At 67.7% G+C, this 57,671-nt stretch carries 44 protein-coding genes (2 of these 44 cut by a window edge); 21 read left to right on the top strand and 23 right to left on the bottom strand.

Annotated features, from left to right (window positions below):
• From EV646_RS25260 to EV646_RS25250, 3 genes are all read right to left on the bottom strand, one after another.
• A protein-coding gene (locus EV646_RS25260) for a TIGR03960 family B12-binding radical SAM protein (RefSeq protein WP_132152700.1) crosses the window boundary here: on the bottom strand, positions 1–1,526 show its 5' portion. The gene continues 406 nt to the left of window position 1, outside the view; only the first 1,526 of its 1,932 coding nucleotides appear in the window; the start codon lies at positions 1,524–1,526; the stop codon falls past the left edge of the window.
• 77 nt (positions 1,527–1,603) lie between these two features.
• On the bottom strand, positions 1,604–2,347 hold the full coding sequence (gene pcaD, locus EV646_RS25255; protein ID WP_132152698.1) for a 3-oxoadipate enol-lactonase: 744 nt from the start codon (positions 2,345–2,347) through the stop codon (positions 1,604–1,606).
• 36 nt (positions 2,348–2,383) lie between these two features.
• Complete coding sequence (locus EV646_RS25250; RefSeq protein WP_132152696.1) at positions 2,384–2,794, bottom strand: DUF2000 domain-containing protein; 411 nt, start codon at positions 2,792–2,794, stop codon at positions 2,384–2,386.
• Positions 2,795–2,873: 79 nt separating this feature from the next.
• Between EV646_RS25250 and EV646_RS25245 the strand changes: the two genes are divergently transcribed.
• Positions 2,874–3,329, top strand: a complete 456-nt coding sequence (locus tag EV646_RS25245) for an Lrp/AsnC family transcriptional regulator (protein WP_132152694.1) — start codon at positions 2,874–2,876, stop codon at positions 3,327–3,329.
• 64 nt (positions 3,330–3,393) lie between these two features.
• Here the strand turns inward: EV646_RS25245 and rodA are convergent, their stop codons facing one another.
• The 5 genes from rodA to EV646_RS25220 form a co-directional block, all read right to left on the bottom strand.
• A complete protein-coding gene (gene rodA / locus EV646_RS25240) occupies positions 3,394–4,560 on the bottom strand; it encodes a rod shape-determining protein RodA (protein ID WP_132152692.1) in 1,167 nt (388 codons plus the stop codon).
• A gap of 10 nt (positions 4,561–4,570) precedes the next feature.
• Positions 4,571–6,625, bottom strand: coding sequence for a penicillin-binding protein 2 (mrdA, locus tag EV646_RS25235; protein WP_132152690.1), 2,055 nt, complete (start codon positions 6,623–6,625; stop codon positions 4,571–4,573).
• Between the two features lie 61 nt (positions 6,626–6,686).
• Positions 6,687–7,223: a rod shape-determining protein MreD gene (gene mreD, locus EV646_RS25230; RefSeq protein WP_241996313.1), complete on the bottom strand. Its 537-nt coding sequence runs from the start codon at positions 7,221–7,223 to the stop codon at positions 6,687–6,689.
• A gap of 1 nt (position 7,224) precedes the next feature.
• Complete coding sequence (gene mreC / locus EV646_RS25225) at positions 7,225–8,178, bottom strand: rod shape-determining protein MreC (RefSeq protein WP_132152688.1); 954 nt, start codon at positions 8,176–8,178, stop codon at positions 7,225–7,227.
• A 10-nt stretch (positions 8,179–8,188) separates the two neighbouring features.
• On the bottom strand, positions 8,189–9,217 hold the full coding sequence (locus EV646_RS25220; RefSeq protein WP_132152686.1) for a rod shape-determining protein: 1,029 nt from the start codon (positions 9,215–9,217) through the stop codon (positions 8,189–8,191).
• Positions 9,218–9,847: 630 nt separating this feature from the next.
• Between EV646_RS25220 and EV646_RS25215 the strand changes: the two genes are divergently transcribed.
• Genes EV646_RS25215 through EV646_RS25195 form a run of 5 tightly spaced genes read left to right on the top strand, consistent with a single transcriptional unit; the run spans position 9,848 to position 23,296 of the window.
• Positions 9,848–16,690 (top strand): type I polyketide synthase, encoded by a 6,843-nt coding sequence (locus EV646_RS25215; RefSeq protein ID WP_241996312.1) that lies wholly within the window; start codon positions 9,848–9,850, stop codon positions 16,688–16,690.
• Between the two features lie 2 nt (positions 16,691–16,692).
• Positions 16,693–21,084, top strand: a complete 4,392-nt coding sequence (locus EV646_RS25210) for a type I polyketide synthase (RefSeq protein ID WP_132153129.1) — start codon at positions 16,693–16,695, stop codon at positions 21,082–21,084.
• Positions 21,081–21,374 (top strand): phosphopantetheine-binding protein, encoded by a 294-nt coding sequence (locus EV646_RS25205; protein ID WP_132152682.1) that lies wholly within the window; start codon positions 21,081–21,083, stop codon positions 21,372–21,374. The genes EV646_RS25210 and EV646_RS25205 overlap by 4 nt, the downstream gene beginning before the upstream one ends.
• Positions 21,371–22,159, top strand: a complete 789-nt coding sequence (locus EV646_RS25200) for an alpha/beta fold hydrolase (RefSeq protein WP_199237180.1) — start codon at positions 21,371–21,373, stop codon at positions 22,157–22,159. Before EV646_RS25205 ends, EV646_RS25200 begins: the two co-directional genes overlap by 4 nt.
• A complete protein-coding gene (locus EV646_RS25195; RefSeq protein ID WP_132152680.1) occupies positions 22,160–23,296 on the top strand; it encodes a glycosyltransferase in 1,137 nt (378 codons plus the stop codon). It abuts the gene before it with no gap.
• 70 nt (positions 23,297–23,366) lie between these two features.
• Here EV646_RS25195 and ndk read toward each other — a convergent pair whose 3' ends face one another.
• The 3 genes from ndk to EV646_RS25180 are packed head-to-tail and all read right to left on the bottom strand — an operon-like array spanning position 23,367 to position 25,499.
• Positions 23,367–23,777 (bottom strand): nucleoside-diphosphate kinase, encoded by a 411-nt coding sequence (gene ndk, locus EV646_RS25190; protein WP_132152678.1) that lies wholly within the window; start codon positions 23,775–23,777, stop codon positions 23,367–23,369.
• 37 nt (positions 23,778–23,814) lie between these two features.
• Entirely contained in the window at positions 23,815–24,141 is a 327-nt protein-coding gene (locus tag EV646_RS25185) for a DUF4233 domain-containing protein (protein WP_132152676.1), read from the bottom strand.
• Entirely contained in the window at positions 24,138–25,499 is a 1,362-nt protein-coding gene (locus EV646_RS25180; RefSeq protein ID WP_132152674.1) for a bifunctional folylpolyglutamate synthase/dihydrofolate synthase, read from the bottom strand. The genes EV646_RS25185 and EV646_RS25180 overlap by 4 nt, the downstream gene beginning before the upstream one ends.
• Before the next feature lie 74 nt (positions 25,500–25,573).
• On the opposite strand from EV646_RS25180, the gene valS reads away from it, so the two are divergent.
• From valS to EV646_RS25165, 3 genes are all read left to right on the top strand, one after another.
• Positions 25,574–28,111, top strand: a complete 2,538-nt coding sequence (valS, locus tag EV646_RS25175) for a valine--tRNA ligase (protein WP_132152672.1) — start codon at positions 25,574–25,576, stop codon at positions 28,109–28,111.
• 153 nt (positions 28,112–28,264) lie between these two features.
• On the top strand, positions 28,265–29,329 hold the full coding sequence (locus EV646_RS40235; protein WP_241996311.1) for a hypothetical protein: 1,065 nt from the start codon (positions 28,265–28,267) through the stop codon (positions 29,327–29,329).
• 42 nt (positions 29,330–29,371) lie between these two features.
• Positions 29,372–30,997: a DUF1841 family protein gene (locus EV646_RS25165; RefSeq protein WP_132152670.1), complete on the top strand. Its 1,626-nt coding sequence runs from the start codon at positions 29,372–29,374 to the stop codon at positions 30,995–30,997.
• Here the strand turns inward: EV646_RS25165 and EV646_RS25160 are convergent, their stop codons facing one another.
• The gene (locus EV646_RS25160) at positions 30,998–31,921 is read right to left on the bottom strand and encodes an AEC family transporter (protein ID WP_132152668.1); all 924 of its coding nucleotides are present in this window, start codon (positions 31,919–31,921) and stop codon (positions 30,998–31,000) included.
• Positions 31,922–32,156: 235 nt separating this feature from the next.
• Here EV646_RS25160 and EV646_RS40705 point away from each other — a divergent pair, with 235 nt between their 5' ends.
• The 8 genes from EV646_RS40705 to EV646_RS25120 all read left to right on the top strand — a co-directional run bounded on the left by EV646_RS40705 (position 32,157) and on the right by EV646_RS25120 (position 43,458).
• Positions 32,157–34,640, top strand: a complete 2,484-nt coding sequence (locus EV646_RS40705) for a DUF222 domain-containing protein (protein ID WP_132152666.1) — start codon at positions 32,157–32,159, stop codon at positions 34,638–34,640.
• A gap of 541 nt (positions 34,641–35,181) precedes the next feature.
• Positions 35,182–36,444 carry a phosphodiester glycosidase family protein gene (locus EV646_RS25150; protein WP_132152664.1) on the top strand — a complete coding sequence of 421 codons (1,263 nt, stop codon included), beginning with the start codon at positions 35,182–35,184 and terminating at the stop codon, positions 36,442–36,444.
• An 18-nt stretch (positions 36,445–36,462) separates the two neighbouring features.
• Entirely contained in the window at positions 36,463–36,999 is a 537-nt protein-coding gene (locus tag EV646_RS25145; protein ID WP_199237179.1) for a YbhB/YbcL family Raf kinase inhibitor-like protein, read from the top strand.
• Between the two features lie 106 nt (positions 37,000–37,105).
• Entirely contained in the window at positions 37,106–38,131 is a 1,026-nt protein-coding gene (locus EV646_RS25140; protein ID WP_199237178.1) for a LacI family DNA-binding transcriptional regulator, read from the top strand.
• Positions 38,132–38,215: 84 nt separating this feature from the next.
• Positions 38,216–39,598 carry an ABC transporter substrate-binding protein gene (locus EV646_RS25135; RefSeq protein WP_199237177.1) on the top strand — a complete coding sequence of 461 codons (1,383 nt, stop codon included), beginning with the start codon at positions 38,216–38,218 and terminating at the stop codon, positions 39,596–39,598.
• Complete coding sequence (locus EV646_RS25130; RefSeq protein ID WP_132152662.1) at positions 39,595–40,539, top strand: carbohydrate ABC transporter permease; 945 nt, start codon at positions 39,595–39,597, stop codon at positions 40,537–40,539. The genes EV646_RS25135 and EV646_RS25130 overlap by 4 nt, the downstream gene beginning before the upstream one ends.
• Entirely contained in the window at positions 40,536–41,387 is an 852-nt protein-coding gene (locus tag EV646_RS25125; RefSeq protein WP_199237176.1) for a carbohydrate ABC transporter permease, read from the top strand. Before EV646_RS25130 ends, EV646_RS25125 begins: the two co-directional genes overlap by 4 nt.
• Positions 41,388–41,430: 43 nt before the next feature.
• The gene (locus EV646_RS25120; RefSeq protein ID WP_199237175.1) at positions 41,431–43,458 is read left to right on the top strand and encodes a beta-galactosidase; all 2,028 of its coding nucleotides are present in this window, start codon (positions 41,431–41,433) and stop codon (positions 43,456–43,458) included.
• On the opposite strand, the gene EV646_RS25115 is transcribed toward EV646_RS25120, so the two are convergent.
• Positions 43,452–43,946: a COG4315 family predicted lipoprotein gene (locus tag EV646_RS25115; RefSeq protein WP_132152660.1), complete on the bottom strand. Its 495-nt coding sequence runs from the start codon at positions 43,944–43,946 to the stop codon at positions 43,452–43,454. The two genes, EV646_RS25120 and EV646_RS25115, sit on opposite strands and share 7 nt — an antisense overlap.
• A 66-nt stretch (positions 43,947–44,012) precedes the next feature.
• On the opposite strand from EV646_RS25115, the gene EV646_RS25110 reads away from it, so the two are divergent.
• On the top strand, positions 44,013–44,369 hold the full coding sequence (locus EV646_RS25110; protein WP_132152658.1) for a DUF4345 domain-containing protein: 357 nt from the start codon (positions 44,013–44,015) through the stop codon (positions 44,367–44,369).
• 1 nt (position 44,370) lies between these two features.
• Here EV646_RS25110 and EV646_RS25105 read toward each other — a convergent pair whose 3' ends face one another.
• The 4 genes from EV646_RS25105 to EV646_RS25090 form a co-directional block, all read right to left on the bottom strand.
• Positions 44,371–45,627 (bottom strand): hypothetical protein, encoded by a 1,257-nt coding sequence (locus EV646_RS25105; RefSeq protein WP_241996310.1) that lies wholly within the window; start codon positions 45,625–45,627, stop codon positions 44,371–44,373.
• Positions 45,628–45,629: 2 nt separating this feature from the next.
• Positions 45,630–47,165, bottom strand: coding sequence for an alkaline phosphatase D family protein (locus EV646_RS25100; protein WP_132152656.1), 1,536 nt, complete (start codon positions 47,163–47,165; stop codon positions 45,630–45,632).
• Positions 47,166–47,299: 134 nt separating this feature from the next.
• Entirely contained in the window at positions 47,300–47,674 is a 375-nt protein-coding gene (locus EV646_RS25095; RefSeq protein ID WP_132152654.1) for a DUF1304 family protein, read from the bottom strand.
• Positions 47,671–48,105 (bottom strand): cupin domain-containing protein, encoded by a 435-nt coding sequence (locus EV646_RS25090; protein WP_132152652.1) that lies wholly within the window; start codon positions 48,103–48,105, stop codon positions 47,671–47,673. Before EV646_RS25090 ends, EV646_RS25095 begins: the two co-directional genes overlap by 4 nt.
• A 144-nt stretch (positions 48,106–48,249) precedes the next feature.
• Between EV646_RS25090 and EV646_RS25085 the strand changes: the two genes are divergently transcribed.
• Positions 48,250–49,293, top strand: coding sequence for a helix-turn-helix transcriptional regulator (locus EV646_RS25085; RefSeq protein WP_132152650.1), 1,044 nt, complete (start codon positions 48,250–48,252; stop codon positions 49,291–49,293).
• Here EV646_RS25085 and EV646_RS25080 read toward each other — a convergent pair.
• On the bottom strand, positions 49,290–50,195 hold the full coding sequence (locus EV646_RS25080; protein ID WP_132152648.1) for an AraC family transcriptional regulator: 906 nt from the start codon (positions 50,193–50,195) through the stop codon (positions 49,290–49,292). The genes EV646_RS25085 and EV646_RS25080 overlap by 4 nt on opposite strands.
• 122 nt (positions 50,196–50,317) lie before the next feature.
• On the opposite strand from EV646_RS25080, the gene EV646_RS25075 reads away from it, so the two are divergent.
• Entirely contained in the window at positions 50,318–51,172 is an 855-nt protein-coding gene (locus tag EV646_RS25075; protein WP_132152646.1) for an SDR family oxidoreductase, read from the top strand.
• 100 nt (positions 51,173–51,272) lie between these two features.
• On the opposite strand, the gene EV646_RS25070 is transcribed toward EV646_RS25075, so the two are convergent.
• Positions 51,273–52,670, bottom strand: a complete 1,398-nt coding sequence (locus EV646_RS25070; protein ID WP_132152644.1) for a glycoside hydrolase family 6 protein — start codon at positions 52,668–52,670, stop codon at positions 51,273–51,275.
• A gap of 185 nt (positions 52,671–52,855) precedes the next feature.
• On the opposite strand from EV646_RS25070, the gene EV646_RS25065 reads away from it, so the two are divergent.
• Positions 52,856–53,821: an aldo/keto reductase family protein gene (locus EV646_RS25065; protein WP_132152642.1), complete on the top strand. Its 966-nt coding sequence runs from the start codon at positions 52,856–52,858 to the stop codon at positions 53,819–53,821.
• 106 nt (positions 53,822–53,927) lie between these two features.
• Here EV646_RS25065 and clpX read toward each other — a convergent pair whose 3' ends face one another.
• The 4 genes from clpX to tig all read right to left on the bottom strand — a co-directional run.
• On the bottom strand, positions 53,928–55,223 hold the full coding sequence (clpX, locus tag EV646_RS25060; RefSeq protein ID WP_132152640.1) for an ATP-dependent Clp protease ATP-binding subunit ClpX: 1,296 nt from the start codon (positions 55,221–55,223) through the stop codon (positions 53,928–53,930).
• Between the two features lie 234 nt (positions 55,224–55,457).
• On the bottom strand, positions 55,458–56,069 hold the full coding sequence (locus EV646_RS25055) for an ATP-dependent Clp protease proteolytic subunit (protein WP_132152638.1): 612 nt from the start codon (positions 56,067–56,069) through the stop codon (positions 55,458–55,460).
• 37 nt (positions 56,070–56,106) lie between these two features.
• Positions 56,107–56,730, bottom strand: coding sequence for a ClpP family protease (locus EV646_RS25050; protein ID WP_132152636.1), 624 nt, complete (start codon positions 56,728–56,730; stop codon positions 56,107–56,109).
• Positions 56,731–57,017: 287 nt separating this feature from the next.
• Positions 57,018–57,671 carry the end of a trigger factor gene (gene tig / locus EV646_RS25045; protein ID WP_132152634.1) on the bottom strand. The gene runs 738 nt beyond the window's last position, so only the last 654 of its 1,392 coding nucleotides appear in the window; its start codon lies beyond the right edge, outside the window; it ends in the stop codon at positions 57,018–57,020.

Genomic DNA, 57,671 nt, shown 5'->3' with positions numbered 1-57,671 from the left:
CCGGGCTTGCCGTCGTGGTACCGGAAGCCGATCGCCTTCGCGTAGTTCCGGTCCGAGCGGATCGCGGCGGCGAGCTTCGACAGCCGCGCGTCGGTTTCCTCCGCGCCGAGCTGCGAGGCCCACTGGAACGGCGTGTGCGGCTTCGGCACGAACCCGCCGATCGACACCGTGCAACGGATGTCGCGCCGCCCGGACACCTCACGACCGGTCGCGATCACCTTCTTCGCCAGATCCGCGATCGCGAGTACGTCCTCGTCCGTCTCGGTCGGCAGGCCGCACATGAAGTAGAGCTTCACCTGCCGCCAGCCGTGGCTGTACGCCGCCGCGACGGTCCGGATCAGGTCCTCCTCGGTGACCATCTTGTTGATCACCTTGCGCATCCGGTCCGACCCGCCCTCCGGGGCGAAGGTCAGGCCACTGCGCCGGCCGTTGCGGGAGAACTCGTTGGCCAGCGTGATGTTGAACGCGTCGACCCTTGTCGAAGGCAACGACAGCGACACGTTGCTGCCCTCGTACCGGTCCCCCAGGCCCTTGGCGACCTCGCCGATCTCGCTGTGATCCGCGGACGACAGGCTCAGCAGCCCAACCTCCTCGAACCCGGACTGCTTCAGCCCGTTCTCGACCATGTCGCCGATCGTGGTGATGCTGCGCTCCCGGACGGGCCGGGTGATCATCCCGGCCTGGCAGAAGCGGCAACCGCGCGTACAACCGCGGAAGATCTCCACCGAGTACCGCTCGTGCACGGTCTCGGCCAGCGGGACCAGCGGCTTCTTCGGGTACGGCCAGGCGTCCAGGTCCATCACCGTGTGCTTCGCGGTCCGCCACGGTACGCCGGTCCGGTTCGGCGCGACGCGCTTGATCCGGCCGTCAGTGAGGTACTCGACGGTGAAGAACTTCGGGATGTAGACACCGCCGGACGCGGCCAGGCGCATCAGCACCTCGTCGCGGCCGCCCGGGCGGCCCTCGTCCTTCCACTCCCGGATCACGTCGGAGATCGCAAGTACGATCTCCTCGCCGTCACCCAGTACGGCGGCGTCGATGAAGTCGGCGATCGGCTCCGGGTTGAACGCGGCGTGCCCGCCGGCCAGCACGATCGGGTCCTCGTCGGTCCGGTCGACGGCGTACAGCGGGATGCCGGCCAGGTCGAGCGCGGTCAGCATGTTGGTGTAGCCGAGCTCGGTCGAGAACGACAGCCCGAAGACGTCGAACGCCCGTACCGGCCGGTGACCGTCCAGGGTGAACTGCGGGATGCCGTTGTCCCGCATCACCTTCTCCATGTCCGGCCAGACGGAGTACGTCCGCTCGGCCAGGATGTGATCCCGCTCGTTCAGCACCTCGTACAGGATCTGCACGCCCTGGTTGGGCAGCCCGACCTCGTACGCGTCCGGGTACATCAGCGCCCAGCGCACACTGACCGAATCCCAGTCCTTACTGACCGAGTTCAGCTCACCACCGACGTACTGGATCGGCTTCTGCACCTGCGGCAACAACGCCTCCAGGCGCGGGAACAGCGATTCGACAGTCATCCCAAACTTCCGGTCAGCAAGCAGATCGCCTACCAGGTTAATACCGGCCGGTCGTGCACAGAGAATCCAGACGCATTTCAGCTCAAGTGGGCGAGGAGGAGGGGGTTGATGACGTCGGGGTGGGTGTAAGTGACGAGGTGGGCGGCGTTTTCGATGATTTCGAGGTGGGCGCCGGGGATGGCAGTGGCTAGCGGGATGACCGTCTCGGGCGGGATCGAGGCGTCCTGTTCGGCGGTGACGAGCAGCACCGGCGCGGTGATGTCGGCGAGTTTGTCGCGGAGGTCCATTGCGCCGAGGGCCTCGCAGCAGGCGGCGTAGCCCTCGTCCGGCGTGTTGAGGAGTTGCTCGCGGATGGCGTCGGTACTGGTGAAGTCCGGTAGGAACCAGCGGCCGAGAGTCAGCTCGGTGATCGCCTGCGTTCCCTCGGCGCGGACGGTGGCCGCGCGGTCGGTCCACATCTGGGCACCGGCGGCCGGCCAAGCCGGCGGGCACAGCAGCGCGAACCGGTGGAACCGCTCCGGTGCGTTCTCGGCCAGCCACAAGCCGACCGCCCCACCGAGCGAGATCCCGACGTACGACGCCTGCTCGACGCCGAGCGTGTCGAGCAACTCGACGACGTCCCCGCCGAGGTCGTCGATCGTGTACGGCCCGGGCGGCACCTCCGACTCGCCATGGCCCCGGTGGTCGAACGCGATCACCCGGAACCGCTCCGCGAGTACGTCGATCTGCGGGGCCCACATCGCATGCGTCACCCCGAGTGACGACCCCAACAGCACAACCGGCGCGTCCCCGGCCCCGCTCTCCACGTAGTTGAGTCGCATAGGGCCCACCTTAGTAACGGCCCCGCGTCGGAGCGTCTAGCGGTAGAGCGGGAGGGCTCCGGTGAGGGAGTCGACAGTGGGGCGGGGGCCGTAGAGGGCCAGGCCGAGGTATTCGATGTCTTCGGCTTTGGTGCCGCTGAGGGTGGCGGACATCTGGTCGTAGGTGCGGGATCGCTGGGCGACCTGGTTCATGTCGTGGACGGTGACGCCGTCGCGGGCGGCTGCCTGGGTGCGGAGGTCGTGCAGTTGCTCGGCGGAGGCACGCAGAACGGGAATCGGGTGGGCGCACATGCCGGTGTGGGGGTTGCCCGTCGCGTCCACGGTGTCGTGGCCGACCACCTCGTCGTGGTGGTGGCCGAGGGCTACGCCGAGCAGCGCGGCAGTGTTCAGGGCGACGCCGACCGGCGCATCGGCCGCGATCACCACAACCATCTTGTTCGTCAGCACGGGACAGAACCTAGCCGCCTGCACAGCCGATCGCCGCTTCAACCGAACATCGTTCGGCGATCATGCGAAACTTCCTGGCATGGACGAACTTGATACGGCGCTCCTGCGGATGCTGCAGAACGACGCGCGCCGGACCAACCGGGACATGGCCGCCGAGCTCGGCATCGCGCCGTCCACCTGCCTGGAACGGATCCGCGGCCTGCGCGACCGCGGCGTGATCAGCGGGTACCACGCGGAGGTCGACCTGAAGGCGATCGACCGGTCCACCCAGGCGATCATCTCGATCAAACTCCGCCCCCAGGCGATGGCGGTCGCGACCGCGTTCCAGGACTACGTGAACAAGCTGCCCGAAACCCTGGCGATGTTCATGGTCTCCGGCGCCTCCGACTTCCTCGCGCACGTCGCGGTCAAGGACACCCAGGCGCTTCGCGATCTCGTCCTCGCGCTGGCGAAACGCCAGGAGATCGCCGACATCCGAAGTTCCGTCGTCTTCGAGCACCACCGCCGTACGACGATCATGCCGCTCAACTCCTGAGCGCCGAGAACTTCTTCGGATTGGCGTGACAGGTGGGCGTGTGACGGCGCTCAGCGGGCCGGGCTCAGAACTGGTGGGAGCGGAGGTGGATGTTCTCCAGCAGGCCGACCGCCAGGAGGCAGGCGAACATCGAGGAACCGCCGTAGGACACGAACGGGAGCGGAAGGCCGGTGACCGGCATGATGCCCAGGGTCATGCCGATGTTCTCGAAGGCCTGAAAGGCGAACCAGCAGACGATCCCGGTCGCGACCAGCCGGCCGAAGGCGTCGCGCGCGTTCACGGCAATCCGCAGCCCGCGCAGCAGCACCAGCGCGAACAGCGCGATGATCGCGCCGGCCCCGATCAGGCCGAGCTCCTCCCCTGCCACCGTGAAGACGAAGTCGGTGTGCTGCTCCGGGACGAAGGCGTTCTGTGTCTGACTGCCGTGGAATAGTCCCTGGCCGAAGATCCCGCCGTTGCCGATCGCGATCCGGGCCTGGTTCACGTTGTAGCCGATGCCCTGCGGGTCCTGCGACGGATCTGCGAACGCGATGAAGCGGGACAGCTGGTACTCCTTGAGCACATGCAGCTGGATCGCCAAGGTCGCGACCACGACGCCGGCGGTAACGAGCCCGAGCATCCACCGCTTCGGTACGCCGGACACCGCGATGATCCCGAACACGATCGACCCGAGCACCATCACCGTGCCCAGGTCGGGTTGCAGCATCACCAGGATCACCGGTACGGCGGCGACTGCGATCGCCTGCGCGACGTCGACGGTCCGGGCGGTGTCGTGGTGGTCGGTCTCACCCTTCTCCGCGATCAGCAGCGCCATCCCGACAATGACCGCCAGCTTGGCGAACTCACTCGGCTGGATCGACATCCAGGGCAGCTGGATCCACGACCGCGACCCGTTGATCACCGCGCCGACCCCTGGCACGAGAACCAGGATCAGCCCGACGATCGAGGCGGCGTACAGAACCGGGGCGAGGATGCGGACCCGGCGGTGGTCGGTGACAGCGGCACCGATCGCGAGCACCAAGCCGATGGCGAAGTTGAGCGCGTGCCGGGCCAGGAAGGCGTACTGGTTCCCGCCGGTGAGCGACGTCCGCCCGTGGGTCGCCGACCAGATCAGCACCGCGCCGATCGACGACAACGCGAGTACGCCGAGCACGAGCACCCAGTCGACGTGCCACACGGTCGACCGCCGGTCCATCCGCGGCCGGATCCGCATCGGAGTCAGCAGCGCCATGATCGCGCCCTCATTGCGTCGGCTTCTTCTGCTCTTCGGATGGTTCGGGCTTGATGTTGTAGAGCGTCTCGTAGATCTTCCGCACCGCCGTACCGCCGGCGCCCGAACCCGTGCCGGCCTGGCTGATCATCATCACCACGGCATACCGATCCGTGTACGACGCCATCCACGACGTGGTCTGCTTCCCGTAGACCTCGGCCGTACCGGTCTTGGCCCGGATCTGCACCTGGTCGACCGGGAACCCGTTGAACTTCCACGCCGCCGTACCGGACTTGACCGTCTCTTTCAGCGAGCGGTCGATGTACTGCAGCGTCCCCGGCGACACCGGCAGCTTCGCCTTGACCGTCGGCTTGATCTCGTGCGACTTGCCGTTCGCGCCGATCCACGACTGGACCACCCGTGGCTCGTACAGCGTGCCGCCGTTCGACAGCGCCGCATAGACCGTTGCCAGCTGCAACGGCGTGACCGTGGTGTCGCCCTGGCCGATGGCGAAGTTCACCGCATCACCGGCGCGGTACTTGTACCCGTCGACGCAGAACTCGCGGGAGAACTGCTTCAGGAACGACGACGTCCCGGCCGGTGGGTTGGCCGCGATCTTGCAGTAGTAGTCCTTCTGCGCGTCGTAGTACTCCTTCTTCCACTTCCGGTCGGCAATCCGGCCGCTGACCTCACCGGGCAGGTCGATCCCGGTCGGCTTGCCGAGGCCGAACTTCTGCGCCATCTGGACCAGCGGGTCGCGAGTGTTGACGTCGCTGGAGTTGCCGCCCTCCTTGAGCCAGAGGGCGTAGGCGATCCGGTAGAAGAAGGTGTCGCAGGACAGCGACAGCGCCTTGTCGAACCCGATCATCCCGTACGACGCGGACTCGTAGTTCTTGAACCGGCGGTTGCCGACCTCGAAGTACGGCGAGCAGTCCAGCCGGGTCTTCGTGGTGTAGCCGGCACTCATCGCGGCGGCGGTGGTGATCGGCTTGAAGGTCGAGCCGGGGGCTAGCTGACCCTGCAGAGCACGCGACACCAGCGGCGTACCGGACTCGGGTGAGTAGAGCGCGTCCAGCTCGCGCTGGGTGATACCGCCGACCCACACACCTGGGTCGTAGCTCGGGTAGCTCGCCATCGCGACGATCCGGCCGGTGTGGGTGTCCATCACGACCGCGGCGCCGGAGTCGGCGACGTACTTGCGCTTGGTGATCTTGTCGTACTGCTTCCGCGCGGTCAGGATCGCGCTGCGCAGCTGCGTCTCCACCGACGCCTGGATCCGCGCGTCGATGCTCGTCACCAGCGTCGCGCCGGGCACTGGGGCGGTCTGCTTCTGGACGCCGGTGGTGTACCCGACGGCGTCGACGATGACGTCCTTCACCCCCGGCGTACCGCGCAGGAGCTTGTCGTACTCGCGCTCGACACCGGCCCGGCCGACGAGGTCTGAGCGATGCGGGACGGAGTCCTGGCCGGACTTGTCCAGCTCTGCCAGCTCTTCGGTGGTGATCGGCGACAGGTAGCCGAGGATGTGCGCGGCGTTCACGTGGAACGGCGCCGGGTACGCGCGCAGTGCCTGGGAATCGGCGGCGACACCCGGGAAGTCCTCCCGGCGCTCCATCACCTCGATCGCGACCTGCTCACTGACATCCTTCGCCACCGGAATCGGCTGGTACGGCGTCCCGTTCCAGCAGGCGGGTGGTTTCGACGCACCCGGCTCGCCGCACAGCATCGTCCGGGCCTTGAGGTCCTTCGGCTTCTGCCCGAGCACCTTCGCCAGCCGGGCGATCACCGCGCTCTGCTGCGAGTCGGGCAGCTTCGCCAGCACCGAGCGGTCGACCGTGATCACCAGCGACACCCGGTTGCCGACGAGCGTGCGGCCCTTCGAGTCGACGATCGTCCCGCGCGGCGCAGGAATCAGCACCTGGCGCGTGTGGTTCTGCGTGGCGGCCTGGGTGTAGTCCTCGCTCGACATCACCTGCATGTACCAGAGCCGCGCGAACAACGTGCAAAACAAAGAGAAAACCAGCACGCCGATCACAAACAACCGCAGACGTGCTTTGAGAGGTGCCTCAAGCCCGTCGAAGCTCATGCCTCTCCTCCGCTGTGGTGCAGGGAAGGAGAAGAACAAGGTAGAAAGAGGGAGTCAAAACTCACGGCAGCACCCGCCGCCGTTCGCGGGCTGCCATGACGCGGCCCATGACCCACATGACCAGCGGTATCACCACGATCGCGCCGACCACGTCGTAGCCGGCCGCGATCCCGAGGCGGACGCCGAACTCGCTCCAGACAACCGAAGGATCATGCAGCAACGAACCGGTCGCGCAGTAGATGAACAACGACAACGCCGCGCCCAGCACCACAGTCGCCGCAACGATCAGCGGACCCACCGGACCAGCCGAGGTCTCACGCCGAATGAGCCCCGCCACGTACCCGGCGATCGCCAGCGCCAGCGCCCACCGGCCGGCAGTGTGATCAGCAGGCGGTACGACGTCCAGCAACAGACCACCGGAGAAGCCGGCAATCGCACCCCACTCCGGCCCACGCGACAACGCGAGCGCGATCACCACGATCAGCACCAGATCGCAGGTGACCCCGGCAACCGCGATGTTCGACAGCACGGACGTCTGCACGGTGACGGCGACCATCAGAAAGAGGGCCGCCAACCCGATACGTAGTAGTGCGATCACGTCAGTTCCCCTTTCCAGCAGTCGTTGTCGGTTTGATCTGGCTGCGCGGCGTACGCGCGGGCGGACCCGTGACCACGCCCACGGTGTCGATCCGGGTCGGATCGACGAACGGCTTGACCGTCGCGGTGGTCCCGAGCGCCCCCTGGTTCGCCGTCACCGAGGTGACGACACCGATCGGCACGCCCGGCACGTACGGCGCGTTGCCGCTCGAGCCCCAGGTGACGATCCGGTCCCCGACCTTCGGCTGTGCCTTCAGGTCGACCAGCTTGTAGTCCAGCGTCCCGCCGACCTCGCCGCGGCCGGAGACGAAGCCGAGCGCCATCGTGGCGTTCAGCCGGCCGCCCACGGTCGAGTTGCGGTCGCCGATCAGCAGCACGGTCGCGGTCGCCTGGGTGGTGCGCACCACCCGGCCGACCAGACCGTTGCCGTTCAGCACGGTCATGTCGACGTGCACGCCATCCGCCGTACCGGTGTCGATCGTGACCGTGTGGTTGAAGCTCTGGGCACTGCCGATCCCGATCACCCGCGCCGGGGTCATCGTGTACGACGGCGCGATCTTGAGCAGCCCGTCCAGCTCGGCGGCCCGGTTGCGCGCGTAGTCGGAGGTGTTCAGGTCCTGGTGCAGCTTGTCGTTCTCACTTTTCAGTTTTTCGTTCTCTGCCTTCAACCTATCCATTTCGGCGAACCGGTCCCGGAGGTTGTCCACAGGCTGCCGGGCGGAGCTCGCGGTCGACTCCAGCGGACCGAACACGCCCGCGGCAGCCTGCCGCAACGGGTCCACCGGGGAGCCGGTCGAGCGGCGCGCGTCGAGCACGATCAACGTGAAGCAGGCCAGGATGACGAGCACCAGGACGGTCCGGCGACGCCGGATCTCCCGCGGCAGGCCGGCCGAGCGGAGCGGCGTACCGGCCGAACGGATCGCACTCCTGGCCGGCGTACCGAGGTCTTTGAGCATCGGTGGAACCTCAACGTCGGCTGTCGGTGACCAGGATGCGGTTCAGTGTCTCGATGTTGTCGACGCACTTGCCGGCGCCGAGCACGACGGCGTCCAGCGGATTGTCGGCGACGTGGATCGGGATGCCGGTCTCGTGCCGCAGCCGCTCGTCCATCCCCTTCAGCAGCGCGCCACCGCCGGTCAGCACGATGCCGCGGTCGACGATGTCACCGGCGAGCTCGGGCGGAGTCTTGTCCAGGGTCGCCTTGACCGCGTCGACGATCGCGGTGATCGGCTCCTCGATCGCCTGCCGGATGTTCGCCGACGACACCTTCACCGTCCGCGGCAGGCCGGACACCATGTCCCGGCCGCGGATCTCGCTCTCCGGCCCGTCGGTGGTCGGGAACGCCGACCCGATGGTCATCTTGATCTGCTCGGAGGTCGCCTCGCCGAGCATCAGCGAGTACTCCTTCTTGCAGTAGTTCACCACCGCTTTGTCGATGGCGTCGCCGGCCACCCGGATCGACTGGCTGGTGACGATGCCGCCGAACGAGATGACCGCGACCTCCGTCGTACCGCCGCCGATGTCGACGACCATGTTCCCGGTCGCGTCGCGGACCTCGAGGTTGGAGCCGAGCGCGGCGGCCATCGGCTCCTCGATGATGTAGACCTTGCGGGCGCCGGCCATGTAGCCGGCGTCGCGGACGGCGCGCTGCTCGACCGCGGTGATCCCGGACGGCACGCAGACCACGATCCGCGGTTTCGCGAAATAGCGGCGCCGGTGCACCCGCTGGATGAAGTAGCGCAGCATCTGCTCGGCGGCGTCGAAATCCGCGATCACGCCATCCTTGAGCGGCCGGATCGCGGTGATGTTGCCCGGCGTCCGGCCGATCATCTTCTTCGCCTCGTGCCCGAACGCGACCGCCTCGCGCGGTTCGTCCGTGCGGGTGGCCACCACCGACGGCTCATTGAGTACGACGCCCCGCCCGCGCACATAGACCAGCGTGTTCGCCGTACCGAGGTCGACCGCCATGTCGCGGCCGAGCATGCTGTTGGCCATCGAGGCGCCTCCTGCTCGATCCGGTTCTCAGGCTAAGCGCGCGACCGTGGCCGCGAACGCATCGACACGGGCCCGACAAGTCCGGATTCACCCAGGTCGACCGCGTACGCATCGTATCCGACCAGTGACGCCCGGAGCTTCCCCGGGTAGGACGCCGGCCGCCGCCCGGCACACCATACGACCTTCGCGCCGCCGCCGTCATGTGTCCCAAATGTGACCCGATCGCTAAGTTTGCGGGACTTTTATCTGTTGCCTCAGGCATTTGCCTACGGCATCGAAAGATCATGTACGGGTTTTCCGGAATCGGTTGACGGTGCCTGACTCAAGCGCTTGAGTGTCGGCTTCCCCTGTCAATCCGCCCGGTCAATGGGAGTGCCCATGCACGTGAGGCGTGCTCGAGAAGATTTGGTCATCGCGGTCAGCCCGTTGGGGCGGCCGTCGTCACGATTCGTGGCCGCCGCTGCCCGCGCCGGCTGTCTCGCCGTACTGGACCTGATACCTCCTGAGCGGCCTGGACCGGATCTATCGATACACCAGACGGCAGCGCAGGACAGGTTGACTCGGGAGCAACTGGCACTGACCGCCGAATGGACGAAGGGCCCCTTCGGGGTGCGATTGGCCGGTGGGCTCATGGCTGAGGAGCTGCCGGCTCAAGTGGACGCAGTGCTCCTCGCGGACTGGCGTGGAGAGCCGCTGGACTATGCCGGACGGCGTGTGCTGGTGGAGGTGACCAGCCTCGAGGAGGCCCGGCAGGCAGCGGCCGCTGGGGCTGATGGGCTGCTCGCACGTGGTCATGAGGCCGGCGGTCGCGTCGGCGAGCTGAGCACGTTCGTACTACTGCAGCAGCTCGTCGACCTCGACGTACCGGTGTGGGCATGGGGTGGGATCGGCCCGCGCACTGCTGCCGCCGCTGTGCTCGGTGGTGCGGCGGGCGTCGTACTGGACACTCAGCTGGCTCTGCTGCCTGAGGCTGAGGTGCCGGTGGAGCTTGCGGACCTTATTGGTACGGCGGATGGGTCCGAGACCGCAGTGGTCGACGGGCGACGTACGTTCACTCGGCGGGGAGTCGCCGTACCGGAGCCGATTGGGCAGGACGTGTTCCTGGCGTCTCGGTTCTTGAAGGAGTACGGCACAGTCGGTGCTGCTGTCCGTGGTGTGCGAGACGCAGTGCTCGACGCAGCGGAGCCTGCACCGGCGTACGGCCTGCCAGTGGTGCAGGGGCCGATGACGCGGGTCAGTGACCAGGCTGCGTTCGCCAAGGCTGTGGCGGCTGACGGTGGGTTGCCGTTCATCGCACTGGCGTTGTCAGGGCCTGCGCAGACCAGGAGCGTTCTGGAGCAGACCAGGGATGCGCTGGGCGATGCGCCGTGGGGTGTCGGGGTGCTCGGGTTCGCCGCCGAGGACGTCAAGACTGCGCAGCTCGAGGTGATCCGGGAGATCCGGCCCTCCCACGCGATCATCGCCGGCGGTCGCCCGGCCCAGGCGGCGGCGCTCGAAGGGGCCGGGATCTCCACCTACCTGCATGTTCCGTCGCCTGGACTGCTCAAGCAGTTCCTCGCGGCCGGGGCGCGGAAGTTCATCTTCGAAGGCGCGGAGTGCGGCGGCCACGTCGGGCCGCGGAACAGCTTCCCGTTGTGGGAGGCACAGCTCGGGGTGATCTCGGACTTCCTTGCTTCGAGCAAACAGTCCACCGCCGCCGAGCTCGAGGTCTTGTTTGCCGGCGGCATCCATGATGAACGATCCGCCGCGATGGTACGGACGCTCGCCGCACCACTCTCCCGTGCCGGCGCCGCCGTCGGTGTCCTGATGGGTACGGCGTACTTGTTCACCCGCGAGGCTGTCGACGCGGGCGCCGTACTGAACCTGTTCCAGCAGCAGGTGATCGATGCCGAGCGCACCGAACTCCTGGAAACGGCGCCGGGACATGCGACGCGCTGTGTCGCCAGCCCGTTCACCGACGAGTACGCCGCGATCAAGCAGGAGCTGCAGGAGCGCGACGTACCGAGCCGGGAGGCATGGGAGCAGCTTGAGCAGCTCAACGTCGGCCGGCTGCGACTGGCAAGCAAGGGCATCGAGCGCGTCGGGGACGATCTCCGCGCTGTGGACGCGAAGCGTCAGCTGGCCGAGGGCATGTTCATGGCGGGCGAGGTTGCCGTACTGCGCTCCGCGGTGACCACGGTGGCGTCGTTGCATGAAGCAGTGATTGCGGGCGCGTCTGACTTTCTGGACGTGCGGGCAGCTGAGTTGCGGCAGGCCTTCGACACCATGCCGGAGTCGGTGGATGTAGAGCCGTTGGACATCGCCATCGTGGGGATGTCGTGCATGTTCCCGCAGGCGCCGGATTTGTCGACGTTCTGGAGCAATGTCATCGCCGGCGTTGACGCCGTGACGGAAGTCCCTGGTGAGCGGTGGGATCCGGCGGTCTACTTCGCGCCTGACGGCGATGGGGTACGGACGCCGTCGCGGTGGGGTGGGTTCCTGCCGGAGATCGGCTTCGACCCGCTGCGGTACGGCATCCCGCCGGCGTCGCTGGCGGCGATCGAGCCGGTGCAACTGCTGGCGTTGGAGGCGGCGCATCGGGCGCTGGTCGACGCCGGATACGAGTCTCGGGAGTTCGATCGGTCGCGTACGTCGGTGGTGTTCGGGGCCGAGGCGGGTAGCGATCTGTCCAACGCGACCACCTTGCGTACGGTCTTGCCGTCGTACCTGGGTGAGATTCCGGCGGGGCTGGACGAGCAGTTGCCGCGGCTGACCGAGGACTCGTTCCCGGGGATGCTGGCGAACGTGATCGCCGGGCGGATCGCGAATCGGCTCGATCTGGGTGGTGCGAACTACACCGTCGACGCTGCGTGTGCGTCATCATTGGCCGCGATTGATGTCGCCTGCAAGGAATTGGTTGCCGGAAGCAGCGATCTCGTCTTGTGCGGTGGGGCGGACCTGCACAACGGGATCAACGACTATCTGCTGTTCGCGTCGGTGCATGCGTTGTCGCCGAGCGGGCGGTCGGCAACCTTCGACTCGTCCGCAGACGGAATCGCTTTGGGTGAAGGCGTTGCGTGCGTTGCGTTGAAGCGGCTGGCCGATGCGGAGCGGGATGGCGATCGCGTCTATGCGGTGATCAAGGGTGTCGGGAGTGCGAGCGACGGGAGGTCGCTCGGGCTGACCGCGCCGCGGCCTGAGGGGCAGCGGAATGCGCTCGAGCGCGCGTACCGGACGGCTGGGATCTCGCCCGCCGCGGTGGGGCTGGTCGAGGCGCATGGGACCGGGACGGTGGTTGGCGACCGTACCGAGCTGACGACGCTGACGAACGTCTTCACCGAGGCCGGAGCGGCGGCGGGTGGTTGCGCGATCGGGTCGGTGAAGTCGCAGATCGGGCACACGAAGTGCACAGCCGGCATGGCGGGGCTGATCAAGACCGCGCTCGCGTTGCACACCGGCATCAAGCCGCCGACCCTGCATGTCAGCAAGCCGAACGCGGCCTGGGACGCCGATTCCAGCCCGTTCGCATTCCACTCAGCGGCCACCCCGTGGTCCGCCGCGCCGGCCGAGCGGGTCGCCGGCGTCAGTGCCTTCGGGTTCGGCGGCACCAACTTCCATGCCGTCCTCACGGCGTACGACGACGGCCCGCCACCCGCGCAGTCGTTCGACCAGTGGCCGGCCGAACTCTTCCTCTTCCGCACGATGAAACACGCTGAGGAACTCTTGGCGCTGACAGACCGTGTGGATGGTTTTGAGCCATGGCGACTGCGCGACCTCGCCTTGACTGCTGCGCGTCGGTACGACCTAGCTGCGAAGAACGATGGCGCTGAGATCGCCGTACTCGCTGGAGATGTCGAAGAGCTGGCCGAATTGTTGCGGCGGGCAATTGCCGGTGACGATGCCGAGGGCATCTTTCGGCGGGACGTAGCGTCCGGCGAGGTGGCGTTCCTCTTTCCAGGGCAGGGAAGTCAGCGGCCGGGGATGCTCGGTGAGTTGTTCACGGCGTTCCCGGAGCTGCAGCGGTTCGTGCGCGCCGGGGATGCGACGACCGCGGCCGCGTTGTTCCCCGCTGCGGCGTTCGACGAGTCCAGGCAGCAGGAGCAGTTGGCGCGGATCACCGACACGCGGGTGGCTCAGCCGGCGTTGGGGATCGTCGGGCTGGCGGCGCACGATTTGCTCCGCCGAGCAGGTGTCCGTCCGGCGATGATGGCCGGGCACAGCTACGGCGAACTGGTCGCGCTGGCGGCGTCCGGCGTACTGACGCCTGAGGCACTCCTCGAATGCAGCAGCGCTCGAGCGGAAGCGATCCTCGACGCGACCGGCGGCGACGACCCTGGGACGATGGCTGCGGTCGCGGCCGACGCAGCCACAGTGGAGGCCGTGGGGCTGACGGACGTGGTGATCGCCAACCGGAACTCGCCCCGGCAGACAGTCATCTCCGGTACGACGTCCGGCATCGAACGCGCGGCCGAAAAGCTGCGCGAAGCGGGAATCGGCGCGAAGCGGATCCCGGTCGCGTGCGCGTTCCACAGCCCGCTGGTCGCTTCAGCGGGAAGCACGTTCGCCAAGGTGCTCGCTTCGGTCTCGCTCTCGGCTGCCGAGGTGCCGGTCTGGTCGAACCGGACTGCTATGGCCTACCCGGCTGACGCCGCGGAGATCCGGGCCGAGCTCGCCGCGCAGATCGGGGCTCCGGTCGGCTTTGTCGAGGAGATCGAGGCGATGTATGCCGCGGGTGCGCGGGTGTTCGTCGAAGCCGGCCCGGGTTCAGTTCTGAGTCGTCTGGTCGACGCGATCCTCGGCGATCGACCGCATCGCACGGTTGCGCTGGAGGGGCGGCGTCGTACTGGGCTGTCTGGCTTCCTCGCGGCGCTGGCGCAGCTCGCGGTCGCCGGTGTCGAGGTACGGATGACGTGGTTGTTCACCGGCCGCGATGCCGTCGACGCGACCACCGCCGTACGACGGAAGCGGCCCGGCTGGACGGTGGACGGTCACCTTCTGCGCACCGCCGACGGTGCCATCCCATCCGGCGCCCTCCAGCCGGCCAAACTCACCTCTGTCTCTGCCCCGGAGCTCACCGTGCACAGCAACTACCAACCCGCCGGCTCTGAGCAGTTGGTCGCCGACTTCTTGCGCACGAGCCGCGACCTGATCGCGGCCCAACGCGACGTCCTCCTCAGCTTCCTCGGCACGTCACCCACCAGCCCGCTCCCCGCACCCTCCCCCGCAATCCAGCCAATGCCTGCAACAGCTCGGGAGCCGGTAGTCGTGGAATCTGAGCACACTGAAACGTCCGTGCTGGCTGCGGTCCTACAGGTGATCGCCGAACGCACGGGCTACCCCGTCGACATGATCGAGCCCGACCTCGACCTAGAAGCCGATCTCTCCGTCGACTCCATCAAACGCGCCGAAATCGCCGGCGAACTAGCAGCCCGCCTCGATCTCCCGGCAACGGGCGATCTCGACACGCTGTCGCAGGCCCGTACGGCGGCCGGCATCGCGGAGCTCATCGTCGGTCAGCGGACGTCCAGCACTCACCAAGCCCAAGCGCCGGCCACCGTCTACGCTCAACCAACCGCCGAGAGCAGCCCGCAAGAGGCGTTGGTGAGTGGCTCAGGTCCGGAGTTGTCCGAGGCGGCAGTACTCGCGGCCGTCGTCGAGGTGATCGCCGAACGCACCGGCTACCCCGTCGACATGATCGAACCCGACCTCGACCTTGAAGCCGACCTCTCCGTCGACTCGATCAAACGCGCCGAGATCGCCGGCGAACTCGCCACCCGCCTCAACCTTCCAACCACCGGCGACCTCGACACCTTGTCCCAAGCCCGCACGGCGGCCGCCATCACACAGCTCGTCATCGGCACGACGGCTGAACCGGCCATCGCCAAGGACGTCGCGCCGAATGACGACCCGGTAAGCATCCCGGAACCCGAGCCTGTGGCAATCGAGGCGCCGTCGATCCTGCAGACGCAGGCCCGGCCACCGCGTGGAGCAGTTGTTGCTGTGGGCAGCCAAGCCGTCCGGGGCCAGCAGCAACCGTTGGCTGCTGACACGGCGGCGGTGATTGCGCCCAAGCGGTTCGTGTTGGCTGAGGTCGAGTTGGGCGAGGCAACCGTCGGCGACGTCGCCGGCCGGGAGTTCCTGCTGGTCGGCGACGGCGGTTTGGCCCGACTTGTGGCCGGCAAACTCGCCCAGCTTGGCGCGACGAGTACGCCGTACTCCGGTGAACTGCCCGCAGCCTTCGACGGCGCGTTCTTCCTCGCCGGTGACGACATCGAGCTGCCCGAAGTGTTCGCGACGTACCAGGAAGTGCTCGCGCGAGCGCCGAAGTGGGTGGTTGCGAAGGGGCCGGTGGATGGGCTGCGTGGGTTCTTTCGGACCGTCGCGCGGGAGTACCCGGAGACGATCGCGCGTGTGGTCGAGCACGAGCCGGGGACCGCGCCCGACCTCGTCGCCGACGGCCTGATCGCCGAACTCGCGGACGTCGACCGCGAACCCGTCGTACTGCGAACATCCGCGACTGACACGCTGACAAGAGCCGCCGGAGCGACCAGGCACGGGCTGCAGCTCAAGGAGACGAGCCTCGGCTTGCTCGGCAGTACGGGCGCTGGACCGGCCGGAGATGGTGCGGCCGAGGCGGCAGCGCTTGGGCTCGACCGTGATTCGGTGGTGTTGCTGGCTGGTGGTGCGAAGGGCATCACGGCCAGGTTCGCGGCGACGCTCGCGGCGGCCGCGCGGTGCCGGATCGAGTTGATCGGCCGCTCGCCGCTGCCGACCGACGACGAGCCGCCCGCCATCGCCGCGGCGACCAGCCCCGCCGAACTCCGAGCAGCTCTGATCAGCATCGGGATGAAATCGCCCGCCGAGATCGAGCGAGTGGTCGCCAAGATCGAGTCCGCGCGGGAGATCCGTGCGACCCTCGACCGGCTCACCGAGCTCGGCTCCACGGTCCGGTACCACTCGGTCGACGTACGCGACACAGAGGCGGTGCACGGCGTCGTTAAGGAGATCCACGCCGAGCACGGCCGGATCGACGGGATCGTGTACGCCGCCGGCGTGATCGAGGACAAGGTGATCGCGCAGAAGACGGTCAATTCGTTCGCGACGGTCTACGGGACCAAGGTCGGCGGCGCCCGGGCGTTGCTGGACGCGACCGGCGAACTCCCGTCCGGGCCGCGTTTCGCCGTACTGTTCGGCAGCATCGCCGGGGCGCTCGGCAACCGCGGCCAGGTCGATTACGCGAGCGCCAACGACGCACTCGAGCAGCTCGGCCGCCGCTGGTCGGCGCCAGGCCGGCGCGGGCTCACCGTGCATTGGGGGCCGTGGGCACCGACCGGGACGAACAACGGGATGGTGACGCCGGAGCTGATGCGTTCGTACGCCGCCCGCGGTATCGCGCTGATCGATCCCGAGGAAGGTGTTCTCGCCCTGCTGCGCGAACTCGCCTGGGGACCGGAGTCGGCCACCTCGGTCGTCTACAGCGCGTCCGGCTGGTGACGATGACACCGGTCGCGATCGTCGGGATGGCAGCGTTGTTCCCCGGCGCTCCGGACCTTGCGACGTACTGGCGCAACCTGGTCAACGGCGTCGATTCCATCACCGAAGTACCCGCCGGGCGGTGGGATCCGTCGTACTACGAACCGACGGCCACGCGGCGGGCGGACAGGATCTACTGCCGCCGCGGAGGGTTCGTCGATGCGGAGGTGGATGCGGCGCGGTTCGGGATCATGCCGAACTCGGTGCGGGACGCCGAGCCGGATCAGCTGATCGCGCTGCGGGTGGCGGCTGAGGCGATCGCGGACGCCGGCGGAGAGAACCGGCTGCCGGCGGACCGCCAGCGAGTAGGCGTGATCCTCGGCCGCGGTGGTTACCTCACGCCAGGACTGGTGCGGCTTGACCAGCGGGTGCGTGCGGCGAGCCAGCTGGTGAAGACCCTGGGCGAGCTGCTGCCGGAGCTGCGTCCGGACCGGCTGGACGCCATCCGAGACGCCTTCACCGAGCGGTTGGGGCCGGAGGCACCGGAGTCCGCGATCGGTCTGGTGCCGAACCTCGCGGCGTCCCGGCTGGCCAACCGCCTGGACCTGCGTGGTCCGGCGTACACGGTGGATGCGGCGTGTGCGTCTTCACTCGTTGCTGTGGACCACGCCGTACAGGAGCTGGGCAGTGGGCGGTGTGACGTCGTACTGGCGGGTGGAGTGCACCACTGTCACGACATCACGTTGTGGAGTGTGTTCAGCCAGCTAGGGGCGTTGTCGCCGAGTGATCGGATCAGACCGTTCCACCGGGATGCGGACGGCGTACTGATCGGCGAGGGCACCGGTGTCGTCGTCCTGAAGCGGTTGGAGGACGCGGAGCGCGACGGTGATCGGGTGTACGCCGTGATCCGCGGTACTGGCGTTGCCAGCGACGGACGCACCGCCAGTCTGCTCAACCCGGACAGCAGCGGCCAGGCACGGGCAGTGCGGCAAGCGTGGGCTGCTGCTGGGCTGGACCCGGCGGCTGCAGGCTCTGTCGGGTTGCTGGAGGCACACGGGACTGCAACGCCAGCAGGTGACGTGGCTGAGCTGCAGACGGTTGCTGACGTGTTTGGGCCCGCTGAGGGTCGGCGGGCCGTGATCGGCTCTGTGAAGTCCAACGTGGGGCATCTGATGCCTGCGGCTGGTGTTGCCGGGTTGATCAAGGCTGCACTCGCTGTGCACCACGGTGTGCTGCCGCCAACGCTGCACTGCGACGAGCCGAACCCCGCGCTGGAGCAGACGCGCTTCGAGACGGTGTCCACCGCCCGTGCCTGGGAAGAGCCCGTACGGCGTGCTGCGGTGAACGCGTTCGGCTTCGGTGGGATCAACGCGCATGTGGTGCTGGAACAGGCGGCTGTGGTCGCCCGGCCCCGACTGAGTGTGTGGGAGCCAGAACGGGAGCTCCGGCTCGCCGCTGCTGCCCCCTCTGCTCTTGCTGCGTTGCTGGACCGGCCTGACTCTGAGGTGCTCGCGTTTTCAGGCGGTGCTGGTCCGAGTCGGTTGGGGATTGTGGACCCGACTGAGAAGCGGCTGGCAATGGCGCGGCGTGCTGTTGGCAAGGGCCGTGCCTGGCGTGGGCGGAACGACATCTGGTTCGCACCACGGCCGCTGCTCGGTGCGGGCGGCGGGAAGCTGGCGTTCGTCTTTCCTGGGCTCGAGGGTGAGTACGAGCCACGTGCTGAGGACATTGCCTCGCGCTTTGGGCTGCGGTGGTCTGGGGCCGGCGCTCAGGTGGGTGACGTCGGTCGGCACGGTGTGAGCGTGCTGGAGCTCGGGCGACTGCTCGATGCCGCACTGCGCAAGCTGGGCGTGACACCGGACGGCATGGCCGGGCACAGCGTCGGTGAATGGGCTGCGATGGCTTGTGGGGGCATGCACCCGGCTGACGAGGTGGACGAGTTCCTGGCAGCGTTCGATCCGGATGCGCTGCGGGTGCCCGGTGTTGCGTTCGCAGTCATCGGTACGGCGGCTGACGTCGTACTGGAGGCGCTGGCTGGGCGGAGTGACGTCGTACTGTCGCATGACAACGCTCCTAATCAGTCGCTGATCTGTGGGGCTGCGGAGGCGGTTGACGAGCTGGTGGAGTGGTTCCGGGCTCGGGCGGTGATCAGTCAGGTGCTGCCGTTCCAGTCCGGGTTCCATACGCCAATGCTTGAGCCGTATCTGGGTCCGATCCGGGCTGCGGCGGAGGCGCACACGTTGCAGCCGCAGCAGGTGCCGGTCTGGTCGGCTACTACGGCTGCGGTGTATCCGACGGCTGCGGAGGAGGTGCGGGAGCTGTTCGTCCGGCATCTGCTGGAGCCGGTGCGGTTCCGGCCTCTGATCGAGGCGATGTACGCGGATGGCTTCCGGGCCTTTATCCAGCTGGGTGCTGGACAGCTCGGCTCGCTCATTGCAGACACGCTCCACGGGCAGGAACACCTGGTCATAGCAGCCCAGTCCCCGAGCCGCAGTGGCCTCGCTCAGCTTCACCGCCTGACCACAGCCCTGTGGGCGGACGGCCTGGAGCCTGACACAACCCGCCTGTTCTCGAAGACAGTCAGCCGGCGAGCACTCCAGCTTGACCTCGGCGGCGCACTGATCAGCCTGGACGTCAACAAGCGCAGCGAGCTGGTCGTGGGCCGGGGCGAGGGCTCAGCGTTGGAGGCTCTCGCCGGGCAGTCGGCACTGGCGGCCGAGTTGTCGGCGCTTATGCAGGAGACCGCGGACCTTGCGAACGAGGTACTGACGACTGCCGGCACCGCTCGGCGCCAACCTGCACCACCCACATCACAACCAGCACCGCCCACCTCGCGCCCAGCACCGCCCACCTCGCACCCGGCGCCGCGGCCGCCTGCGTCCCCGTCGGCGCCTCAGCCCGTCCCCCGGGTGTGGCCGGTGTCGGTCGAGACCATGCCTTACCTGCTGGATCACTGCTTCTTCGAGCAGCGGGGCGGCTGGCCTGATCATGGGGATCGGTGGCCGGTGGTCCCGGCGACAACGGTGATCGACTACCTGATGGGGGTTGCCGAAGCGTCCACCCCCGGCAGCCGGGCGGTCGCCGTACAAGACGTGCGGCTCAACAAATGGATCACGGCAATCCCAGCCGTCGACGTACCCGTCGAGGTGACGACCGACTCGAACCGGGTAACCGTTGCCTTGGGCGACTATTCGCGAGCCACCGTGGAACTCGCGCCGTCCTACGACAGCCCGCCGACACCTTGGCGGTTCGATCCACGGGAAGAACGCAAGCCCGAGCTGACCGCCGAGACGCTGTACAGCGAGCGGTGGATGTTCCACGGCCCGCAGTTCCAAGGTGTCACGGAGCTCACCGCGATCGGCGATCACCACGTACGCGCGTTGCTGACCACACCGGCGGCGCCGGGAGCCCTGCTCGACAACGTCGGCCAGGTCCTCGGCGTCTGGATCATGTCCGAGCTGCCCGACCGGACCACCGTCTTCCCTGTCGGCATGGACACAATCAGGTTCCACGGCCCGCATCCGCAGCCCGGTCAGGAACTTGAGTGCTTAGTCAAGATCACGTCCGTGACCGACACTGTTCTGCAGGCAGACATGCAGCTTGTCCTGGGCAACGAAGTCTGGGCCGAGTTCAACGGTTGGCGCGACCGCCGGTTCGACAGCAACCCGCGGATCCGCGCCGTCGACCGCCACCCGGGTCGCGAACTCCTCTCGGACGAACACCCCGGGGGATGGTCGATTGTCCACGAGCAGTGGCCGGACCTCGCGACACGCGAACTGATCATGCGCAACCAGCTCGGCGGTGCCGAACGTTCGCAGTACGCCGGTCATCCGCCGGCCGGCAAACGCCAGTGGCTCCTTGGCCGGATCGCCGCGAAGGACGCCGTACGACGGCACCTGCGGGGCAACGGTGTCGACGGTGACGGTGAGCTGTTCCCGGCTGAGCTCGCGGTACGGAATCACCCGAGCGGTCAGCCGTACGTCGTCGGCGTCCACGGCCGTGAGCTGCCCGAGCTGACCGTGTCGATCGCGCACCGCGGCATCGTCGGCGTCGCAATCGCAAGCAGCGGGCGCTGTGGGATCGACATCGAGGAGATCGCCGAGCGGCCGGAGAGCACCTTCGCGGTTGCTTGCAATCCGGCGGAACTCGCGTTGCTGGCGGCAACCGAGCTCGAGTTCGAACACTTCTGGACCGCGAAGGAGGCGGTCGCGAAGTTGCTCGGCACCGGCCTCCGCGGCGCACCCCAGCGGTTCGAGGTCATGGCTGCCGTAAGCAACCACCCGATCGCTGCCGCCAGCAACGATCTCGTCGTACGGGTCGACGGGCGGGAGTACGACGTACGCACGGCGCGCATCCAAGGACAGAACGGCAAGGAATACATCGTCGCCTGGGCGAGTGAGGAGCAAGAGATATGAGTGTTGACGTGCAGACAACCGAAGCCGGGGTGCTGGAGGATCTCACCGGCATGTTGCGGGTGTTGCTGGAGGAGTACGGGCTGGAGGACGCCGAGATCACGATGGCGACCAAGTTCCACGAGGATCTGGAACTGGAGAGCATCGACCTGGTCACGCTGTCCGGGTTGTTGCGCGAGCACTACGGCGACCGGATCAACTTCGCCACCTTCATCGCGGACAAAGAACTGGACGAGATCATCGCGCTGACCGTCGGCGAGCTCGTCATCTTCGTGGTCGAGGCACTGCGGTGAAGGTCCGAGTCGGCGAGATCGACCTGCATGTCCAGCGACTGTCGCCCGACGCGGAGCGCGCTCCCGTCGTCGTACTGGTTCACGGCATGCTCTACGACAGCCTCGCCAGCTACTACTTCACGCTCGGGCCTGCGTTCGCCGCCGCCGGGCTGGACGTCATCATGTACGACCTGCGCGGCCACGGTCGCAGCAGTCGCCCGACCACCGGGTACCGGCTCGAGGAGCACATCGACGACCTCGTCGGCTTGCTCGACGCGCTGGAGATCGACGAGCCGGTCCACCTGGTCGGCAACTCGTACGGCGGAAGCATCGCCTTCGGACTGGCCGCCGCGCAGCCCGAACGCGTCGCCAGCGTCGTCGCGATCGAAGCCGAACCGCCGGTCGAGGCATGGTCGCAGCGACTCGGCGACGGTCTCGCACGGGCGAAGCCCTGGCTAATCACCGACGAGGCGATCGATCTGATCAAACAGGCCAAGGGCGATCACGAGGCCAGGCTGTCCAGGGGCGCCGGCAAGTTGTTGCAGACGACAACGATCGCCGAGGACGTGCTGCTGAGCCGGACCATCGACCCTGGGCTGGCTGACATTCGTTGCCCTGTCCTCGCGTTGTACGGCGACGAGTCGGTATTGATGGAACAGGTCGACTATCTGAAGGCGAACCTGATTGGTTGCCGGGTCGTCGTACTTCCCGAGCAGGGCCACTCCGTGCTGATCGAGCGTACGGCGGAGACTTCGTCGCTCGTCCTCGACTGGGTCCGGGAGCAGTCGCTGGTGGAGGCCGAGTAGGTGTCGCGCTATCTGTTCGTCGTACCTCCGCTGTTCGGCCACATCAACCCGCTGGTCGGAGTCGCCGCCGAATTGATTGCCCGGGGCCACGAAGTCGCGTGGGCCGGTCATCCTGAGCTGGTACGGCGTCTCGCGGCCGCGGACGCACAGGTGTTCGCGTGTGACGTGCCCTCGGAGGTCGATCGGCCGGCTGAGTTGAAAGGCCCGGCGGCCCTGCAGTTCCTCTGGGAGAGCTTCCTGATTCCGTTGGCGGAGGTGATGGCCGATGGCGTGCGTACGGCGATCTCGTCGTTCGAGCCCGATGTGGTGGTCGCGGATCAGCAGGCGGTCGCCGGCGGGCTGATGGCCGACGGACTCGGCCTGCCTTGGGTGACCTCGGCAACGACCTCGGCCGAGCTGATCGATCCGCTGGCCAGCATGCCGAAGGTCGCCGCGTGGCTGGACGGTTTGCTGAACGACCTGCGCGGCCGGATCGGCGGAGGTGCAGCCGACCCCCGCTTCTCGCCGTACGGGATCCTGGCCTTCACCACCCGCGAGCTACTCGGCGAGGTGGAGGTGGAGCGCGATGCCTGGCTGGTCGGACCGTCCATCACTCAGCGCCCGGCCGCGGACTTCCCGTGGGAGTGGCTCGAGCCCGGCACGCTGACCGTCCTCGTCTCCCTCGGCACGGCGAACGACGACGCCGGCGCCCGCTTCCTCACCGCCGCGGTCGACGCCCTCGCTCAGCTGCCCGTACGCGCGATCATCGTCGACCCAGCCGCCGTACTAGCCGAAACCCCCAGCAACATCCTCGTACGACGCCACGTCCCCCAACTCCAGCTACTCCCCCACCTGGACGCCGTCATCTGCCACGCCGGCCACAACACCGTCTGCGAGTCCCTCTGGCACGGCGTCCCCCTGGTCGTAGCCCCCATCCGCGACGACCAACCCATAGTCGCCACCCAGGTAGTCAACGCCGGCGCCGGCGTACGCCTCCGCTTCACCCGCTCCACCCCAGCCCACCTGGCCAAGGCCGTCGAAGCAGTCCTCACCAACCCCACCTACCGCGAGTCAGCCGCTCGCATAGCCCACTCCTTCCAAACAGCCGGCGGCGCGCAAGCCGCCGCCGGCCACCTGGAGAAGCTCGCGCTGGGCTAGGGCTGGACCAAGCACTGGGGGCCTGACACAGGTTATTTCGTGTGTCAGGCCCCGAGTTGTTGGTTCAGGCTCAGGGGAGGTCGGGGAACCAGATCTTGATTTCGCGAGAGGCGGACTCCTCGGAGTCGGAGCCGTGGACCAGGTTTTCGCGGTTGGAGAGGGAGAGGTCGCCGCGGATGGTGCCGGGGGCGGCCTTGCGGCCATCGGTGGCGCCGTTCAGGGCGCGGACGACCTCGATCGCCTCGTCGCCTTCGAGGACGAGCGCGACCAGGGGGCCGCTGGTGACGAAGTCGCGCAGCGGCGGGTAGAACGCCTTGTCGACGTGCTCGGCGTAGTGCTGGTCGGCCAGCTCACCGTCGATCGTGCGCAGGTCCATCGCGACGATCCGGAGTCCCTTGGCCTCGAACCGGCCGAGGACCTCGCCGACCAGTCCACGACCAACCGTGTCGGGCTTCAGCAGGACCAGGGTGCGCTGCGACATCTGTCAACTCTCTCTCGAAGTAGGTCGGGCGCCGAGCCTAACCGGTGTGGGCTTGCTTTGCCGCCTCGATGCGGCGGCCGAGGACGATGGCCATCACCCAGAAGGCGGCGAAGGCGAGGCCGAGGACGAACATCACCGGTACGACGAAGCCGAGGCCGACGGCTCCGACCTGGACCACCCAGCCGAGCGCGTAGCCGACCTGGTTGCGGAGCAGGCCGGTGGCGAGCAGAGCCAGGACGGCGAGGCCGAGGCAGACCGGCAGCGCGACCGCGGGGCGGATGTTGGCGATCGAGATCATCACCGGCGTGACGAGCGCGAGTACGAGCGACTCGAACCCGAGCACGATCGACGCCAGCGACCTCATTGCTCGTCCTTCCGAGGTTTGCGGACCAGCAAGGTGCGGGCCTCGCCGGCGGTGATGACCGAGCCGGTGATCAGCACGCCGCCGGTCCCCAGCGCGACCGCGTTCTCCTCGGCCAGCCGGATCGCGTCGTCGATGGCGTCAACCAGGTGCGGCCGGACCAGCACCCGGTCCTCGCCGAACACCTCGGCCGCCAGCTCCCCCAGCTCCTCGGCAGGCATCGAGCGCTCGACGAACGAGTTCCGGGTGCAAACGACTGTTTCCATGATCGGCTCGTACGCCTCCAGAACGCCGTACACGTCCTTGTCTTTCATACATCCGAGTACGCCGATCAGCGGCTGGAACGCGAACGCCTCGGAGACGGTCGCGGCGGTCGCCTCGGCGCCGTGCGGGTTGTGGGCGGCGTCGACGATGATCGTCGGGCTGGTCCGGACGATCTCCATCCGGCCTGGGCTCGTCACTTCCGCGAAGCCGGCCTGGACGAGTTCGGTGGTGACCCGGCCCTCGGTCTGTTCGCTCGCGCCGAGGAGTGCTTCGACTGCGGCGAGCGCGGTGGCGGCGTTGTGCGCCTGGTACTCACCGTGCAGCGGCAGGAAGATCTCGTCGTACTCACCGCCAAGGCCCTTGATCGAGATGAGCTGGCCGCCGACCGCGACCGAGCGGCTGGTGACGCCGAACTCGATGCCCTCGCGGGCGACCTGCGCGCCGACCTCGGCGGCCCTGGTCAGCAGCACCTCGAAGACATCCAGGCTCTGCTGCGACATCACCGTCGTACCGCCCGGCTTGATGATGCCCGCCTTGTCCCGGGCGATCGTGACCGGATCGCCGCCGAGGATGTGCGCGTGGTCGACCGCGACCGGGGTGATCACCGAGACGGTCCCGTCGGCGACGTTGGTGGAGTCCCAGGTGCCGCCGAGGCCGACCTCGACGATCGCGACATCGACCGGCGCGTCGGCGAACACCGCGAACGCCATCGCGGTGATCACCTCGAAGAACGACAGCGGGTGCTCCTGCTCGGCGTCGACCACGTCCAGGTACGGCGCGATCTCGTCGTACGCCTCGACGAACCGCTCCTCGCTGATCGGCTCGCCGTCGAGGGTGATCCGCTCCCGGACCGACTCCAGGTGCGGGCTGGTGAACCGCCCGGTCCGCAGCCCGGCCTCCCGCAGCAGGGTGTCGACCATGCGCGCGGTCGAGGTCTTCCCGTTGGTCCCGGTCAGGTGTACGACGGGGTACGCCCGCTGCGGGTCGCCGAGCAGTTCGACCAGCCGGCGGACCCGGTCGAGCGTCGGATTGATCTTGTGCTCCGGCCAGCGTGCCTGGAGGCGTGCCGATACCTCGGCGTAGGAGAGGTCGCTCATCAGAACACCGAGTCTAGTGAGGGCTGTGGATAAACCGGTCGGAGCACCCCTTGACAACCACTACGATTGTGCGCATGAGCCAGACGTCCCGTGTTCCAGACAAGCCCAGCCTCGACGGTCTCGAGGAGAAGTGGGCTGCCGTATGGAAGGAGCAGCAGACCTACGCCTTCGACCGGAGGGCCGAGCGCGCCGAGGTTTACTCCATCGACACGCCGCCGCCGACCGTGTCCGGGTCGCTGCACGTCGGGCACATCTTCAGCTACACCCACACCGATCTGGTCGCCCGGTTCCAGCGGATGCGCGGGAAGAAGGTCTTCTACCCGATCGGCTGGGACGACAACGGCCTGCCCACCGAGCGCCGGGTCCAGAACTACTACGGCGTCCGGTGCGACCCGTCCCTGCCGTACGACCCCGACTTCACCCCACCGGAGAAGCCGGATCCGAAGCGGCAGGTTCCGATCAGCCGGCAGAACTTCGTCGACCTGTGCGGCGAGCTCACCCACATCGACGAGCAGGCGTTCGAGGCGATGTGGCGGCGAGTCGGGCTGAGCGTCGACTGGTCGTACCTCTACACCACGATTTCGGAGGATTCCCGCCGTACGTCGCAGCGCGCCTTCCTGCGCAACTTCGCCCGCGGTGAGGCGTATCTGGCCGAGGCTCCCACGATGTGGGACGTCACGTTCCAGACCGCGGTCGCCCAGGCCGAGCTGGAGGCGCGGGACTACCCGGGCTTCTTCCACCGGATCGCGTTCCACGCGCCGCACGGGCCGGTCTACATCGAGACCACCCGGCCGGAGCTGATCCCAGCCTGTGTCGCGCTGATCGCCCACCCGGACGACGAGCGGTACCAGGGCTTGTTCGGCAAGACGGTGACGTCGCCACTGTTCGGCGTCGAACTGCCGGTTCTGCCGCACGAGGCGGCCGAGCCGGACAAGGGCGCCGGTATCGCGATGTGCTGCACCTTCGGTGACCTGACCGACGTTCAGTGGTGGCGTGAGCTGCAGCTGCCGGTCCGGACCGTCATCGGCCGCGACGGCCGCCTGCTACGGGAGACGCCACCGTGGCTGGAGGGCTCCGAGCTGTACGGCGAGCTGGCCGGCAAGACGGTCTTCAGCGCCCGTGAGCTGATCGTCGAGAAGCTTCGCGAGAGCGGCGACCTGGACGGCAACCCGACGCCGACGCAGCGGATGGCGAACTTCTTCGAGAAGGGCGACAAGCCGCTGGAGATCGTCTCGACCCGGCAGTGGTACATCCGGAACGGCGGCCGCGACGCGGACCTGAAGCAGGAGTTCGTCGAGCGCGGCGAAGAGCTGGCCTGGGTCCCGGAGCACATGCGCCACCGGTACCTGAACTGGGTCGAAGGGCTGAACGGCGACTGGCTGATCTCCCGCCAGCGCTTCTTCGGCGTCCCGTTCCCGGTCTGGTACCCGATCGACGCCGACGGAGAGCCGGACTACGACCACCCGCTCATGCCCAGCGAAGCCGAGCTCCCGATCGACCCGACCTCCCAGGCACCACGTGGGTACGACGAGTCGCAGCGCGGCAAGCCGGGCGGTTTCGAGGCCGACCCCGATGTGATGGACACCTGGGCGACCTCGTCGCTGACCCCGCACATCGTCTGCGGCTGGGAGCGGGATCCGGACCTGTTCGCCCGGACCTTCCCGATGGACCTGAACACGCACGCGCACGAGATCATCCGGACCTGGCTGTTCTCCCGCGTCGTCCGGGCCCACTTCGAGAACGGCACGCTGCCGTGGGCGCGGTCGATGATCTCCGGCTTCGTCGTCGACCCGGACCGCAAGAAGATGTCCAAGTCCAAGGGCAACGTGGTCGTCCCGTCCGAGATCCTGGACAAGTTCGGCTCGGACGCGGTCCGCTGGCGCGCGGCGATGGCGCGGCCGGGGCTGGACTCGCCGTTCGACGAGTCGCAGATGAAGGTCGGCCGGCGGCTGGCGATCAAGGTCCTGAACGCGTCGAAGTTCGTGCTGGGCTTCGGTGCGTCGACGATTGATGCTTCCGCTGTCACGGAAGCGGTCGACCTGGCGATGCTGCGGCAGTTGCGGTCGGTTGTCGCCGATGCGACGGCAGCGTTCGAGCGGTACGACTACACCGGTGCGCTCGAGGTCGCGGAGCGGTTCTTCTGGACCTTCTGCGACGACTACGTGGAGCTGGTCAAGGAGCGTGCGTACCGGGATGATGACGCCGGCGCCGCTTCGGCTCGCGCTGCGTTGGCTGTTGCGTTGTCGGTCCAGTTGCGGTTGCTCGCGCCGTACCTGCCCTTCGCGACCGAGGAGGTTTGGTCGTGGTGGCAGGAGGGTTCGATCCACCTGAGCCGCTGGCCGGAGCCGGACGTCGACCTCGCCGTCGCCGAGCAGGACCCGGAGGTCCTCGACGCGGTCTCCGAGGTGCTCGCCGGGATCCGCGGAGCCAAGTCGGAGGAAAAGGTCTCGATGAAGACCGAGGTCAGCAAGGTCGAGGTCACCGGTCCGGCCGCCCGCCTCGCCCTGGCCGAACGCGCCGAGGGCGACCTGCGCGCCGCCGGCCGGATCACCGGCGAGATCATCTGGCACGCGGACGAGACGGGCCCGGTCAAGGTCGTCGCGACCCTCTGACGGGTTCACAACCGAACACGTAGCGCCCGTCGCCCTCCTGGGAGGCGGGCGCTACCGCCATACCCCGAACGGCTACGCTGCGAAACCGGTTTGTGCCGATGTGGAACCATCGGGTCGAACCGCGCGACCATGCCAGTCCCGAGGAGCCCCACCATGAGCGACCCCACCACCCCGGACCGCACCACCCCGGAGGCTCCCCCCACCCCGAGTACGCCGCCCAACGGTGGCGGAGCGAGCGACGTCGCAAGCACTCCGCCGGCGAAGCCCGCCGCGCCCGCACAACCCGCCAAGACCAGCACTACCACCGGCTCGGCGTCCTCCGCTGCCTCGGCCGACGCACGCTCCGGCGAGACCGCCGGCAAGCCCGCGGCAGCCGACTCCACCACGAAGAAGAAGCCGTCGCAGCCCTCGCGCCCCTCGAAAACCACCGCTGCCGCAGCCGCCTCCGCCGAGAAGGCGGCGACCGGCGACACGACGAAGGTCGAGACCGGGAAACCAGCGGACGCCCCGAAGGCTGATGCCGCGAAGGCGCCTGCCGCGGATGGGAACGCTGCCAAGGCTGAAGCTGCAGTGGGTGCGGAGGGGGAAACCGCAGAGAGCAAGAGCGGGGACGCGAAGGCGGACGCCGCGAAGGGTGGGGACACCAAAGCTGAGGCTGGGAAGGCTGCGGCGGCGGGGAAGAAGAAGTGGTATCGGCGGGTTCGGGTGCGGGGGCCTTGGGCGACTGTGGTGGGCGTGGTCGTCGTACTGGTGGTGCTGGCTGTGATCGGATACGTGTGGGGGCTCGGGCCGCTGAATCGGCTGAACGCGGAGCGTGGGATCACGCCGCCGGCGACCCTCGCGGGGCTTGACCGGATCACAGACCAGGAGATCCGCAAGCAGGCTCAGCTCGACGAGACCCGCGAGGCATTGAGCCGCATCAACGACGGCAAGCAGGTAACAGTCGAGGCGTACGGAAACCTCGACGGCAACCGCATGTTCGTAGTGATCGCCCTCCGCGGCAAGGTCGACATCGACAAGACCGTCGCGGACTCCGGCGCCACCGGCGACCAGATCAAGAAGGTCGGCCGCGCCACCTGCGTCGAAACCGGCAACCTCCCCACCCAGTGCTACCGCGGCTCTAACACCCTCACCGTCATAGTCCAATCCGCCAACGACGGCGTCACCGTTGACCAGGTAGCCCCCGTCACCGAAGAAGCGTTCAACGCAATGAAGTGACCCCGGCGCACCGGCACATGCCGTACCTGGAAGAGTTGGTGCATGCCCAAGAGCCGCGGCCGCAAGAAGACCAAGCAGCAACGGCAGTCGCACGGCAATCCAGCCGCTGCCGGCCGGAGCAACGCGGTTCGTGGCCTGCCCTACGAATTCAGCCTGTCCAGCTCCGATCAGGACCCGCTCGACGCGGAAACCTTGGCGTCCGCCGTCTGTGGGGCCGGTTGGCAGGCCGACGGACCAGGGACCGACGACTACGCAGGCGTGCGGGATCTACTCGCCAACGCCCAGCGAGGCATGCCCAAGGCCGGCACCCTCGAGTTCGCCATCCTCGCCGCCAGGATGGTGCCAGATCACGCCCTGGCCGATCAGGCCCGCGCGATCGCCGCCGACCTGATCGCACGCGGCACCCGCGAACCGAAGTGGTCCGCCGTACTCGATGACCTGACGTTCCGGGAGTGCTGGACGATGCGCGAGGTGTACGGCGACTCGGCCAGCGTGCTGTGCTCGTTCGAGCGAGCCGGTCGTGTCCATGCGCTCTCGATACTGGTCGACCTCAACCACCCGGGCGGCTGGGCTCACGACATTCTTCTCGTCGACGACGTCGTACAGGCTCTGGCGATGATGCGAGAGGAAGCGGCCAGGGACGAGGCCATGGTCCTGGAGCAGTCCGACCCCGCGGAGGTCCGGCGACTGCTGGAAGACGCGTTCGAGGCCACCGACCGCACCTGGACTGCGGACGTCTCGGAGGAGTTCGAGGACCTTCGTTCGTTGGCGCTGTCCAGACTCAAGGTCCTGCCCGATCCTGCGCCCCGCGTAGAGCGCGCCGAAGTCGACGAGGAGACCAGGGATCGCGTGGTACGGGCGTTCCTCGCGTCACCCGAAGCGGCGGAGCTGCCAGCCGGCCAAGACCTTGAGCATTGCGTCCGGTTGATCGTGCAGTACGGCGCCGACTACGACGACGGCAAGATGCTGCGAGTCAGTCCTGCCAAGCTCGACATCTTCCTGCTCGGCTGGTTGCCGAGGAAAGTCATGCTCAGCGCCGAGGAGCGCGCCGTACTGCCGCTGTTGGTGCCGGCATGGATCAAGTGGGCCGGGTCTCGCGAAGGCCTGTCACCAGTTGTGCTCGAGGAGGTTCTCAAGGCCGGGCGGGAGAGCCTCGGTCACTTCGACGAGGTCTACGACGACGCCGCCAACATGTCACCCGGCCGCCTGCTCATCGAAGGACTCGAGCCGACAGAGAACGCTGATGCTCCGCAGGACGCTCTTGACCGGCGGACATTCGCGATGCCGTACTTCGGCACCCGGATCGGCGGCGAGGACTATCCGCGGCTGAACCCGAACGATCCGGACGAGCGCAGCATCCTGATCGAGGGCGAACACCCCGAGTACCACGACGCTCTGAATGATCCGGCGGTCGTCGGCGAGGTCGACGGAGTGAACCCGCACCTGCACCTCGCGATGCACGAAGTCGTCACGAACCAGTTGTGGAACGACGATCCGCCCGAGGTCTGGCAGGCGGCGCGAAGACTGCAAGCCCAAGGCCACGACAGGCACGACATCCTGCACGCCATCGGCGAACTGGTCGCCCGTCAGCTGCACGGGGTCCTGACGAACCACCAGCCCGTCGACCTCGACCAGTACCGCGCTGGTCTCGACAAGCTCGGTCGGTGATCAGCCGAGGACGCCCACGATCGCAGTCATGATCGGGATCGATAGCAGGGTGCTCAGAAGTACGGCGCTGCGGGCCAGGGTGCGAGTGGTGCGGTAGTGGACGGCGTAGACGTAGACGTTTTGCGCGGTGGGGAGGGCGGCTAGGAGGGTGGTGGCCAGGAGGGCGTGGCCGTGGAGGTCCAGGAGCCAGCGGCCTACGGCGTAGGCGGCCAGTGGTTGCAGGAAGACCTTGAGGAGGACCGCTAGTACGACGTCTCGTCGGATGATGATCGAGTCGCGAGTACCCGAGCTCAGGCTGAGGCCGTAGGCGACCAGGCCGACCGGGACCGCCGCCGCGGCGACGAGGTCGATCGGCCGCATGACCACGGGCGGCAGATCCACGCCAAGTGACGCGACCAGGAGCCCGAGCAACGACGCCACGGTCAGCGGGTTGCGCAGCGGCCGCGTGAGCAGGGTCCGCAACGAGACCCGCCGCCCCGACCCCTGCCGGTCACCATCGAGTACGGCGAAGGCGATCGGCGCCATCACCAGCAACTGGAACAGCACGATCGGCGCGACCAGCGCACCGTCACCCAGCACATACGCGGCGACAGGCACACCGAGATTGCCCGCGTTGACGTACGACGACGCGAGTACGCCGATCGTCGCCTGAGACCGGGTGCGTCGCCAGACCAGCGCCATCACGACGAAGACCACCTGGACGACGAGCAGGCTGGCCAGGTTCGTCAGCGCGACCGGCGAGAAGATCGAGTGCAGATCCGCCCGGGCGACCGTTGTGAACAGCAACGCCGGCGTCGCCACGAAGAACGCCAGCCGCGACAGGACCAACTCGTCCTCGGCCCGCAGTACGCCGATCCGCCCGATGACGTAACCGAGTACGGCGACCGAGACCAGCGCGACGAAGGCTCCAACGACGGCGGACACCGGCGGTCACACACTCATCGGCTTCGTCACCCCCGCGATGTTATCCGAAACCGTGACTACAGATGCTGCCCGCTCAGACACTGGACAACCGCCCGCACCTCATCGTCTCGGCGTCACCATATAGTTGCCGTCAGCAACTCCTCCGTCCGGATCCCCAGCCCTGTAACGGTTCCCGCCATCCACAGCACCGAATCGGCGATTTGGCTTGATCGAACATGTGTTCTAATATAGATGCATGACGGGCCTTGTGACCATCCAGCCCGGCGGCGGCCACCCGGTCCCCGCCGGCACGGTCGCGCCCACCTCGTGTGCGCCCGCCCTGTCTGGCTCCAGCCACCCGATCTGCTGCGCACATTGCACGGCCTGGCCGCCTGGGCCGCCCGACTACATTCCCGACGACCTGCCCGACCCGATCGACCACGATCTTTCCGTCGACCCGGAATCCGTCCCCGAGCCGGACGATTGGGATGTCGAGCTGGACGCGCCGGTGGCCACGACCCGATCCTCGCGCGTCGACGACCTGGACTGGCAGGAATGGCACGGCGTGGAACAGGACGAGGCCGACCGCGCCCTGCTCGCCCTGGACGCCCCCGCCTGGCTGTCGCTGCCGCCCGGCGGCGCCCTCGCGGCCGCGCTGGAAGACACCCGCCCGCGAGCCATGTCGCCGATCGCGTTGATGGAGCTGATGAAGGCCACCACCCGGATGGTCGCCTGGGCCGAATCGATCAAGGCCGAGGCGATGGCGTCGTTCTACCGGCACCGCCGAGCCGAACACACCGAGTCCCCGCGTCCCACCCAGCTCGACACCCGGGGCCGCCCGATCGACCCCGACCGCTCCTGGCACGCCGAACTCGCCCTCGCCCTCGGCCTGTCCCCCACCACCGTCGCCCGCCACGTCACCACCGCGCTGCGCCTCACCAGCACCCTGCGCGCCACCCACACCGCCCTGAAATGCGGCACGCTCACCTGGGGCAAGGCCCTGGCCATCTCCGAAGCCACCACCAACCTGCCCGATGAGGCCGCCCAGGCCGTCGAGGCCCACGTGCTGAAACGCGCCCCGACCCAGACCCACCGCAACCTGCTCGAATCCCTGCGCCGCCAGGTCGCCAAACACACCACCCGCCAGGACGCCGAAGATCACCGCGCCGCCGTCGCCGACCGCACCTGCAAAATCGTCCCCCTCCCCAACGGCATGGCCGGGCTGTGGATCGTCCACACCGCCGACAAGATCCAGCAAATCTGGGTCACCATCCAAGCCATCGCAGCCCTCGCCAAACGCGGCACCCCCACCGGCGCCCCGACCAACGACGCCCCGACCAACGACTCTGCAACCAGCGCCGCCACGAACGGGCCCGCCGCGGGGCAGCCTGCCGCCAACACGAACGCCACTGGCAGTCCCACCACCGGCGACACCACCACCAGTTCACCCACCGGCGACAACGCGACCGGGGCACCCGCCACCACCGGCCCCGCCACCTACAACCCGGCCACCGTGGACCCCGCCACCACGAACACCTCCCGGAACAACGCCGCGACCACGCAGCGGAATACCACCAGCGATAGGCTCTCGACCACCGCAACTGTCGGCACCCCGCCCACCGACGCCACAAACGCGACGGCACCTGCAGAAAGCAAACCCACCCCGGCACCCACAGCCGCCGCAGCCGATCCACTCACCGCCGACACCAACAGCGGCACCGCCGACACCACCACCGGCACGATCACCGACGACCAAGGTGACGGCGCGACGCACCACGCCCCGCCCACGACACAACACCGAGACGACCTCACCGGAGGTCCGGTCAATGACACCGGGGCCGCCGAACAACCGCGTCCGGGCTCCAGCGCGGAACAGGTGGCGCACCACCACGCCACGAATCCGGCGCCAGCCACCCGCACAGCCGAACAGTCCGGCACAGACACCACTGCGGTGCCGGTGAAGGACACCCGGACCGCCGAACAGCGCCGCGCCGACGTCACCGCCGACCTGTTCGAGCACATCCTGCGCAACGGACTGGACTGGCTCGGGAGACGCCTACCCGACCAGCACCGCCGCCGACCCCACATCGAAGTCATCATCCCCGCCTCGACCCTCCTCGGCCTCGACGACGACCCCGCCGAACTGACCGGCTACGGACCCATCCCCGCCGAGATGGCCCGCCGCATCGCCACCGACGGCACCTGGCGACGACTGCTGACCGACCCGCTCAACGGCATCGTGCTGGAAGCCTCCACCACCCGCCACGACCCCGGCACCCTCGTCACCGAAACCCTGCTCGCCCGCCACCCCGTCTGCGCCTGGCCCGGCTGCAACCGCACCTCCCGCGACTGCGACCGCGACCACACCACCCCCTTCACCCAAACCGGCACCACCACCCTCACCGGCCTCGCCCCATACTGCGAATACCACCACGTCATCAAAGACACCCCCACCTGGGGCTGGACCACCACCAGCCACCCCGACGGCTCCATCACCCTCACCACCCCCACCGGCCACCGCCACACCACCGTCCCACCCGCCCGCGGCCCCATCACCACCCGCGGACCCATCACCGAACCGCCCGACGCCGCGGGCACGACGAGCGCGTGTGTCGGCAGAAACAGGCACGACGCCGACGTCGCCTGGGCCGCCGAAAGCGACGATCCCCGCAGCCTGCCCACGAGCCAGCCCATCGCCACGCTGCGACGCGAGGCTTCCCAGCACCCACCGCCCTTCTGACCCACCGCCCTGGTGATCCGACCCACCGCCCTGCTGATCCGACCCACCGCCCTGCTGATCCGACCCACCGCCCTGCTGATCCGACCCACCGCCCTGCTGATCCGACCCACCGCCCGCCGCATCAGAGGCACAGGCTTCTGATCAGGCGCACCGGCCAGCAGGTCGCCGTACCCTCAGTCCACCGCTCCACCCAGTGGTCCTGACCGGGCTGACCGAGTCACGTCGGACAGGACCGCCTCGGCGCCTGTCGGGATCAGCTTGCTCTGAGACAGATGAATGTCGATGACCGACATCCGCCGTACCGACCAGGGTTCGAAGACCTGCTGGGCTCCGCACGGCATCCGGTCGCTCCGCTGGCCACGCCAGAGCGATGCCTCGATGCTGGTGGCGCGCAACCTGCCTCAGCCGGAAGTCCACCTGCGTTACGGCAATCCGTCCGCCCAAGGGTCCCCAAGCAGGGCACGGAACCGTAACCCGTCAGATGCTGACGATTCAGCGGTGTGACTGGAAAGATTCCACCATCGACGCTCAGGATGCCGCTATGACTACTTCCGCTCGACTGACTCGTGCTGCGGCCGCCGCGGCCCTCCTGGTGACGGCCGCCCTCGTCCCCACCGCAGCCGCCGCGACCTCAGGCACGCTGCCGATTGGTGACTCGGACCTGGCGGAGACCCGGAGCACTCAGGTGCTCGCCGGTGGGGTGACGTTGACGAAGATCGTGCGCGGTACCGAGCCGGCGCCGGCCGATCAGCTCAACACGACGACGCGCGGGCCGTGGGTGGTCAACGTGCTGACCATCGACCCGGCCAAGGCGAAGGGTCACCTGAAGGCCACCTACGGGCCGGATCTCGCGAAGGTGGAGAACACGTCGGTGCTGGTGAAGTCGGCAGGCGCGCTGGCGGGCGTGAACGCGTCGTTCTTCACGTTCACCGCCAACCCGCAGTACCCGGGTGATCCGGTCGGCCTCGGCATCTTCAACGGCAAACTGCTCAGCGAGCCGCTGACCGACCCGACCGAGGCCAACCTGCTGATCGATGCCAAGAGCAACAAAGTCGTGATGGGCCACCTGCGCTGGACCGGCAGCGTCGTCAACCGCCAGACCGACATCAAGCTCCCCCTCGAGTTCGTCAACCACCCGCCGGTCGTCCCGGCCGACTGCGCGACCCTGCCCGACCAGACGACCTGCACCACTCCCGGCGATGTCGTGCTGTTCACGCCGGAGTTCGCGGCCGCGACGCCGTCGGGCGCGGGCGTCGAGGTGGTGCTGAATCGCTACGGCTGCGTCGTCCGTACGTCGACAACGCGCGGGACCAACCTCGCACCCGGCCAAACCTCCTTGCAGGCGACGGGGAAGGACACCGTCAGCCTGCTGAACACCGTGGCGAACGGCTGCCTGAACCGCACCATCAAGCTGGCGAACGAGAACGGTGACGACGTCCCGCTGCGCAGCGGCCTGTACGGCGTGACCGGACGCTACCGGCTCACCAAGAACGGCGAGATCGTCGTACCGGCCGGAACCGGCAGCTTCTTCGCCCGCAACCCGCGCACCATCGCCGGTACGACACGTGACGGCAAGATCCTGCTGGCGACGATCGACGGCCGCCAGACCACCAGCGTCGGTACGACGATGGACGAAACAGCCGCGGTGGCGAAGGCACTCGGGATGGACAACGCGATCAACCTGGACGGCGGCGGCTCGACCGCGATGGCGCTGCGCGACGGGACGCTGGTCAACCACCCCAGCGGAACGGGCGGTGCGGAGCGAGCGGTCGGCGACGCCATCGTCTTTGTCCCAGGTCGCTGACAGGCGCACTCTGAAGGAGTGCGACTGCTGCCGCTGCTGACGGCCGGCCTGCTGCTCGGGCCGGCCGGATGCGGCGCGCAGTCGGAGTCCGGAGAGGAGCCGGCCATGACCGCACCCAGCAGCATCACGGTGACGAGTACGGCGTTCCAGGAAGGCGCCAAGGTGCCGACGAAGTACACCTGCGACGGCCCCAACGTGTCGCCGCCGCTGGCCTGGAACGGCGTGCCACCAAAAACCCAGGCCCTTGCGCTGGTGATGGACGATCCCGACGCACCACGCGGCACCTTCACACACTGGGTGGTACTCGACCTCGATCCGTCCACCAACGCGCTCGCCGAGGGTCAGCAACCCCGCACACAGGCGAAGAACTCGGCGGGCAAGGCCTCGTACTTCGGCCCCTGCCCGCCGAGCGGCACCCACCACTACCGCTTCACCATCTACGCCCTGTCCGCGAAGACCGGTCTCAAAGACGGCGCCAAGCTGGACGAAGCACTGAAAGCCATCGACTCCAGGAGCATCGCCCGCGGCCGCCTCACGGGCCTCTACGCCCACTAACGCAAGGGTGCTCCAGATCACAGTCCCGTAACCAGGGATTGACGTTTCTGACTACGTAGACACATTCTGACTACGCAGTCAGAACGTCGAACCTGGTGAGGACGTTATGAGCGAGGGAAAGTCCGAGAGGCGCCGTCCGGGCAGCATGGACGTCGCCCGGCTGGCCGGTGTCTCGCAGAAGACGGTCTCCCGCGTCCTGAACGGCGAGCCGTACGTCAAGGAGGAGGTCCGCCTCCGCGTCCAGGCCGCGATGCGCGAACTCGGCTACCGCCGGAACAACAGCGCACGGGCCCTCAACTCGGGCCGGACCCGCCGCATCGGCGTGGTCTGCCTCGGTACGGCGCTCTTCGGGCCCTCGACCCAACTGGTCGCGATCGAGCGCACCCTGCGCGGAACGGGTTACTCGCTCAGCATCGTCAACACCCTCGAAGGCGACACCGGCGGCGTTGCCGGAGCGATCGAGCACCTGCTCGAGCAGGGTGTGGACGGCATCATCCTGTCCGAGCCGATCGAGGTCGAGGATCAGCCGATCGAGGTCGACATCCCGGTGCTCAGCTTCGGCCGGTTCCCCGGTCTCAGTGCACCGACCATCCTCCACACCGGCGGCGACAATGTCAGTGCCGGGCGGCTCGCGACCGAGCATCTGCTCGGGCTCGGGCACCGGACCGTCTGGCACGTCGCCGGACCGCAGCGCTGGTGGGCGTCGCGCGAACGCCTCCAAGGCTGGCGACAGGCCCTGGCCGCCGCCCGTGCGGCCGAACCGCCCGTACTGGAAGGCGATTGGCTACCGGCCTCCGGCTACGAAGCCGGCCGGAAGCTCGCCGCCAACGACGAGGTCACCGCGATCTTCGTCGCCAACGACGACATGGCGATCGGTGTGCTGCGCGCGCTCACCGAGGCCGGTCGCCACGTCCCCGGCGACGTCAGCATCGTCGGCTTCGACGACATTCCGTCCGCCGCCTTCCTGACGCCGCCCCTCACCACCGTCCCGCAGGACTTCGATATCCACGTCGCCCGCGGGATCGCGAATCTCGTCACGGAGATCGAGTCGCCCACCGGCGACCACTCTCCCGCGCCGGAGTCACCACCGCTCCAGCTGGTCATCCGTCACTCCACCGCCGCCGCGTCGTGACGGCCGTACCCACAACAGGCACACCCCGGGTCGAGGCCCGGCGCCCAGGCACCGCCTTGCCAACTTCCGAGGAGATGTTTCGCAGTGTTCATCAACAGGCTTTCCACGATCCGCCGGCGCGCAGCCGCCGGCACCGCACTCGTCCTGGCCGGCTCACTGGCCCTGGCGGCCTGTGGCGGCGGCGGGGACGATTCCGGCGGCGGCGCCACCCAGGCGCAGGCAGTCAGCCAGGCCGATATCGACAAGGCGATGTCCACGCCGACCCAACTCACCTTCTGGACCTGGGTGCCGAACATCCAGAAGGAGGTGGACCTCTTCCAGAAGAAGTACCCGGCGATCAAGGTGAAAGTGGTCAACGCCGGCCAGGGCACCCCGCACTACACCAAACTCCGGACCGCACTGAAGGCCGGCACCGGCGCACCCGACGCGGCCCAGATCGAGTTCCAGTACATCCCGACCTTCTCACTGACGAAGAGCCTGGTGGATCTTCGTCCGTACGGCGCTGAAGGGCTGAAGGACAAGTTCGTGCCCTGGACCTGGAACCAGGTGACCGGCGCCGACGGCCAGGTCTGGGCGATCCCGCAGGACAGCGGCCCGATGGGGATGCTGTACCGCAAGGACATCTTCGACAAGTACGGCATCACGGTGCCGAAGACCTGGGACGAGTTCGCCGCGGCGGCCCGCAAGCTGCACGCCGCGGACCCGAAGGTCTACATGACGAACCTCGCGCAAAACCAGGCCGGAGTCTGGTTCGGCCTGCTCTGGCAGGCCGGGGTCAAGCCGTTCGAGAACCCGACCGCCGAATCGGTCAAGGTCAATCTGAACAGCGACGAGTCCAAGAAACTCGCCGACTACTGGGGTGGCCTGATCAAGGACGGCGCGGTATCGGCCGATGCCGACTTCAACGACGGGTGGTACCAGGCGCTGAACCGCGGCAAGTACGCCACCTGGCTCACCGCCGCGTGGGGTCCGGTCTTCCTGGAAGGTAGCGCGAAGGCGACCAGTGGCAAGTGGCGTGCGGCGCCGCTGCCGCAGTGGGAGGCCGGCCAGAACGTCTCCGGTAACTGGGGTGGCTCGACGACGGCCGTTGTGCAGGGGACGAAGAACCCGATCGCCGCCGCGAAGCTGGCCGAGTTCATCAACACCGATCCCGAATCGACCAAGATGTTCGCGACCGAGCAGTTCCTGTTCCCCGTGACGAAGGCGCTGCTGGCCGACACGTCCTTCGTCGACCGGCCGCTGACGTTCTACGGCGGCCAGACGGTGAACAAGTTGTTCGCCGGGATCAGCGACACCGTGGACACGAAGTTCCAGTGGCCGCCCTTCCTGGACCAGTCCGTGAGCGACTGGAACGAGACGGTCGGCAAGTCGTTCGCGAACAAGAGCGATTCCAGCGCGGCGCTCGACCAATGGCAGGAACGGATCACGAAGTACGCGGAGAACCAGGGCTTCAAGGTCGAGCAATGAGCATCAACACCACCGATCAGCGGCTCGAGGCGCTGGCGCCGAGCCGCAGTGAGGCCCGTCGGCGGAGGCGTGGCGTGAGCCATGCCTCCACCGGCTACCTCTTCGTCGCGCCGTTCATGCTGGTGTTCCTCGCCATGCTGGTACTCCCCCTGATCTATGCGGCGTACCTCAGCCTGTTCCGGGAGCGGTTGATCGGCGGGACGGTCTTCGCCGGTCTGGAAAACTACACGCGGGCACTGACGGATCCCAAATTTCTGGACGGCGTGGGCCGGGTCGCGCTGTTCTTCCTGATCCAGGTGCCGATCATGCTGGTGATCGCGTTGCTGGCGGCGCTGGCCATCGACAGCGGCCTGCTGCGGATGGCGAAGGTCTTCCGGCTGGGCATCTTCCTGCCGTACGCCGTACCGGGCGTCGTGGCCACCCTCATGTGGGGTTACCTGTACGGCCCGGACTTCGGTCCATTCGCGCAGCTGGCCGACAAGCTCGGCCTGGCCGCACCGAAGTTCCTCAGCAGTGACTGGATGCTCGGATCGCTGGCGAACGTCGTCACCTGGGAGTTCACCGGCTACAACATGATCATCCTGTACGCCGCACTGCGGGCGGTGCCGCACGATCTCTACGAGGCCGCGGCGGTCGACGGAGCAGGCGCGATCCGCACCGCGTGGAGCATCAAGATTCCAGCGTTACGGCCGGCGCTGTTCGTCTGCCTGATCTTTTCGGTGATCGGCAGTTTCCAGCTGTTCAGCGAGCCCTGGCTGATGCGAACGCTGGCGCCGAGCGTCATCGACAGCGGTTATACACCGAACGTCTACGCCTACACACAGGCCTTCACCGGCCAGGAGGTGAACTACGCCGCTGCGGTGTCGTTCCTCCTCGGCCTCGTCATCGTCATCGTGTCGTACGCCGTCCTGCTCGTCACGGCGAGGAGGAGCCGGTCATGAGAGAACGACGCAACAACGTGCTCACGATCGGCATGGTTGTCATGCTGATCTATTTCCTGCTGCCGCTGTTCTGGCTGTTCGTGGCCTCGACGAAGACGGTGGGTGACCTGTTCTCGAGCTTCGGGCTGTGGTTCTCCGACGACTTCTCGCTGCTGTCCAACATCCGCGACACGGTGTCCACCAACAGTTGGGTGTTCTCGCGCTGGATGGGCAACACCATCTTGTACGCGGTGGTCAGCGCGGGCGGCGCGGCGTTCCTCTGCGCACTCGGCGGATACGGCTTCGCGAAGTACCGATTCCGCGGCAACGGGTCGATGTTCGGGCTGGTGCTCGGCGCGATCATGGTGCCGACCACAGCACTCGCGATCCCGACGTACTTGCTGTTCAGCAAGGCCGGGCTGGTGAACACGCCGTGGGCGATCATCCTGCCCTCGCTGGTCAGCCCGTTCGGCCTGTACCTGATGCGTATCTACGCGCAGGACGCGGTGCCGGACGGGATCATCGAGGCCGCCCGGATCGACGGAGCGGGTGAGTTCCGGATCTTCTTCCAGGTGGCGCTCCGGATGCTTGCCCCGGGCATCGTCACCGTGGTGCTGTTCACCCTGGTCGCGACCTGGAACAACTACTTCCTGCCGCTGATCATGCTGAACAACCCCGATCTGTACCCAGTCACCCTGGGGCTGGCCCAGTGGTCGTCGCAGGCCAGCGCCGGCGGCGGCACGACCGGTGCCGTGCTGTCGCTGGTGATCACCGGGTCCTTCCTGTCGGTCATCCCGCTGATCGCCGCGTTCCTGCTCCTGCAGCGGTACTGGCAGTCCGGGTTGGCCTCCGGCGGCGTCAAAGCGTGACTGTGCCCTTCGTAATTTGGCCTTCTACAGTTGGAGAAATACTGTGCAAGAACGTGTCCTCTTCGGGGCTGCGTACTATCACGAATATCAACCACACGACCGGCTGGAGCTGGATCTCGACCTGATGGCCGAGGCCCGGTTCTCGGTGATCCGGGTCGGTGAGTCCGTCTGGTCGACCTGGGAGCCGGAGAACGGTCGCTTCGACCTGGACTGGCTCCAGCCCGTTCTGGATGGTGCCCATGCGCGTGGCATCGCCGTACTGCTGGGCACCCCGACGTACGCCGTACCGCCGTGGCTGGTCCGGCTCTACCCGGAGATCGCCGGCGAGCGCAAGACCGGTCAGCGGATCCCGTGGGGTGCCCGCCAGGAGGTGGACTTCACCCACCCGGGCTTCCGCTTCCACGCCGAGCGGGTGATCCGCAAGATCGTCGCCCGGTACGTCGATCATCCGGCGGTGATCGGCTTCCAGGTCGACAACGAGCCGGGGAACGAGCTCCTCCACAACCATGGTGTATTCCAGCGGTTCGTGGACCGGCTGCGGCAGACGTACGGCGACGTGGACAAGCTCAACGACGAGTGGGGGCTCGTCTACTGGTCACACCGGCTGTCGGACTGGGCGGATCTCTGGACACCGGACGGCAACTTCCAGCCGCAGTACGACGTCGCGTGGCGCCAGTTCCAGGCAGACCAGACCACCGAGTTCATCGCCTGGCAGGCCGACATCGTCCGCGAGTACGCCCGCCCGGAGCAGTACGTCACCACCTGTATCGCCTACGACCGTCCTGCCGTCGCAGACGACGACCTGGTACGACGTCTCGACGTCACCGCGGGCAACGCGTACTACGCCATGCAGGACGGGCTACTCCAGCCACAGATCCAGCCGACCCAGCAGAACTGGACCACCACCGGCACCTGGGCGTTCTACCTCAGTGCTGACCGGATGTACTCGTCCAAGCAAGCACCGTTCCTGGTGACCGAGACGAACGCCCAGTCCATCGGCTTCCCGTGGAACAACCGGCCCGCGTACGACGGCCAGTGGCGGCAGGCGGCGTGGGCACTGGTCTCGCGTGGCGCGAAGATGATCGAGTACTGGCACTGGCACACGCTGCACTTCGGCGCCGAGACCTACTGGGGTGGCGTGCTCCCCCACAGCGGTCAGCCTGGTCGTACCTACAAGGAGATCGCCCTGCTGGGCGCTGAGCTCGAGACGGCGGGTGCACTGGTCGCGGATCTAATCCCTGACCACGACGTGACGATGCTCTACGACCTGCCCAGCAAGTGGTTGATGCAGAAGTACCCGCCGCTGGCCCACGAAGACGGCAGCCCGGACGACCGGTCGTACCACGGCCTGTTCGATCCCTTCTACCGTGGAGCTTTCGACGCCGGTCTGCAGGTGCGCATCCTGCACACCAGCCAGTTCTCCGACGACGACCATCCGGTGCTTGTCGTCCCGGGCCTCTACCTCGCAGACGACGACCTACTGGACCGGCTGGTCGCGTACGCCGCGGGCGGTGGTCATCTGGTCGTCGGACCACGGACTGGCTATGCGGACCACGAGGGGCGAGCTCGCACTGCCACCATGCCGGCCCGGCTCGCCGCCGCGGCTGGCATCAAGTACGACGAGTACAGCAACCTCTCAACGGACGTGCCGGTCCTTGGGCTCGGCGACGACGCAGCCGCGACTCGCTGGATCGACGGCCTACAGGTCGACGGTGCCGACGTACTCGCGAACTACCACCATCCGCACTTCGGGCGGTGGCCGGCGATCACGACCCGAGCGCATGGCGAGGGCCGGATCACCTATGTGGGAACTGTCCCCAACGGTCCACTCGCGGCCGCCTTGTTCCGCTGGATCAAGCCCAACGGGAATGATCTGCCGGCCAGCGTGACCGTCACCTCGGCGACCGCCGCCGACGGCCGGCGGCTGCGTTTCGTCCACAACTGGTCGTGGGACAGCGTGAGCGTCGACCTGCCCTCGCCGCTTCACGACGTACTCGCGGATGCCGCGGTCGACGACAAGCTCGACCTCGGCCCGTGGGACGTGCGGATCCTGGTCGAACCGGCTCAGTAGCCGTAGTCGCTGGACGAACGGGTCGGGGTCTGACTCGGTGCGGCGGTCGTGGTCGCGGCATGCCAGCTGAAGGTGATGTTGCCGAAGGCATCCTCCAGGTTGTTGCCCTTGCTCTGCCCCGGCCCGGTGTCGAGCTTGAACGTGTACAGCGGTTTGCCCTGGAAGGTGAGCTGGCTCTTGCCGGTGTCCGGCCGTTTCACGACGGCGAGTCCGTCCATCGACTTCGCCGTACTGTCGGATCCTTCGACCGGGAACCAGAAGGCCAGGCAGTCGGCGGTGCACATGATCGCACCGCCGGCTTCCTGGTCCGCGAAGTACAACGTCTTCCCGGCCGAGTCGACCAGCGCTTTCCCGACACCGCTGACGTCCCGCACGGAGACGGCACCGGAAGCCCCGTCCGGCGGTGGCGGGGCTTCCCCACCACCGCCGCCACTGCTGCAGGCAGTCAGCGCGGCCGCGAATACCGTTGCTCCAAGCAACAATTTCATGATGAGCTCCTCTCCCTGACAGACACGCACAATCGGCCCGCCTGGTTCAGAAGCTACACTCTTGCAATGATTGCAATACTCGTCGTCGCTGCGTTCTTCGCTGGGATGGGTGTGCTCGGGCTGGCGTCGCCCGCAGCGCTCGTCCGCCCTTTCGGGATCCAGGTGGCCGGCCCGCACGCGCGGACCGAGGTGCGGGCTGTGTACGGCGGGTTCGGGATCGCTGTCGCCGGGTTGCTCGTCGTTGCGGCGTTCGACGACGGGATCCGCCGTGGTGCGGTGATCGCTGTCGCGGTCGCACTGGCCGGAATGGCGACCGGCCGGTTGATCGGTCGGATCTTCGACCGGCCGGCCACCTTCTATCCGATCTGGTTCTACTTCTGGGTCGAGCTGGTGCTGGCCGCCGTACTGTGGTTCGCGGCGTGAATCACCAGCTGTTGTTGGAGATGTCGAGGCCGAGGTAGACCTGGTCGTAGGTGTTGCCGTCGTTGTCGTCGGTGTAGGCGACGGCCACTTCGGCGTACGGCGAGACCGCTACGACCATCTGCTCCTGGCGGCCGGTAGCAACCGAGCTGAGCCGCTGGGAGGACAGCCTGCCCGTGTCGGTGCCGTCGACGCCGAAGCCACGGACCCAGACGTCTGGGTCAGCCCCTTGGACGGTCCAGCCCACGACGGACTGGGACTGGTCGTCGATGCCGACGGACGGCGCCGTACCGCCGGCCGCGACTTCCACGTCAGCGAAGAGGGCGGTGCCGGCCGAGTTGAAAGTTCGCGTCCAGACACCCGCGGCGCCGGTGTGGTCGGACTCCCACGCGACCGCGAAGTCGCCGTTGAAGTTGGCCGCCACCGACGCGTGCGTCTGCTGCCCACCGCCGTTGAAGTTCGCCGTACGACGGGACAGCGTGGCAGCGCCGTTGGAGCGGCCCAGCCTGATCAGGCCGATGTTGTACGCCGCGTTGGCGTCGCCGTCCTCATCCCACACGACGACCGCGTCACCGGACGCGGAGACCGCGACGTCCGGTTTGTGGTGCTGGCCGGTCGTCTGTGAAGCGGTCACTTCCCAGGCACGCGTCGTCGGACCGGTGTACCCGGCCGCCCTGACCATGGCCTGGGCGCCGGTCTGGATGTCCTCCCACACGACCGTGAACGCGACCGCTCCCCCAGCCGGGGCACCGTCCGGGTCGACGGAGACCCGTGGGTTGATCTGCTGACCGGTGGAGCTGCTGTTGGCGTTGCCGGAGGCGGTGACGGTACCGGCGGTGTTCACCACGCGGTACGGGATGTTGTAGTAGCCGTTGCCGTCGGGGTCGTCAGCCCACACGACAACAGCGTTGCCCTTGTCGTCCAGCCCGACGTCCGGGTGGAGGTGGCGCCAGGTGGTGACGCCGCTGCTGCCGCCGGCGGACAGCTTGACCTCGTACAGCGAGGTGCCGTTGCGGTACACACGCAGGAAGATTTCGCTGTGCACATTGGTGGTCGCGTCGTCTGTGTCGCGGTCGTCCTCCCACACTACGGCGATGTAGCCGTTGCGGTTGGTCGCGATCGACGCATTGTCCTGATCACCGGTGGAGACGCTGTTGGCAGCCGACCAAGTCGGCGCCGCGATGTGAGCCTGCGCGGTCGGAGCACTGAGTGCGATGGAAGCTGCTGCCACCGCGACGATGCCGATTGTCTTCTTCATCATCGTCACACCGCCTGCAGGCCGGGCTGGCCCTCTTGGGCGACGAACGACTTCTGCGTGGTCGCCGCCGCGCCGTGCTCCGACACCTTGGCCACGGCCCGGAAGTCGGCCCGCAGCTGGGTCGGGCTGATCGTCGTACGGACATAACCGCGCCGGTTGTGGAAGAACTTCAGCCACGGATTCGTGCCGACGTCAGGGATCGTGGTGGCGCCGTCGCCGTCACCGCTGGAGGTGACCGAGCTGGTGACGAGTTCGGTCCCGATGGTGGCCGAGTTCGCGTTGTTGTAGTCGGCCTTCAGGTCGCTCGCCCACGCGCGATGGACGTCACCCGTGAGTACGACGGGATTGCGGGTGCCGCGATCGACCCAGCCCTGCTGGATCCGGGCGCGGGACGCGCGGTAGCCGTCCCACGAGTCCATGCTCGCGCCGGTCGAGTTGAAACGGCGAGCGAAGAACACCTGCTGACCGATGATGTCCCAGGTGCCGTAGTGCTGGTTGAGACCGTCGAGCAGCCAGGTCTCCTGCGCGTTGCCGGGCAGACTGCGTGAGGCGAGGTCAGCGTCCGAGCAGATCTGCCAGCCGTCACCACACGCTTGGTCGTTGCGGTACTGCCGCGTGTCGAGCATGTGGAAGGTGGCAAGGCTCCCCCACCGCAGCCTGCGGTAGAGCGGGATGCTGTTGCCACTGTTGGCCTGCGCCGGCCGCAGCGGCATGTTCTCGTAGTACGCCTGGTACGCCGCACTCCGCCGAGCGGTCCACTGCGCGGCCGTCAGCGCCGGGGTGTTGTTCTCGCGAATCGTGCCGGCGTAGTTGTTCTCCACCTCATGGTCATCCGGTACGACGATCCACGGCGCGGCCTGGTGTGCCGCCTGGAGGTCGGGGTCGGACTTGTACTGCGCATAGCGGCGGCGGTAGTCAGCCAGCGACACGATCTCCGCACCGACATGCGCCCGGGTCCGGCCGGCAACCGTGCCGTACTCGTATATGTAGTCACCCAGGTGGAGGATCAGGCCCGGGTTGTCCTCCGCCATCCGGCGGTAGACGGTGTAGTAGCCCTCCTCGTAGTGCGCACAGGAGGTGAACGCCATGGTCAGGTCACGCCCATTGGTTCCCACTGCGGGCGCCGTACGCGTGCGGCCGACGGGCGAGAGGTGGCCTTGGGCGCGGAAGCGATAGAAGTAGTCGGAGTCGGGGTTCAGCCCGCTGGCGATGACGTGGACCGAGTGAGCGGCGGCGTACGACGCCGTGACCGAACCGGAGGCGACAAGGGTGCTGAAGGCGTCGGTGGTCGACACCTGCCAGTCGACGACGACGTCGGCGTTGGCCATACCGCCTTGCCCGTCGGCGTTGAGGGGCGACGGGGCCAGCCGGGTCCAGAGCACGACACTGGTCGCGTCGGGCTCACCGGAGGCGATGCCGAGTTGGAAGGGATACGGGACTGCCGCGGTCGCCGCGATCACCGCCGTACGGACGGGAAGAGCACTCGCGCCGGCCGCGGCGAGACCGCCGAGGACAAGGGTTCTGCGACTGATTGGGCTCATGAGCCTCACCTTCACTACTACTCAGGGCGGTGGCTCCCCGGATTGCGTAACGGGCGACGGACGATCCGGGGAACCTTGAGAGTGAGTGGTGCTTGCTACCCATGGTGAGACAGATTCGGTAAATTTCCTACAGGTCAGCTGAGCACAAGTGTGAGCAGAACCGCGGCAGGGACGCCTTCGAGCAGCGTGTTCACCCACAACCTTCGCTCCGTCGCGAGCAGCACAAGGGCCAGGAAGACGTGCTGTCCGGCCGTGAACGCAACCAGCGCCTCGCCTTGCGGGACATGACCGGACCGCGCCAGTACGACGCCGAGCGCCAGCGCGACGCCGGTCGTCAGGTTGTAGAAGCCGAGATTCACGATCCACAACTTGACCGCGTCGAAGTCCCGGCGCTCGAGCAGGAAGAGCGGGTACAGCCGCGGATGCCGGTACAGGAACGACTCCATCACCCAGACAGAGGCGAGCAGCACCGCGATGACCACGGCCAGCACCTGGGCCGCCGTACTCATGACCGCGCCAAACTGACGCCGTGGCGGCTCGAGATCTCGCCAAGAGCCGCAAAATCGGTTGGGTCGGCGGTGGCGAGGTCGGCGAAGAAGGCGCCCATCTTGCCGGTCTGGCTGATGGTGAGGAACTTGGCCGACGGCGTCAGTACCGAGAATGTGTTCAGCGTGCCGGCTGGGATGCTGACCGACGCACCCGGCCCCAGGTCGTAGCCCTGATCGCCGGCCTGGACCAGGATCCGGCCCTGCAGCACGTAGAACGCCTTGCTCCACGACTCGCTGTGCGGCGGCGCGGCCGGACCGCGGGGCGCGTCGACCTCGAAGAGTTCGTACTGCGCTCCGGTGTGCTCGGCACCGATCTTGACGGTCACGGTCGCGTCCGGGGCGACGTACTCGGCGCCGGTACCGGCCGTGCTCAGGTGCACTGATTCAGTCATGATGTCCTCCCCCTGTTGGGTCTTTCGTCGACCGTAAGAAGCCGCTGAGGGTGGATCCATCCCGTGCGGGTGGGCTCGGTGCGGCAGTGGATTCCCCACATTTCGGGGATAGGCGGACGGTTGCCGTCGGCGCATACTGAGCCCATGTGGGAGGGCCGGGCGCGGGCCGCGCGCCGGGAGATCGCGGCACTGGCGACGTCGGGACTGAACGTCGTGGAGCTGCACGCGGCCGCGATCGAGGTGGTCGAGCAGGTCGTCGCCACCGACCTGACCTGCTGGGCCGCGCTGGATCCGGGCACGCTCGTGATCAGTTCGATGACCAGCGGCCGCGCCAAGATCCCAGCGGAGTACGAACCACGGCTGGCCGAGACCGAGTACGCCGGGGACGTGCCGAACTCCTTCGCCGAGCTGGCTCGCCGGCGGCAGACGATCGCACGACTCTCGGACCTGCCGTATCGCGAGGTCGTCGGGCATCGCCGGCTGAACGAGGTCTGGCGGCCGCTCGGGATCGACCACGAGGTACGCGCGATGTTCGGTGTCGACGGCGATTGCTGGGGTGCGGGCGGGTTCGTCCGGGGCGGACTGGAATTCAGCGAACGCGAGGTGGAGTTCCTGGGCTCCGTCGCGCCGGCGATCGGTGCGGCGACGCGGGTGGCGGTGCGTACCGATGCCCACGGGTATCGAGGAGGGGTCGGACCGTCCATCGTGGTGACCGGGCCGGGCGGTGAGCCGCGCGCGGTCACCTCTGCCGCGCGGGCCTGGGAGGACGAGCTGAACGAGATCGCGCCCGGCCGGTTCGGCGTACTGCTGCAAGCCGTCGCGACCGGAACCCGAGCAGCCGCTTCCGGGACCTTCCAGGCGCGGATTCAAACGGCTGCGGGAGGTTGGGTCGTGCTTCAGGGCAGTCAGTTGATCAGCGACGACGACCAGTCAGAGGTCGTCGTCACCATTGAGCCCGCCTCGGGGAATCACCTCGTCGGCATGCTGCTGGCGGCGTACGGGCTGACCACCCGCGAACGCGAGATCTGCCTCGAGATCATCTCGGGCCACACCACGGCGGAGATCGCCGACCGGCTGTCGATCTCCCCGCACACCATCCAGGACCACCTGAAGTCCGCCTTCGCCAAAGTTGGCGTGCGGAGCCGAGGCGAGCTCGTCGCGACGCTTCGGCCGGACGACCTGACTTAAGCCGGAACGAGCTGTTTGCGATAGGTGCCGGGAGCAACACCGAAGTCGCGCTTGAACGCCTTGGCGAAGGCGAACTCCGACGTGTAGCCGATTTCCTTCGCGACGGCAGCGAGTGGACGGCTGTGGTCGCGGAGCAGGCGCGCGGCCGTGGTCATCCGCCAGCGGGACAGGTACGTGAGCGGCGGTTCGCCGACCGCCTCGGTGAACCGGCGAGCGAAGGCCGCGCGGGACAGCCCGGCATCAGACGCGAGGTCGGCGACGGTCCAGGACGCACCAGGCTCGGCGTGGATCCGCTCGAGCGACCGGGCCACCGCGGTGTCGGTCAACGCTCGCGACCAACCGCTCTCGGTCGGACACCGCCGGTCCTCCAACCACGCGCGCAAGATCAGCACCAGCAGCGCATCCACCAGAGCCGGTACGACGGCCGCCGCGCCTGGGCGCTGCGCATCGAGCTCCTCACCGAGGATGCCGATCGCGGTGTGCAGGGTGCGATGCCGACCCGGATCCGCCGGCACGTGGACGATCTCGGGCAAGTGACTCAGCACCGGATGCGGCCGGTGCCGATCAAGGCGGTAGGTCCCGCACAGCAACAGCGACCGAGCGCCCTCGCTCGCCGGCGCCGGGTGCTCCACCGTGGGATCGAAGTCCACCAGCGGCGAATCAGGATGGTCCGCCAACGCGTGCTCGAGTCCGCGCGGCAACAGCACCGCGTCGCCCGGCCCCATGGCGATCGGCGCCGCGCCGTCCGGCGGCAGCAACCACGAACTCCCCTGCAGCACCAGATGGAACGTTGCACCGACCGACTGCGGGAAGCGCAGCCCCCACGGCGCCCGGACGTCGGTCCTCCCCGAACTGGCAGGGCCGGCTCGCATTGCCTCAAGCACATCGGCGAGAACATCCATGTCGATCATGATACGCCATGCCTGCAAGACGATCAGACATAAACCAGCGCCAAATAGACATAGGACCGCTCTCTGGTCAGCCGGTAGGCTTCATGATACAACGTTCAACTAAAGGAGAGCAGATGAGCATCGTCGTCACCGGAGCCACCGGCCAGCTCGGCCAACTCGTCATCGACGAACTACTGCAGCGCGTCCCGGCCGAGCAGGTCGTCGCCGCTGTGCGGGACGCCGGGAAGGCCACCGAGATCGCGGCTCGCGGCGTCGAGATCCGGATCGCCGACTACAACGACCCGGCCACCCTCACGACGGTGTTCAACTCCGGCGACGTCGTGCTGCTCATCTCGAGCAGCGAGGTCGGGAACCGGCTCGGTCAGCACCAAGCCGTCATCGACGCGGCCAAGGAGGCCGGCGTCGCCCGGCTCGCCTACACCGGCGTCCTCGGCGGACCCGAGGCGGACTTCGACCTGGCCGCCGACCACAAGGCGACCGAGCAGGCGATCCTCGACTCCGGCCTGACCTACACGTTCCTGCGCAACGGCTGGTACCACGAGAACTACACCCAGCAACTTGCCGTCCAGCTCGAGCATGGCGTCGTCGGCAGCGCCGGCGAGGGCCGGGTCGGCTCGGCTTCCCGGCGCGACTTCGCTGCGGCGGCGGCCGTCGTACTGGCTGGTGAGGGGCACGAGAAGAAGGCGTACGAGCTGAACGGTGACACCGCGTGGTCGCTGGCCGAGTACGCCGCGGAGGTGTCGAAGCAGTCCGGCAAGGATGTTGCCTACAACAACGTTCCGGCCGAGGTGCTGCTCGGCATCCTGACCGGCGCCGGCCTGCCGGAGCCGCTCGCGAACATCCTCGTCAACGTCGACGCCGCGATCGAGCGCGGCCTGCTGGCCGGCCGCGGCAGCGACCTCTCCCGCCTGATCGGCCGCCCGACCACCCCGATCGCCGACGCCATCGCGGCCGCCCTGCAGAAGTAGGAGCTGGTACGACGCACGAGCGCCTGATATCCGTACGTCGTACCAGCGTCGACGACCGGGCCCGAGGTCGACGGGACAGCCCACCCGGGCCCGGTCAGCTTTACGGGATCAGTGCCAGCGCTAGCTCGGGCCCGAACTGGCCTGCTGGGCGGTCGGAGATACCGCAGTCTCCATCGGAGTCACCGGGCACCTTGACCCACAGCAGCATCTCGGCGCCACCGCCGGTCTGCGCGGTCGCACCCAGCTTGCGGCCGGACGGGTTGCACCATTCGCCGTTGAGCGAACCCGCGCCGTTGCGGCTGGTGTCGACCACGAACGGCTTGGACGCCGGAAGGTAGCTGTTGAGTGCGTTCGCATAGGTGATGGACTCAGAGGTGTAGTAGTAGTTCGACACGTTCACCGAGAAGCCGTGGGCGTTCGCGACGCCGACCTCGCTCAGCCAGCCGGCCAGCTTCTGCTCGCCGATGCTGCGTCCCCAGCCCGTGTTCGCGGCGTCGAGGTAGGTCCAGGTGTTCGGCGCCAGCTCCTTGAACTGCTGCAGCGCGAACGTCAGCATCTCCTTGCGATCGGCCCATTCGGTCTCGGTCATGCATTCGCGGTCGGCGATCGAGTCCGGCTCGACGATCACCACGGCCGGCCGGGTGCCGATCGCGGCGGCGAAGGTTTCGATCCAGGCCTTGTAGGCGTCCTTGCTGCCCGCGCCACCACCGGAGTGCTCACCGCACGCGTCGCGACCCGGGATGTTGTACGCCACCAGCACCGGCAGTTTGTCGGCCGTGTCGGCCGGACCGACGAACTTGTAGACAGCGTCGGCGATGTTGCTGTTCCAGTTGCCGAACCAGCGGGCCATCGGCTTGGACGCGATCGCGGCGTTGATCTTGTTGGCATCGTCGCCCGGGTTCTTGTCCACCCAGTCCTTCGGGTTGGACTTCGGGTCGACGTAGAAGCCGCTGGTCAGCGAGACCGGATTGCCGGCCACGTTGCCGTAGTTGTCGACCAGGGAGACGTTGTCGAGCCAGAGCGTGTAGCCGGCCACTCCGCCCATCTGGAAGGTGAGCTCCGAGTTGGCGATCTCCTGCGTGGCGGTGAAGGCGAACGCGAAGCGCTGACTCGTCGTACTGACGGTGAAGGTCCGGTCGATATTGGGTGTGTACGGCGGCTGGTTCAGCTGCACGGTGGTCCGGACCGCGCGGTCGGCACTCGCGCGGGCGTCGAAGGACAGGACGTAGCGATGGCTCTTCTTGATCGGGAACGCGGGCACCTTCTGGCCGAGCATGGTGTCCCACTTGTTGGCTGTGCCACCGGGAACGATCGCCTTGAGTTGGCCGGCGTCGTTGCTGATCGGCGTGTTGTCCGAGCCCCACCAGCCCGTCGTACCGCTGCTGAAATTGCCGTTGGTGAGGAGTTCAGTGGCCGCGTTGGCGCCGGGCGCGGTGGTGGGCACGACCACGCCGAAGGCGAGGGCGGCCGCGAGCAGGCCGCGGGTGATCCATCTCATCAGTGCTGCTCCTGTCTGGTGACGAAGGGGCGGAAACAGTCCGGGAGCGCTTTCAATTTCTGGTCCAACACCACGCATGGTGCCGGTCTGTACGCCCGACGTCAAGAGCCCTATCCTGCTTGGAAGCGCTCCCAGTTCCGCCCTGCGGCGCGGCATACCCAGCACATATGAAAGGAACTCGTCCGATGCTCCATCGCAGGCTCGGCCGCAGCGGCCTGAAGGTCAGTGAGATCGCCTACGGCAACTGGATCACGCACGGCGCGCAGCTCGACCAGGACGTCGCGCTCGCCTGCACGCGCGCGGCGCTCGACGCCGGCATCACCACGTTCGACACCGCCGACGCGTACGCCGACACCCGTGCGGAGGAGGTGCTCGGGCTCGCGCTGGCCGGCGTACGACGGGAATCGGTCGAGGTGCTCACCAAGCTGTACTGGCCGACCGGGCCGGGTGCGAACGAGCGCGGTCTGTCCCGCAAGCACGTGATGGAGGCGGCGCATGCGTCGCTCCGGCGCCTCGGCACCGACTACATCGACCTCTACCAAGCGCACCGGTACGACGAAGAGACCCCGCTGGAGGAGACGCTGCGGGCGTTCGACGACCTGATCCGGCAGGGCAAGGTTCTGTACGTCGGGGTGTCCGAGTGGAGCGCCGAACAGATCAAGCGAGCCCTGGAGATCGCCGACAGCCTCGGGCTCGATCGGATCGTGTCGAACCAGCCGCAGTACAACATGCTGCGCCGGGTGATCGAGCCCGAGATCGTGCCGCTGTGCGAGCGTGAAGGCGTCGGCCAGATCGTCTACCAGCCGTTGGCACAGGGAGTCCTGGCCGGCAGGTACCTGCCTGGTCAGCCGCCTCCGGCAGGTTCACGCGCGACGGACGCGACCGGCTCCGAGTTCATCGAGCGACTCCTGTACGACGATCTCCTCGAACGCGTCCAGCTCCTCAAGCCGCTGGCCGCCGACGCAGGGCTGTCACTCGCTCAGCTGTCGATCGCCTGGGTGCTGCAGCAGCCCGGCATCTCGGCGGCGATCGTCGGCGGCTCGCGTCCCTCGCAGCTGGCGGACTCGGCGGCCGCCTCGGGCGTCAAACTCGACCCCGGCCTACTCGTTGCCATCGACAACATCCTCGGCGGCACCATCGAGAGGTCCTAGGCACAGCAGAGGTCCTAGTCACAGCAGAGGCCCTAGGCACAGCAGAGGTCCTAGGCACAGCAAGAGGCCGGATCCGCAGCGGGATCCGGCCTCTTGGAGACTCTCGTCAGGCAGTCTTCTCGCGGCGCTCGCGCTTGCGCTCGATCTGGTCGCGCGGGATCAGCGTGGGGTTCACGTTCTCCAGCACGACCTCGCCGGTGACGACGACCTTGGCGACGTCCTCGCGGCTCGGCACCTCGTACATCACGTTGAGGAGGACCTCCTCCATGATGGCCCGGAGCCCTCGGGCGCCGGTGCCGCGCAGCAGCGCCTGGTCCGCGATCGCCTCGACCGCGTCGTCGCTGAACTCCAGCTCGACGTTGTCGATCTCGAACAGCCGCCGGTACTGCTTCACCAGCGCGTTCTTCGGCTCGGACAGGATCTTGATCAGCGCCTCGCGGTCCAGCGGCGACACCGTGGTGATCACCGGGAGCCGGCCGATGAACTCGGGGATCAGGCCGAACTTGAGCAGATCCTCCGGCATGACGTCGGCGTACCCGCCGGCTTCCTTCGGCTTCTCCGGCTCGCGCGAGGCGTTGAACCCGAGGGTCTTCTTGCCGACCCGCTGCTCGACCATGTGGTCCAGGCCGGCGAACGCGCCGCCGACGATGAACAGCACGTTGGTGGTGTCGATCTGGATGAACTCCTGGTGCGGGTGCTTGCGGCCGCCCTGCGGTGGGACGGAGGCCGTCGTACCCTCCAGGATCTTCAGCAGCGCCTGCTGGACACCCTCGCCGGAGACGTCCCGGGTGATCGACGGGTTCTCGCTCTTGCGGGCGATCTTGTCGACCTCGTCGATGTAGATGATCCCGGTCTCGGCCTTCTTGACGTCGTAGTCGGCCGCCTGGATCAGCTTCAGCAGGATGTTCTCGACGTCCTCACCGACGTACCCGGCCTCGGTCAGCGCGGTGGCGTCGGCGATCGCGAACGGGACGTTCAGCATCCGGGCCAGCGTCTGGGCCAGGTAGGTCTTGCCGCAGCCGGTCGGGCCGATCAGCAGGATGTTGGACTTGGCCAGCTCGACGGCCTCGTCCTTCGCGTGCCGGCCGGCGCTCGAGGAGCCCTGGCCGTCGCGGACCCGCTTGTAATGGTTGTAAACCGCAACCGCCAGCGCCTTCTTGGCCACGTCCTGTCCGACGACGTACGCGTTGAGGAAGTCGTAGATCTCCCGCGGCTTGGGCAGCTCGGTGAGACCGACCTCGGAGCCCTCGTTCAGCTCCTCCTCGATGATCTCGTTGCAGAGATCGATGCATTCGTCGCAGATGTAGACGCCGGGACCGGCGATGAGCTTCTTGACCTGCTTCTGGCTCTTACCGCAGAACGAGCATTTCAGCAGGTCGCCGCCGTCACCTATGCGTGCCACCGGGACAGATCCCTTCTCTGAGCAGTCGAACCGTGGGCCAAGGGGGCGTAGGCCGCTCGGGCCGGGCGCCGCACGGCAACCCCGACTCCGATTCGACGGTACCGCGCCGGAGGCCGAAACGCCGCGCCCACCGCCGCGTTGTGTCTACGCCGGTGGCGAACGCAGTGTTTCCCTGCCAGCCTCTTGACAGCACCGCCGAACCAGGGCATGAGGTTGCCAGAGCGCTTATGGCGCTCAGACGCCGGCTGGGACCGGGGTCTTGAGGGTCTGCAGGACGTCGTCGATCAGGCCGTACTCGATGGCCTGGTCGGCGGTCAGGAACTTGTCCCGCTCGATGTCGCGGGAGACCTCTTCCAGCGACTTGCCGCTGGCGTCGGCGATCATCTTCTCCAGCAGCGCGCGCAGGCGGAGGATCTCGTTCGCCTGGATCTCGATGTCGCTGGACTGACCGTAGGTGCCCTCGGTGGCCGGCTGGTGGATGATGATCCGGCTGTTCGGCAGCGCCAGCCGCTTGCCCGGCGTACCGGCCGCGAGCAGCACCGCCGCCGCGGACGCGGCCTGACCCAGGCACACCGTCTGGACGTCCGGCTTGATGTAGCGGACGGTGTCGTAGATCGCGGTCAGCGCCGTGAACGAACCACCCGGGGAGTTGATGTAGATGCTGATGTCACGGTCGGAGTCCATCGACTGCAGGCACAGCAGCTGCGCCATCACCGCGTTCGCGATCTCGTCGGTGATCGGCGTGCCGAGGAAGATGATCCGGTCCTCGAACAGCTTGGTGTAGGGGTCGATCCGGCGCATGCCGTACGACGTGCGCTCCTCCCACTGCGGGATGAAGTAATTCATGGTTGCGTCCTTGTCTTACTGGCTGTGGGAGGTCGGGTCAGGAGTTCGGGCTGCCGCTGCTGAGCTGCGCGGCGCTGGCGACGACGTGGTCGATGAAGCCGTACTCCTTCGCCTGCTCGGCCGTGAACCAGCGGTCCCGGTCGGCGTCGTTCTCGACCTGCTCGAGCGGCTGGCTGGTGTGCTCGGCGATCAGCTTGAACAGCTGCGCCTTGATGTGCAGCGACTGCTCGGCCTGGATCTTGATGTCGGACGCCGTACCGCCCATACCGCCGGACGGCTGGTGCATCATGATCCGCGCGTGCGGCAGCGCGAACCGCTTGTCCTTCGCGCCGGCGCAGAGCAGGAACTGGCCCATCGAGGCGGCCAGGCCCATCCCGACGGTGGCGACGTCGTTGGAGATCCACTGCATGGTGTCGTAGATCGCCATACCGGAGTCCACCGAGCCACCCGGCGAGTTAATGTACAGCCAGATGTCCTTGTTGGGGTCCTCGGCGTTGAGGAGGAGCATCTGCGCGCAGATCGCGTTCGCGTTGTCGTCGCGAACCTCGGACCCCAGGAAGATGATCCGGTTCTGCAGCAGGCGCTGGTAGATGTGGTCGTCGAGTCCGCCGGATCCGTTGCCGCCCGCGGCGGTGGGGCTGGCTGCAAATGTCTCGTTCACGAAGCCGACATTACTGGGCGGCGGCGACAGACCTAAGGCTGGGCCACAGGTGTTCGCTCACGGCGCACCGCGGCGGCGGATTCCGCCGTACGGGCGTCTGCTCTGAGCGAATTTCCTACCACCCCGCCGCGACGACCGTGGGGACGGGCAGCAGTCTGGACCTCATCGAACGTTCCTCCACAGGCGGTCACGCTAGGGAGGAGCGTTTTCAGATCTCTTTCAACAGTTTTCCAGACAGCACAGCGGCCCGGATCCCACTGCTGGGATCCGGGCCGCTGGTTGCTGTGTCAGGCCTTCGCGGGCTCTTCGGCCGGGGTCTCCTCGGCCTGGGTGGCGTCCGCGTCGGCGTCGGCGTACGTGCCGTCCGGCTGCAGGTTCTTCAGCTCGACCACGTTGCCGGAGGCGTCGGTGACCTTGGCGTTCTCCACCAGGTGCGCGAGCGCCTTGCCGCGGACGACCTCGGAGACCAGGCTCGGCACCAGGTTGTGCTCGACCGCGTGCTGGGCGAACTGGTCCGGGCTGACGCCGGAGCGCTGCGCGTGCCGGACGATGTGCTCGGTCAGCTCCTGGTCGTTCACGCTCAGCTCCTGCTGCTCGGCCACCAGGTCGAGCACGAACTGCGCCTTGATCGCGTCCTCGGACCGCTTCTTCAGGTCCTCGTCGAACTCGTCCTGGGTCTGCTCCTCGCTCTCCAGGAACTGCTCGAAGGTCATCCCGGAGTACCCGAGCTGCTGCTCCAGGTTCTCCTTCCGCGCGGCCAGCTCGTCGGTCAGCAGACCCTCCGGAACCGGCACGTCGACCAGCGTCAGGATCTTCTCCAGTACGGCGTCCCGCGCCTCGCCGGCCTGCTCCAGCCGCTTGCCGCGCTCCAGCCGGCCCTTGACGTCGGCGGTCAGCTCGTCGGCGGTGTCGAACTCCGACGCGGTCTGCGCGAACTCGTC

This window comes from Kribbella antiqua (assembly GCF_004345665.1).
Taxonomy (GTDB): Bacteria; Actinomycetota; Actinomycetes; order Propionibacteriales; family Kribbellaceae; genus Kribbella; species Kribbella antiqua.
Note: the sequence above shows the minus strand (reverse complement) of the source record. Positions and strands in the feature narration are given on the sequence as shown.

Excerpts from the sequence above, each read along its gene's own strand:
- rodA (WP_132152692.1), bottom strand. The coding sequence starts at position 4,560 with ATGGCGCTGCTGACTCCGATGCGGATCCGGCCGCGGATGGACCGGCGG.
- EV646_RS25095 (WP_132152654.1), bottom strand. The coding sequence starts at position 47,674 with ATGAGTACGGCGGCCCAGGTGCTGGCCGTGGTCATCGCGGTGCTGCTC.
- EV646_RS25215 (WP_241996312.1), top strand. The coding sequence starts at position 9,848 with ATGGCTGAGGAGCTGCCGGCTCAAGTGGACGCAGTGCTCCTCGCGGAC.
- EV646_RS25245 (WP_132152694.1), top strand. The coding sequence starts at position 2,874 with ATGGACGAACTTGATACGGCGCTCCTGCGGATGCTGCAGAACGACGCG.
- EV646_RS40705 (WP_132152666.1), top strand. The coding sequence starts at position 32,157 with ATGACGGGCCTTGTGACCATCCAGCCCGGCGGCGGCCACCCGGTCCCC.
- EV646_RS25125 (WP_199237176.1), top strand. The coding sequence starts at position 40,536 with ATGAGAGAACGACGCAACAACGTGCTCACGATCGGCATGGTTGTCATG.
- EV646_RS25185 (WP_132152676.1), bottom strand. The coding sequence starts at position 24,141 with ATGAGGTCGCTGGCGTCGATCGTGCTCGGGTTCGAGTCGCTCGTACTC.
- EV646_RS25080 (WP_132152648.1), bottom strand. The coding sequence starts at position 50,195 with ATGGATGTTCTCGCCGATGTGCTTGAGGCAATGCGAGCCGGCCCTGCC.
- EV646_RS25110 (WP_132152658.1), top strand. The coding sequence starts at position 44,013 with ATGATTGCAATACTCGTCGTCGCTGCGTTCTTCGCTGGGATGGGTGTG.
- EV646_RS25105 (WP_241996310.1), bottom strand. The coding sequence starts at position 45,627 with ATGATGAAGAAGACAATCGGCATCGTCGCGGTGGCAGCAGCTTCCATC.
- EV646_RS25210 (WP_132153129.1), top strand. The coding sequence starts at position 16,693 with ATGACACCGGTCGCGATCGTCGGGATGGCAGCGTTGTTCCCCGGCGCT.
- EV646_RS25220 (WP_132152686.1), bottom strand. The coding sequence starts at position 9,217 with ATGGCCAACAGCATGCTCGGCCGCGACATGGCGGTCGACCTCGGTACG.
- mreC (WP_132152688.1), bottom strand. The coding sequence starts at position 8,178 with ATGCTCAAAGACCTCGGTACGCCGGCCAGGAGTGCGATCCGTTCGGCC.
- pcaD (WP_132152698.1), bottom strand. The coding sequence starts at position 2,347 with ATGCGACTCAACTACGTGGAGAGCGGGGCCGGGGACGCGCCGGTTGTG.
- EV646_RS25055 (WP_132152638.1), bottom strand. The coding sequence starts at position 56,069 with ATGAATTACTTCATCCCGCAGTGGGAGGAGCGCACGTCGTACGGCATG.
- EV646_RS25130 (WP_132152662.1), top strand. The coding sequence starts at position 39,595 with ATGAGCATCAACACCACCGATCAGCGGCTCGAGGCGCTGGCGCCGAGC.
- EV646_RS25140 (WP_199237178.1), top strand. The coding sequence starts at position 37,106 with ATGAGCGAGGGAAAGTCCGAGAGGCGCCGTCCGGGCAGCATGGACGTC.
- EV646_RS25075 (WP_132152646.1), top strand. The coding sequence starts at position 50,318 with ATGAGCATCGTCGTCACCGGAGCCACCGGCCAGCTCGGCCAACTCGTC.
- EV646_RS25090 (WP_132152652.1), bottom strand. The coding sequence starts at position 48,105 with ATGACTGAATCAGTGCACCTGAGCACGGCCGGTACCGGCGCCGAGTAC.
- EV646_RS40235 (WP_241996311.1), top strand. The coding sequence starts at position 28,265 with ATGAGCGACCCCACCACCCCGGACCGCACCACCCCGGAGGCTCCCCCC.
- EV646_RS25085 (WP_132152650.1), top strand. The coding sequence starts at position 48,250 with ATGTGGGAGGGCCGGGCGCGGGCCGCGCGCCGGGAGATCGCGGCACTG.
- EV646_RS25150 (WP_132152664.1), top strand. The coding sequence starts at position 35,182 with ATGACTACTTCCGCTCGACTGACTCGTGCTGCGGCCGCCGCGGCCCTC.
- valS (WP_132152672.1), top strand. The coding sequence starts at position 25,574 with ATGAGCCAGACGTCCCGTGTTCCAGACAAGCCCAGCCTCGACGGTCTC.
- mrdA (WP_132152690.1), bottom strand. The coding sequence starts at position 6,625 with ATGAGCTTCGACGGGCTTGAGGCACCTCTCAAAGCACGTCTGCGGTTG.
- EV646_RS25180 (WP_132152674.1), bottom strand. The coding sequence starts at position 25,499 with ATGAGCGACCTCTCCTACGCCGAGGTATCGGCACGCCTCCAGGCACGC.
- EV646_RS25115 (WP_132152660.1), bottom strand. The coding sequence starts at position 43,946 with ATGAAATTGTTGCTTGGAGCAACGGTATTCGCGGCCGCGCTGACTGCC.
- EV646_RS25165 (WP_132152670.1), top strand. The coding sequence starts at position 29,372 with ATGCCCAAGAGCCGCGGCCGCAAGAAGACCAAGCAGCAACGGCAGTCG.
- EV646_RS25205 (WP_132152682.1), top strand. The coding sequence starts at position 21,081 with ATGAGTGTTGACGTGCAGACAACCGAAGCCGGGGTGCTGGAGGATCTC.
- ndk (WP_132152678.1), bottom strand. The coding sequence starts at position 23,777 with ATGTCGCAGCGCACCCTGGTCCTGCTGAAGCCCGACACGGTTGGTCGT.
- EV646_RS25065 (WP_132152642.1), top strand. The coding sequence starts at position 52,856 with ATGCTCCATCGCAGGCTCGGCCGCAGCGGCCTGAAGGTCAGTGAGATC.
- EV646_RS25100 (WP_132152656.1), bottom strand. The coding sequence starts at position 47,165 with ATGAGCCCAATCAGTCGCAGAACCCTTGTCCTCGGCGGTCTCGCCGCG.
- EV646_RS25070 (WP_132152644.1), bottom strand. The coding sequence starts at position 52,670 with ATGAGATGGATCACCCGCGGCCTGCTCGCGGCCGCCCTCGCCTTCGGC.